The 56,294-nt window shown below is 64.5% G+C and carries 54 protein-coding genes (1 of these 54 running past the window's edge); 29 read left to right on the top strand and 25 right to left on the bottom strand.

Annotation, left to right across the window (positions count from 1 at the left end):
* On the bottom strand, positions 1–48 hold the 5' end (the start) of the coding sequence (locus DKT70_RS17970) for a hypothetical protein (RefSeq protein WP_158529907.1). The gene continues 96 nt to the left of window position 1, outside the view; only the first 48 of its 144 coding nucleotides appear in the window; the start codon lies at positions 46–48; its stop codon lies off the left edge, out of view.
* Between the two features lie 91 nt (positions 49–139).
* Between DKT70_RS17970 and clpS the strand changes: the two genes are divergently transcribed.
* Genes clpS through DKT70_RS00255 form a run of 3 tightly spaced genes read left to right on the top strand, consistent with a single transcriptional unit; the run spans position 140 to position 2,299 of the window.
* Positions 140–469 (top strand): ATP-dependent Clp protease adapter ClpS, encoded by a 330-nt coding sequence (clpS, locus tag DKT70_RS00265; RefSeq protein WP_170310938.1) that lies wholly within the window; start codon positions 140–142, stop codon positions 467–469.
* Between the two features lie 4 nt (positions 470–473).
* Positions 474–1,496, top strand: coding sequence for a class I SAM-dependent methyltransferase (locus tag DKT70_RS00260; protein ID WP_111557296.1), 1,023 nt, complete (start codon positions 474–476; stop codon positions 1,494–1,496).
* Entirely contained in the window at positions 1,493–2,299 is an 807-nt protein-coding gene (locus DKT70_RS00255; RefSeq protein ID WP_072297846.1) for an SDR family NAD(P)-dependent oxidoreductase, read from the top strand. The genes DKT70_RS00260 and DKT70_RS00255 overlap by 4 nt, the downstream gene beginning before the upstream one ends.
* Here DKT70_RS00255 and DKT70_RS00250 read toward each other — a convergent pair.
* Positions 2,296–2,712 carry a hypothetical protein gene (locus DKT70_RS00250; RefSeq protein WP_111557295.1) on the bottom strand — a complete coding sequence of 139 codons (417 nt, stop codon included), beginning with the start codon at positions 2,710–2,712 and terminating at the stop codon, positions 2,296–2,298. The two genes, DKT70_RS00255 and DKT70_RS00250, sit on opposite strands and share 4 nt — an antisense overlap.
* A 64-nt stretch (positions 2,713–2,776) precedes the next feature.
* Between DKT70_RS00250 and hemF the strand changes: the two genes are divergently transcribed.
* The 4 genes from hemF to DKT70_RS18275 all read left to right on the top strand — a co-directional run bounded on the left by hemF (position 2,777) and on the right by DKT70_RS18275 (position 5,500).
* Positions 2,777–3,643 (top strand): oxygen-dependent coproporphyrinogen oxidase, encoded by an 867-nt coding sequence (hemF, locus tag DKT70_RS00245; RefSeq protein WP_111557294.1) that lies wholly within the window; start codon positions 2,777–2,779, stop codon positions 3,641–3,643.
* A 75-nt stretch (positions 3,644–3,718) separates the two neighbouring features.
* The gene (locus DKT70_RS00240) at positions 3,719–4,108 is read left to right on the top strand and encodes an antitoxin Xre-like helix-turn-helix domain-containing protein (RefSeq protein WP_111557293.1); all 390 of its coding nucleotides are present in this window, start codon (positions 3,719–3,721) and stop codon (positions 4,106–4,108) included.
* Positions 4,105–4,806, top strand: coding sequence for an RES family NAD+ phosphorylase (locus DKT70_RS00235; protein ID WP_111557292.1), 702 nt, complete (start codon positions 4,105–4,107; stop codon positions 4,804–4,806). The genes DKT70_RS00240 and DKT70_RS00235 overlap by 4 nt, the downstream gene beginning before the upstream one ends.
* A gap of 97 nt (positions 4,807–4,903) precedes the next feature.
* Entirely contained in the window at positions 4,904–5,500 is a 597-nt protein-coding gene (locus DKT70_RS18275) for a hypothetical protein (protein WP_233490350.1), read from the top strand.
* Between the two features lie 19 nt (positions 5,501–5,519).
* Here DKT70_RS18275 and DKT70_RS18270 read toward each other — a convergent pair whose 3' ends face one another.
* Positions 5,520–5,819 (bottom strand): manganese catalase family protein, encoded by a 300-nt coding sequence (locus tag DKT70_RS18270; protein WP_233490349.1) that lies wholly within the window; start codon positions 5,817–5,819, stop codon positions 5,520–5,522.
* Positions 5,820–6,184: 365 nt separating this feature from the next.
* On the opposite strand from DKT70_RS18270, the gene DKT70_RS00215 reads away from it, so the two are divergent.
* The 5 genes from DKT70_RS00215 (at position 6,185) to DKT70_RS00200 (ending at position 8,641) form a co-directional block, all read left to right on the top strand.
* A complete protein-coding gene (locus DKT70_RS00215) occupies positions 6,185–6,412 on the top strand; it encodes a hypothetical protein (protein WP_111557289.1) in 228 nt (75 codons plus the stop codon).
* Positions 6,413–6,429: 17 nt separating this feature from the next.
* Entirely contained in the window at positions 6,430–6,597 is a 168-nt protein-coding gene (locus DKT70_RS17965) for a hypothetical protein (protein WP_158529905.1), read from the top strand.
* A gap of 172 nt (positions 6,598–6,769) precedes the next feature.
* The gene (locus DKT70_RS00210) at positions 6,770–7,306 is read left to right on the top strand and encodes an MFS transporter (RefSeq protein WP_111557288.1); all 537 of its coding nucleotides are present in this window, start codon (positions 6,770–6,772) and stop codon (positions 7,304–7,306) included.
* Positions 7,307–7,433: 127 nt separating this feature from the next.
* Positions 7,434–8,135 carry a cytochrome c oxidase assembly protein gene (locus DKT70_RS00205; protein WP_111557287.1) on the top strand — a complete coding sequence of 234 codons (702 nt, stop codon included), beginning with the start codon at positions 7,434–7,436 and terminating at the stop codon, positions 8,133–8,135.
* A complete protein-coding gene (locus tag DKT70_RS00200; RefSeq protein WP_111557286.1) occupies positions 8,132–8,641 on the top strand; it encodes a CopD family protein in 510 nt (169 codons plus the stop codon). The genes DKT70_RS00205 and DKT70_RS00200 overlap by 4 nt, the downstream gene beginning before the upstream one ends.
* On the opposite strand, the gene DKT70_RS00195 is transcribed toward DKT70_RS00200, so the two are convergent.
* On the bottom strand, positions 8,611–9,129 hold the full coding sequence (locus DKT70_RS00195; RefSeq protein WP_111557285.1) for a DUF2231 domain-containing protein: 519 nt from the start codon (positions 9,127–9,129) through the stop codon (positions 8,611–8,613). The genes DKT70_RS00200 and DKT70_RS00195 overlap by 31 nt on opposite strands.
* A gap of 45 nt (positions 9,130–9,174) precedes the next feature.
* Between DKT70_RS00195 and DKT70_RS00190 the strand changes: the two genes are divergently transcribed.
* The 4 genes from DKT70_RS00190 (at position 9,175) to DKT70_RS00175 (ending at position 14,045) form a co-directional block, all read left to right on the top strand.
* A complete protein-coding gene (locus DKT70_RS00190; RefSeq protein WP_407672172.1) occupies positions 9,175–9,804 on the top strand; it encodes a cytochrome c oxidase subunit II in 630 nt (209 codons plus the stop codon).
* A complete protein-coding gene (gene ctaD / locus DKT70_RS00185) occupies positions 9,801–12,248 on the top strand; it encodes a cytochrome c oxidase subunit I (protein WP_111557283.1) in 2,448 nt (815 codons plus the stop codon). Before DKT70_RS00190 ends, ctaD begins: the two co-directional genes overlap by 4 nt.
* Positions 12,248–12,553 carry a hypothetical protein gene (locus DKT70_RS00180; protein WP_111557282.1) on the top strand — a complete coding sequence of 102 codons (306 nt, stop codon included), beginning with the start codon at positions 12,248–12,250 and terminating at the stop codon, positions 12,551–12,553. The genes ctaD and DKT70_RS00180 overlap by 1 nt, the downstream gene beginning before the upstream one ends.
* 214 nt (positions 12,554–12,767) lie before the next feature.
* Complete coding sequence (locus DKT70_RS00175) at positions 12,768–14,045, top strand: GAF domain-containing sensor histidine kinase (protein WP_111557281.1); 1,278 nt, start codon at positions 12,768–12,770, stop codon at positions 14,043–14,045.
* 123 nt (positions 14,046–14,168) lie between these two features.
* On the opposite strand, the gene DKT70_RS00170 is transcribed toward DKT70_RS00175, so the two are convergent.
* Positions 14,169–14,885: a response regulator gene (locus tag DKT70_RS00170; RefSeq protein ID WP_158529903.1), complete on the bottom strand. Its 717-nt coding sequence runs from the start codon at positions 14,883–14,885 to the stop codon at positions 14,169–14,171.
* Entirely contained in the window at positions 14,878–16,278 is a 1,401-nt protein-coding gene (locus DKT70_RS00165; protein ID WP_158529901.1) for a sensor histidine kinase, read from the bottom strand. Before DKT70_RS00165 ends, DKT70_RS00170 begins: the two co-directional genes overlap by 8 nt.
* Before the next feature lie 487 nt (positions 16,279–16,765).
* On the opposite strand from DKT70_RS00165, the gene DKT70_RS18600 reads away from it, so the two are divergent.
* Positions 16,766–23,098: a peroxidase family protein gene (locus DKT70_RS18600; protein ID WP_267895635.1), complete on the top strand. Its 6,333-nt coding sequence runs from the start codon at positions 16,766–16,768 to the stop codon at positions 23,096–23,098.
* A 131-nt stretch (positions 23,099–23,229) separates the two neighbouring features.
* On the opposite strand, the gene DKT70_RS00155 is transcribed toward DKT70_RS18600, so the two are convergent.
* Entirely contained in the window at positions 23,230–24,117 is an 888-nt protein-coding gene (locus DKT70_RS00155) for a LysR family transcriptional regulator (RefSeq protein WP_111557277.1), read from the bottom strand.
* A 140-nt stretch (positions 24,118–24,257) separates the two neighbouring features.
* Here DKT70_RS00155 and ampC point away from each other — a divergent pair, with 140 nt between their 5' ends.
* Positions 24,258–25,409: a class C beta-lactamase gene (gene ampC, locus DKT70_RS00150; RefSeq protein WP_111557276.1), complete on the top strand. Its 1,152-nt coding sequence runs from the start codon at positions 24,258–24,260 to the stop codon at positions 25,407–25,409.
* A gap of 61 nt (positions 25,410–25,470) precedes the next feature.
* On the opposite strand, the gene DKT70_RS00145 is transcribed toward ampC, so the two are convergent.
* From DKT70_RS00145 to DKT70_RS00110, 8 genes are all read right to left on the bottom strand, one after another.
* Positions 25,471–28,104, bottom strand: coding sequence for a nitrate reductase (locus DKT70_RS00145; protein ID WP_233490348.1), 2,634 nt, complete (start codon positions 28,102–28,104; stop codon positions 25,471–25,473).
* Positions 28,105–28,113: 9 nt separating this feature from the next.
* Positions 28,114–28,959, bottom strand: coding sequence for a formate/nitrite transporter family protein (locus DKT70_RS00140; RefSeq protein WP_111557275.1), 846 nt, complete (start codon positions 28,957–28,959; stop codon positions 28,114–28,116).
* A gap of 37 nt (positions 28,960–28,996) precedes the next feature.
* Positions 28,997–29,461, bottom strand: a complete 465-nt coding sequence (gene cynS, locus DKT70_RS00135; protein WP_111557274.1) for a cyanase — start codon at positions 29,459–29,461, stop codon at positions 28,997–28,999.
* Between the two features lie 10 nt (positions 29,462–29,471).
* Entirely contained in the window at positions 29,472–29,807 is a 336-nt protein-coding gene (gene nirD, locus DKT70_RS00130) for a nitrite reductase small subunit NirD (protein ID WP_111557273.1), read from the bottom strand.
* Positions 29,804–32,233 (bottom strand): nitrite reductase large subunit NirB, encoded by a 2,430-nt coding sequence (gene nirB / locus DKT70_RS00125; protein ID WP_111557272.1) that lies wholly within the window; start codon positions 32,231–32,233, stop codon positions 29,804–29,806. The genes nirD and nirB overlap by 4 nt, the downstream gene beginning before the upstream one ends.
* A 13-nt stretch (positions 32,234–32,246) precedes the next feature.
* Positions 32,247–33,452: an MFS transporter gene (locus DKT70_RS00120; protein WP_111557271.1), complete on the bottom strand. Its 1,206-nt coding sequence runs from the start codon at positions 33,450–33,452 to the stop codon at positions 32,247–32,249.
* Between the two features lie 288 nt (positions 33,453–33,740).
* On the bottom strand, positions 33,741–34,922 hold the full coding sequence (locus DKT70_RS00115; RefSeq protein ID WP_111557270.1) for an ABC transporter substrate-binding protein: 1,182 nt from the start codon (positions 34,920–34,922) through the stop codon (positions 33,741–33,743).
* Positions 34,919–35,506: an ANTAR domain-containing response regulator gene (locus tag DKT70_RS00110; RefSeq protein ID WP_072297820.1), complete on the bottom strand. Its 588-nt coding sequence runs from the start codon at positions 35,504–35,506 to the stop codon at positions 34,919–34,921. Before DKT70_RS00110 ends, DKT70_RS00115 begins: the two co-directional genes overlap by 4 nt.
* Positions 35,507–35,823: 317 nt before the next feature.
* On the opposite strand from DKT70_RS00110, the gene DKT70_RS17720 reads away from it, so the two are divergent.
* From DKT70_RS17720 to DKT70_RS00090, 4 genes are all read left to right on the top strand, one after another.
* Complete coding sequence (locus DKT70_RS17720; RefSeq protein WP_146612575.1) at positions 35,824–36,072, top strand: hypothetical protein; 249 nt, start codon at positions 35,824–35,826, stop codon at positions 36,070–36,072.
* A gap of 104 nt (positions 36,073–36,176) precedes the next feature.
* A complete protein-coding gene (locus tag DKT70_RS00100; RefSeq protein ID WP_158529899.1) occupies positions 36,177–36,398 on the top strand; it encodes a hypothetical protein in 222 nt (73 codons plus the stop codon).
* Between the two features lie 108 nt (positions 36,399–36,506).
* Positions 36,507–36,893: a hypothetical protein gene (locus DKT70_RS00095; protein ID WP_111557267.1), complete on the top strand. Its 387-nt coding sequence runs from the start codon at positions 36,507–36,509 to the stop codon at positions 36,891–36,893.
* A gap of 376 nt (positions 36,894–37,269) precedes the next feature.
* Complete coding sequence (locus tag DKT70_RS00090; protein ID WP_111557266.1) at positions 37,270–37,773, top strand: hypothetical protein; 504 nt, start codon at positions 37,270–37,272, stop codon at positions 37,771–37,773.
* A gap of 364 nt (positions 37,774–38,137) precedes the next feature.
* On the opposite strand, the gene DKT70_RS17715 is transcribed toward DKT70_RS00090, so the two are convergent.
* Positions 38,138–38,362: a hypothetical protein gene (locus tag DKT70_RS17715; RefSeq protein ID WP_146612573.1), complete on the bottom strand. Its 225-nt coding sequence runs from the start codon at positions 38,360–38,362 to the stop codon at positions 38,138–38,140.
* Positions 38,363–38,451: 89 nt separating this feature from the next.
* Positions 38,452–39,039, bottom strand: a complete 588-nt coding sequence (locus DKT70_RS00085; protein WP_111557265.1) for a type II secretion system protein N — start codon at positions 39,037–39,039, stop codon at positions 38,452–38,454.
* A 712-nt stretch (positions 39,040–39,751) separates the two neighbouring features.
* Here DKT70_RS00085 and DKT70_RS00080 point away from each other — a divergent pair.
* Both DKT70_RS00080 and DKT70_RS00075 read left to right on the top strand, forming a co-directional pair.
* On the top strand, positions 39,752–42,067 hold the full coding sequence (locus DKT70_RS00080; RefSeq protein ID WP_111557264.1) for a multicopper oxidase family protein: 2,316 nt from the start codon (positions 39,752–39,754) through the stop codon (positions 42,065–42,067).
* A 132-nt stretch (positions 42,068–42,199) separates the two neighbouring features.
* Positions 42,200–43,231 carry an SCO family protein gene (locus DKT70_RS00075; protein ID WP_158529897.1) on the top strand — a complete coding sequence of 344 codons (1,032 nt, stop codon included), beginning with the start codon at positions 42,200–42,202 and terminating at the stop codon, positions 43,229–43,231.
* Positions 43,232–43,284: 53 nt separating this feature from the next.
* Here DKT70_RS00075 and DKT70_RS00070 read toward each other — a convergent pair whose 3' ends face one another.
* The 8 genes from DKT70_RS00070 to gspL form a co-directional block, all read right to left on the bottom strand.
* A complete protein-coding gene (locus tag DKT70_RS00070; protein WP_111557262.1) occupies positions 43,285–43,737 on the bottom strand; it encodes a prepilin peptidase in 453 nt (150 codons plus the stop codon).
* 296 nt (positions 43,738–44,033) lie between these two features.
* Complete coding sequence (locus tag DKT70_RS00065) at positions 44,034–44,885, bottom strand: type II secretion system minor pseudopilin (RefSeq protein WP_158529895.1); 852 nt, start codon at positions 44,883–44,885, stop codon at positions 44,034–44,036.
* Positions 44,885–45,460, bottom strand: a complete 576-nt coding sequence (locus tag DKT70_RS00060) for a type II secretion system protein GspJ (RefSeq protein ID WP_111557846.1) — start codon at positions 45,458–45,460, stop codon at positions 44,885–44,887. The genes DKT70_RS00065 and DKT70_RS00060 overlap by 1 nt, the downstream gene beginning before the upstream one ends.
* Complete coding sequence (locus DKT70_RS00055) at positions 45,460–46,530, bottom strand: penicillin-binding protein activator (protein WP_111557260.1); 1,071 nt, start codon at positions 46,528–46,530, stop codon at positions 45,460–45,462. Before DKT70_RS00055 ends, DKT70_RS00060 begins: the two co-directional genes overlap by 1 nt.
* Before the next feature lie 209 nt (positions 46,531–46,739).
* Entirely contained in the window at positions 46,740–47,975 is a 1,236-nt protein-coding gene (locus DKT70_RS00050; protein WP_111557259.1) for a type II secretion system F family protein, read from the bottom strand.
* A 4-nt stretch (positions 47,976–47,979) separates the two neighbouring features.
* A complete protein-coding gene (gspE, locus tag DKT70_RS00045) occupies positions 47,980–49,440 on the bottom strand; it encodes a type II secretion system ATPase GspE (RefSeq protein ID WP_111557258.1) in 1,461 nt (486 codons plus the stop codon).
* Entirely contained in the window at positions 49,437–49,889 is a 453-nt protein-coding gene (gspM, locus tag DKT70_RS00040) for a type II secretion system protein GspM (RefSeq protein ID WP_111557257.1), read from the bottom strand. The genes gspE and gspM overlap by 4 nt, the downstream gene beginning before the upstream one ends.
* Complete coding sequence (gspL, locus tag DKT70_RS00035) at positions 49,886–50,956, bottom strand: type II secretion system protein GspL (protein ID WP_111557256.1); 1,071 nt, start codon at positions 50,954–50,956, stop codon at positions 49,886–49,888. Before gspL ends, gspM begins: the two co-directional genes overlap by 4 nt.
* 122 nt (positions 50,957–51,078) lie before the next feature.
* Here gspL and gspG point away from each other — a divergent pair, with 122 nt between their 5' ends.
* From gspG to gspD, 5 genes are all read left to right on the top strand, one after another.
* Complete coding sequence (gene gspG, locus DKT70_RS00030; RefSeq protein ID WP_111557255.1) at positions 51,079–51,558, top strand: type II secretion system major pseudopilin GspG; 480 nt, start codon at positions 51,079–51,081, stop codon at positions 51,556–51,558.
* Complete coding sequence (locus DKT70_RS00025; protein ID WP_111557254.1) at positions 51,555–52,049, top strand: prepilin-type N-terminal cleavage/methylation domain-containing protein; 495 nt, start codon at positions 51,555–51,557, stop codon at positions 52,047–52,049. The genes gspG and DKT70_RS00025 overlap by 4 nt, the downstream gene beginning before the upstream one ends.
* Complete coding sequence (gene gspI, locus DKT70_RS00020) at positions 52,046–52,408, top strand: type II secretion system minor pseudopilin GspI (RefSeq protein WP_111557253.1); 363 nt, start codon at positions 52,046–52,048, stop codon at positions 52,406–52,408. The genes DKT70_RS00025 and gspI overlap by 4 nt, the downstream gene beginning before the upstream one ends.
* A gap of 170 nt (positions 52,409–52,578) precedes the next feature.
* Positions 52,579–53,226 (top strand): type II secretion system protein N, encoded by a 648-nt coding sequence (locus DKT70_RS00015; RefSeq protein WP_158529893.1) that lies wholly within the window; start codon positions 52,579–52,581, stop codon positions 53,224–53,226.
* A gap of 5 nt (positions 53,227–53,231) precedes the next feature.
* Entirely contained in the window at positions 53,232–55,394 is a 2,163-nt protein-coding gene (gspD, locus tag DKT70_RS00010; protein WP_233490347.1) for a type II secretion system secretin GspD, read from the top strand.
* Positions 55,395–56,294: the final 900 nt, after the last annotated feature.

Here is a 56,294-nt window from a genome sequence, read left to right as displayed (position 1 = left end):
AACGCCATATTCAAGGGCGTCTTCATTGATGCCGGTGGGGGCTTTCATCCTTGGGACTTTGCGCTATATTTTGCGGATGCACCGCCCGGCCCGCCGGGCAACCTTTCGTTGCAGCACCCAAGGGATGACCTGAGCCACGATGACGCATTGGATGACCGATCCCGACAAGCCCGACGATCAGTCCGATCTGGCGGTCAAGCCGCGCACGCGGTCACAGCGTCCGCCGATGTACAAGGTGCTGCTTCTGAACGACGACTTTACACCGATGGAATTCGTGGTCCATGTGCTGGAACGGCTGTTCCACCTGACGCATGCCCAAGCCATCGAGATCATGCTGACCGTGCATCGCAAGGGCGTCGCGGTTGTCGGCGTATTTTCCCACGAGGTGGCCGAAACCAAGGTCGCCCAGGTGATGGAACTGGCGCGCCGCCAGCAGCACCCGCTGCAATGCACCATGGAAAAAGAGTAATCACGTGACCCATTCACGACTGGAACTGGCCTTTCCGGACGGCCCGCCGGAGGGCCGTGTGCTGTTCGTCGGCGCCGCTGCTGCCGATGACCTGGAACCGCTGGACCCCACCCGTCTGCAGATCCTGCAGGGCAATTTCCCCGACCACCAGGGCCTTGTCTCGCGCGGGTATGAGGTGGCGACGGAAACGAAGGACCATTTCGACACGGCCATCGTCCGGCTGCCGCGGGCCAAGGCCGCGTCGCGGGCGCGTATCGCGGATGCCGCCCGCCGGCTGACCCCCGGCGCAGATCTGTGGATCGACGGGCAGAAGACCGACGGGGTCGATTCCCTGCTGCGCGAATTGCGCAAGCTGGCCCCTGTTTCGGATGTGCACAGCAAGGCACATGGCAAGATCTTCCGGCTGACCTTGCCCGAGGCCGGTTGGCTGCCCGAGGATTGGGAAAGCCGCGCGACCGAGGTCGCCCCCGGGTTCACCACGCTGCCCGGCGTCTTTTCCGCGGACGGCATCGATGCCGGATCGAAGATGCTGGCCGATCACCTGCCTGACAAGCTGCCGACCCGCATGGTCGATCTGGGTGCGGGCTGGGGATGGCTGTCGGCGCAGGTCCTGAAGCGCAAGGGCGTCGATGTGCTGCATCTGGTCGAGTCCGATCACGCCGCGCTGGAATCGGCGCGCCGCAATGTCACCGATCCGCGCGCCGTCTTCCATTGGGCCGATGCCCGCGAATTTCGTCTGCCCGACCCGGTCAACGGCATCGTCATGAACCCGCCCTTCCACGAAGGTCGCCAGGCCGACCCCAAGCTGGGCGTAGCCTTCATCGCCTCGGCCGCGCGTCTCTTGACCGGCGCGGGCAAGCTGTGGATAGTCGCGAACCGCCATCTGCCGTATGAATCCGTGCTGGCCCAGTATTTCGGCCAGGTCCATGAGATCGGTGGCGACACCCGTTTCAAGATCATCGAGGCGACCGCCGCCGGCAAGGGCAGCGCCACCAAGGGTGCCGCATCAAAGGGACGTCGCAAATGAGCATGTCCGTCCAAGGCAAGGTCGCCATCGTGACCGGCGCCGCGCGCGGCGTCGGGCTTGCCATCGCGCGCCATCTGGCCGAACGCGGCGCTTCGGTCATGTTCGCCGACAATGACGAAGCGGCGCTGAATTCGGTCATCTCGGATTATGACGGCGAACAGACGCAGGTGCGCCGTTTTGCTGGAAGCATGTCCGAAAAATTGTGCATGGCCAACCTGTTGTCGGCGACACTTGATGCGTTTGATCGGGTCGACATCTTGGTCAACGGGCACCGTTTCGTGCGCGACAGCGATCCCTTGGACACCGACATGGATCAGCTGGAGGAGATGCTGCGCCAGAACATGCTGTCGGGCCTGCGCCTGTCGCAGCTGGTCGCCAAGCGCATGATCAAGCAGGCCGAAGGCGAAGGACCGACGGCGCAGACCGGCGCCATCGTCAATATCTCGACCTTGGCGGCGCGGCGGCCGATTCCGACCATGCTGGGTTATTCCATCGCCTGCGCCGCGCAGGAACAGGCGACCCGCGGGCTGGCGCTGGCGCTGGCACCGCACCGCATCCGCGTGAACGGCGTCAGCTTCAGCAGCGTCATGTCGCATGAGTTGCAATGTGCGCTGAAGGACGATCCCGAAAAGCGTGCCCAGATTATCGCGGGGACGCCGATGGGACGTATCGCCCCCGCCGACGAACTGGCCGAGGCCGTGCATTACCTGGTCAGCGACGGCGCGCGTTTCGTCACCGGTCAGATCCTGACCGTGGACGGGGGCCGCAGCTTGGCCGACCCGGTGACGGCGCAGATCCTCTAGGCTTCGTCGGGATAGGCGGTGCGACAGGCGTCCACCGCCGCCTTGGCGCGGCTGGCCAAGGCCTGCTGGCGTTCGACCAGACCATCGCGCTTGCGCAATTCGGCCGAAGGGTCGATTGGCACGCGATAGCGTTCCTGATCCACGTAATCGCGCCAGCAGGTATAGGTGGTCACATGGTCCTGACCGTTCCGGTCGCGATAGACCCGCTGGCATTGCGTCGGACGGGTGCGGACGACCTGCCGTTCCTGCCAGGCGTAACCGCGCGACAGATTGCCCTCGACCTCGGCCAGCAGGCGGCTGACGACGCGGTATTCGTCCGTATTGCGCGAAATGCAGCGTTCCTGCGGGGTGGCGCAGGCGGACAGTGCCAGGGGCAGGGCGATCATCAGGGCAAGGGTGGTGTTGCGGGGCATCGGCGCTCTCATTACAGCAGGTGGGGCATGCTAGCCGCGCCCCGTACGGCTTGGCAAATCACATATGAGGCCCGACATGGACGAACAGCGCCGCCAAGCCGCAGGCTGGTTCAAGGAACTTCGCGACCGGATCGTCACCGCATTCGAGACGCTGGAAAACGAAGGTCAGGGCCCCACCGCGCCCGGCCGCTTCGAGGTCACGCCCACCACCCGCGACAATGATGGCGGCGGCGGCCTGATGTCGGTCATGCGGGGCGGCCGGGTCTTTGAAAAGGTCGGCGTCAACTGGTCCGAGGTTCACGGCACCCTGGCCCCCCGCGCCCAGGCCGCGATGACCGCGCGCGGCGTGCCGGGCATGGACACGGACCCGCGCTTCTGGGCCAGCGGCATCAGCCTTGTGGCGCATATGCAGAACCCCCATGCGCCCGCCGTCCACATGAACACCCGCATGTTCTGGACCCCCGGCGCGATGTGGTTCGGGGGCGGCGCCGACCTGAACCCCTGCATCGAATATGCCGAAGACACGGGCCATTTCCACGACACCCTGCGCGGTGCCTGCGATGCCCATGGCGCCGATTACTATGACCGCTTCAAGGCCTGGGCGGACGAATATTTCTTCATCCCGCATCGCGGGCGGGCGCGGGGTGTCGGCGGCATCTTCTATGACGATCTCAACACCGGCGATTGGCAGGCCGATTTCGATTTCACCCGCGCCGTGGGCGAGGCGTTCCTGCCCGCCTTCCTGCCGCTGGTCCGGTCGCGCATGGCCACCGATTTCACCGAGGATGACAAGAACACCCAGCTGATCCATCGCGGCCTCTATGCGGAATACAACCTGGTCTATGACCGCGGGACCAAGTTCGGGCTGGAGACCGGGCACAACCCCGATGCCGTGCTGATGAGCCTGCCGCCTTTGGCCAAATGGGTCTGATGCCATGCGATATCTAGCCCATATGACCTTTACTATCGGGTCATATGGACTATATTCAGGCAAGCGGAGGATGTCATGCAGCTTGCCGAACACAGACGCCAGCCAGTCCAGGTCAATGCCGTCGCGCTGAAGGCCTATGCACGCATCGTGGAGGCCTGGGGGTTGGGGCAAAAGGAAGCCGCGCGGCTTGCCGACATGTCCGAAAGCACCTGGAAGCGCGCCCGCAAGCCCGATTTCACTGGAGAGTTGACGCAGGATCAACTGCTGCGCCTCAGTGCGTTGATCGGCATCTACAAATCGCTGGAGCTTTATTTCTCGGAACCGCTGGCGCGCAGTTGGTTCACGCGGACCAATACCGGGCCCTTGTTTGCGGGCAGCCGCCCCATCGATGCCGCAATCGATGGCGGCCTGCCGCAGATCATGGCGATCAGGACCTATCTTGACGCCCTGCGTGGCGGCGCATGAAACAGACCGAGATTTCGGATCGCGGGCTGGTCCGGCTGCTGCCCGCGACCTATCACAAGCCTCCGGCGCTGAGGGGTCTTTACGATACCGAGGAAGAGCTGGAGATCCTGACCCAGATCGAGGCAATGACCAGCGGCCGGTTGCTGGCCGAAAACGGCCGCAACCCGTATCTGGACCCGCGCGAACTGGCGTGGCGGCGGCGTGACCGCGACCTGCGGATCTATGGCGACACCCATGTCAACGCGGCCTTCACCTATACCCGCAAGGGCGGCAACCGCTTCAATTCCGATGAACGCGGGGCGTGGTATTGCGCCTGGAACGTCATGGTCAGCCTGGCCGAAGTGGCATGGCACCGGACCAGAGAGCTGGGCTTTGCCGGCTGTTATCAAGACAATGCCCGCTATGTCGAATTGCTGGCCGATTTCATCGGCGTTTTCGACGACATGACGGATGAACCCGATCATGCCGCCCTGCATCCCGACCCTGCAATGGGATACCCCGAGGGCCAGGGATTGGCCGAAACCCTGCGCCGCGAAGGATCGCGCGGCCTGATCTATCCTTCGGTGCGCGCCTTGGCCAAGGGCGGAAACTGCCTTGTCTGCTTTGAGCCGCGCGCCATTCAGAACGTCAGGCCCGGGGCGTCCTGGGACTTGGTCTGGGACGGATCACCGGATTATTCGGTCGTCGCCGTCGCCTGATCGACAGGGCCATCGGTTCGGTCACACGCGGATCGGCGGCTCTGGCCTGCACAGTTTTTTCCATCCAAGTGCGGTGGCGTTTTTCATCCATCAGCGCATGTTCGAAAAAGTCCCGCAATTTCTGGATCGCATCGTCATGGTTGCGGGCACGGTCATGGGCGGCGACGGTGTCGTCCTCGTTGCTGAGCATCGCTTTCAGGATGGCGGTGTCGCCCATCACATCGGCCAGGGTGATCTTTCCCGTGGTCAGGCATTGCTTCATGTCGCCACCCTCGGGAATATTCGCATTCACGGAGGTGGCGATTTTCTGCAACGTGTTCAGATGCTGAAGGTGATCCTGCAGAAATTACGCGACCCGCGCTGCCAGTTCGGGGTCCGACAGACGTTCGATCATGCTATCACAGGCGGCAATGCCGACCAACTTCCCCTGTTCCTTGCTTTGGGTGCGATAGTAATCGGTATACGCGGGCAGACCCCCTTCGAGCGCCGATTGATCCAGCGTGCCGCCTTTGCCCTCGTGCCGTTTCAAGGCAGCTTCGGTTTCATGTTATGGTGTCGGTGCGTGTTTCTGCTTTTCGATCTGAGTGCCGCTGTTCGGGCGGGCCTTGTCCAGATCGGGTTTCTGGCCCAAAGGCTCGGGACGTTCGCGGACCGAGAATTCCGCCCGTCCGTCCAGCGAGGAACCGAAGCTTGACCGCCCTTCGCAGGTTGGTTCATCCAGCGACGTGTTCAGGACGTAATAGGAATGTTCGGTCGCCTCGTGGTCCATGGGGCGTCGAATTGGGGACCGGCAGGGCCTGTTCCCAACCGCCCAGTTCCTCGATCGCCGTCATTATCAGCATGTCACGGTACTTGGCGTCGCCGCGCCCGCCCATGGCCTGAAAGAAATACTGCATCGCGACGCGGATCTCGCCCTCGACCCCGCCGTTCGCCTGATGAAAGTATTTGGCGAATTGCGGATCCGGACGGTCGACGCGGACTTGGTATTGCAGCTTGCTGGAATGGTGAAACATAGGGTTTCTTGCTTGGGGGCGGAGATGGTCGCCCGTTGCGATCACAGGGAGGAAGCAAGGGCTGCGCCGCCGTCGTTGCCGCGGCAACGATGGATAATCCGGGCTGTTTTCCGCCGATGCCGGGATAGTCCGCCGAACACCGCCAAGTCACGCTCTGGGCGGTCAAGGGCCCGGTTTTACCCTGTTGCAGCGCGTGATGACCGGGGCGGCGATATGGGAAAGATCATGGAACAGGGCGGAAAGGCACGTGTTCGCCTGCATGTGCCCCCCTGAACGCCCCTGTCGGATACGCTGACCATGTCATCCTTCCTGACACTGTCGATCGCTGGTTTCGCGGTGACCGCCATCAGCTTTGGCTCGCCCGGATGGCGTTCGGCCTGTTCCTGTCCCATTTCAGGGACAGCTTTGGTATCGGGACGACCATGGCCGGCCTGATCTTGAGGGCGGGCTTTGCGGGCTTTCTGCTGGGGCTGATCGCGGCCTATGCCGCGACGGCATGGCGCGGCGCGCGGTTGCCGGTGCCGATCGGGCTGTTTCTCGCGACGACCGGCATGGCCATCGTGGCCGTGGCCCCCAATGCGGGAACGCTGTAGGTGGGGTTGTCACGGCCATGAGCAGCGCGGGCTTTACCTGGTCGCCCTTCGACAACGCGGTGCATCAGCAGGTTGAACCCGACATGCGGTCCCGGTCGATGTCGGTGGTCAGCACCGGCACCAGCCTTGGTGCCGCGCTGGCGGGTGCCATCGCGCTGGCGCTGATGCTTGGCGGGGCATCCTGAAGGATCGCATGGGCGGCCTTCGCCGCGGCGGCGCTGGCCGGCCTGATCGGCAATCTGGTGGCGATGCGGGGCGTTGCGGGTCCTCCGGGCGGGGGGCCGGCCGAACTGGTGGGCACTGTGCGTGCTGCCGGCCCTGCCGCTTGATCTGTAGGCGCTGTTCTTCGGGGTCAACATGACCGTCTTCATCTCGTTTGCGACGGACAGGGTCGTGCGGGCGGGCGGGTTGGAGGGGCGGCCCCTGCAGGCATCTCCGGCCGTGATGTTCATCATCTATGGCATCGCCGGACTAGCCACCCTGGGGACGGCGGCGATCAAGGACCGGATCGGCCTGCCACGTCTGGTCCGGGGGCTGCTGGTGGTTTCGGCGCTGTCGCTGATCGCGGTCTTGCCCACCAGCTGGCCCGGCGTGGCGGCCGCAGCGGCCCTGCAGGGCATCTTCGTCATGATGATGTGCGCGGTGCTGGCCTTCTGGTCCGAACGCCTGTTCCCGGAACTGCCCTCGTTCAGCTTCACCGAGACGCTAATGGCGGTGGCCCTGGGCAGCGTGGTCGGGCCGGCGCTGGCGGGGGTCCTGTCGGACGGTCTGTCCCTGGCTGCGATGTTTTTGTCAGCGGCCGCCCTGTCGGGTGCCACGGCCATCGCCATGCGCCGCCGGCTGATCCGCGAAACACCGCTGGATTGCGGCGACCAGCCGGGTCCCGCGCATTGATTTGCTGCGTGCGAACACCATCGGTTGATCCGGGCCGCGGAAGTCTGCATCTTCGGGGAAACCAATCGCAGCCTTTGCGCTTGTATCATCACGACAAATGCCTGCCACGGGCAGAGGATGGAACATCATGCCGATCACGATCCTTCCCGGCAGCTATTGCGGGGCCGCGCCGCTGCCCGGAACCGCGTGGCAATCCTGGAACCTGGACCCCGTTCTGCTGGGCGTCCTGCTGCTGATGTGGCTGGTCGTCAGGCGGCAACCGACGGGAATGCCCGCCATGCTGGTGTTGGCTGTGGCCTTCGTGTCGCCTCTTTGCGCGATTTCGGTTGGGCTCTTCTCGGCGCGGGTGGTGCATCACGTGTTGCTGGTTGCGGTGGCGGCGCCCTTGCTGGCGGCGGCGATGCCGCGCCGGGCAGGGCATGTGGGGGTGTATTTCGCCATCTCGACCAGCGTCCTGTGGCTGTGGCATGTGCCGGCGGCCTATGACTTGGCGCTGGCCGACATGGGCGTCTACTGGATCATGCAGATCAGTCTGCTGGCCTCGGCGGTGCTGTTCTGGAACGCCGTCCTGTCGCAGAAGCCATCGGCCCAATCGGTGCTGTGGTCGCTGGCAGGGCTGATCCAGATGGGGATGCTGGGCGCGATCCTGACCTTCGCGCCCGCGCCCCTGTATGAGGCGCATGCCATCGCGCCGCTGGCCTGGGGCATCAGCCCGCTGTCCGACCAGCAGCTGGGGGGCCTGATCATGTGGGTGCCCGCGATGATCCCCTATGCCGCGATGATCGCGCTGCAGGCGCGTCGCGGCTGGCAGATGGCGGAACGCGCATGAACGGTCTGGAGGCGGTCATCCCGCATCTGAAATCGCTGCATATCGGGATGCTGGTCATCTGGTGCGCGGGGCTGTTCGCGCTGCCGCTGATGCTGGCGCGCCATGATCCGGCCATCGGGCAGGCGGATTATGCCCGCATCCGGCGGGCCACGCATTATGCCTATGCATTTGTCATCACGCCCGCTGCGGTGATCGCCATTGCCTCCGGGACGGGGCTGATCTTTCTGCGCGGGGTCTTTTTCACCTGGCTGTTCGCAAAGCTGGTCTTCGTGGCGGCGATGGTCGGCTTTCATGTCTGGATCGGTTATGTCCTGGTCGAGGTGGCCGAGCGCAAGGGCGTCCACAGGGTCCCCCGCGCGACCATGCCGCTGCTGCTGCTGATGGTGCCCATCACCTGCGTTCTGGTTCTGGTCCTGGCCAAGCCCGACCTGGACCAGATCCCCTTGCCGGACTGGCTTTACCAACCGCTTGGCAATCAGTTGCCCTTCGACGTGCCAAGACGATGATCGAACACGAGTTTTCCCCCATGCCAGCCCGTGACCATGACCACGATGACCGCAAAACCCGACAGCAGGATGCCATAGGGCAGGACCGCCTGTTCGTATCCTTCGTGCAGCCGGTATCCCCAGTTCGCCCCCAGGATCGACAGCAGCATGACCGCGATGACGAAATGCGTCCAGGCGGGCGCACGGATGCGGATGCCCGACACCAGCAGCAATTCGGCCGTGCCGGTGGCCCCGGCCGCCAGCCCGAACAGGAAGGCCGTGCCTGCCGCCCAGATCGAGGCACGCGCCCAGAACAATTCGCCCGACCAGAAATACAGCATGTCGGCACCGAAGGCGCAAAAGGTCAGCGCCACGGGAAAGGCCACCGTCATCGCGTGCAGCGGGTGTCCCCAGATACCAACGATGGTCTCGGTCCGGTTATAGCCGGGATATTCAAGGATCGGGTCGGCCAGACCCCTGGATTTCTTCTGAACCATCTTCGGTCTCATGCGCGCCCCCTGATGCGGTTGTCCCTTGTCCTTGTAACACCAACCGTGCTGGCTGGTTGCGAAGAAAAGCTGTCCACCGTCCATCCGGCAGGTCCCGCAGCCCAAGCCATCGCGGAATTGTGGTGGGTGCTGCTGGCGGGATCGGTCGCGATCGCGGCTCTGGTGGCGGGGCTGGTTTTGTGGGCCTGGCGCCGCCCCGAGGGTGCAGTGTCCGAACGGCGCTTCGTCATCGGGCTGGGGCTTGCCTTTCCCATGACGGTGCTGGCGGCCCTGCTGGCCTATGGGCTGGTCATCGGTGAAAGGCTGTTGCCGCATCAGGGACCGGACGTGGTGTCGGTCACCGCTGAAGGGCGCCAATATGCCTGGCGCTTCGGCTATGCCGACCTGCCGGGGCGCGTGACTGAGGACGTGCTGCACATCCCCGCAGCCCGGCCGGTTGACGTGGCAATCACCTCGCTTGATGTGATCCATGCCTTCTGGGTGCCGCGCCTGGCGGGCAAGCTGGACGCGGTGCCGGGGCATGTGAACACCTTGCGGATCGAAGCAGCGGCCCCCGGCGAATATGCGGGGCTTGGCGCGGAATATAACGGCCCCGGATATCGCGGGCACCGGTTCACCGTCATCGCCCATGACGCGGCCGGATGGCAGGCATTTCTGGAAGGGGACGCACCATGAACGCCTTGCAAAGGCACCGCGCCCTGTCGCGCATCTGGGCATCGGACCCGGGCTGGCGGGGGTGGTTCACCTCGGTCAACCATACCGATCTGGGGCGCATGTTCATGGCGGTCTCGGCCTTCTTCTTCATCGTGGGCGGCATCCTGGCGATGCTGATCCGCGCCCAGCTGGCCAGCCCGCGCTCGGCCTTTCTGGGGCCGGATCATTACAACCAGATCTTCACGATGCACGGGACCATCATGATGTTCCTGTTCGCCATCCCCATGTTCGAGGGGCTGGCCGTCTATCTGCTGCCCAAGATGCTGGGGTCGCGCGATCTGGCCTTTCCGCGCCTGACGGCCTACGGCTTCTGGTGCTATGTCTTCGGCGGGGGGATGATGATCTTTTCGCTGCTGGCGGGGATCGCGCCCGACAGCGGCTGGTTCATGTATCCGCCTTTGTCTTCAACGATCAATTCGCCGGGGATCAATTCTGATTTCTGGCTGATCGGCATCACCTTCGTCGAAATATCCGCCATCGCCGCCGCGGTCGAGATCACCGTCACCATCCTGCGATACCGCGCGCCGGGGATGTCGCTGGCCCGTATGCCGATCTTTGCGTGGTACGCGCTGGTGACGGCGGTCATGATCCTGACGGGCTTTCCGCCGCTGATCCTGGGGTCCATCCTGCTGGAACTGGAACGCGCCTTCGGCCTGCCGTTCTTCCAGGTGGCCGAGGGGGGCGATGCACTGCTGTGGCAGCACCTGTTCTGGCTGTTCGGCCACCCCGAGGTCTATATCATCTTTCTGCCCGCTGCCGGTGCCATTTCTACGATCCTGCCGGTCATGTCGCGCACGCGGCTGCTGGGGCATCAATGGGTGATCGCGGCGGCGATCTCTCTGGCGGTGCTCAGCTTCGGGCTGTGGGTGCATCACATGTTCACCACCGGCATCCCGCATCTGGCGCTGGCCTTCTTTTCGGCCGCATCGACGCTGGTGGCGGTGCCGACGGCGGTACAGATCTTTGCCTGGATCGGCACTATCGCCAAGGGCCGACCCCAGTTGCACCTGCCGATGATGTGGATGCTGTCGTTCTTTGCCACCTTCGTCATCGGCGGCCTGACGGGGGTGATGGTCGCGGTCGTGCCTTTCGACTGGCAGGCGCACGACACCTATTTCATCGTAGCCCACCTGCATTACGTTCTGATCGGCGGCTTCGTCTTTCCGATGTTGGGGGCGCTGTATTATTGGATGCCGCATGTCACCGGTCGCAAGACCTTCTTCAAGCTGGGCACCACGGCCTTCTGGCTGATCGTCGTCGGCTTCCACGGCACCTTCCTGCTGCTGCACTGGGTCGGACTTCTGGGCATGCGCCGCCGAATCGACACCTTCGATCCGGGGCAAGGGTGGGAGGTGATCAACATCATCGCCTCGGTCAGCAGCTTCGTCATGGCGATCGGCTTTGCGCTGGTGGTGATCGACGTGGTGGTCAATGCCGCCGTCGCGATCCGCGGGTCGCGCGACCCTTGGGGTGCCGGCACGCTGGAATGGGCGATGCCGACGCCCGCCGCGCCCTACAACTTTGCCAGCCTGCCGCAGATCACGTCGCGCGAGCCTTTGTGGGACACGCCCGAGTTGCCCGTTCAACTGGCGCGGGGCGAGGGGTATCTGGGTGATCCGTCCCGCAACCGGCGCGAGACCTTGACCGTCGAACCCACCACCGGCACGCCGGAATACATCGTCGTCTTTCCCGGCAACACAGCCCTGCCTGTGCTGATGTCGGCGGTGACGGGGCTGTTCTTCATGGGGATGCTGATCAAGGCCTATTGGCTGGTGCCGATTTCGGGGGTCGGGGTGCTGGGCTGCGCGCTGGTCTGGGCCTGGGGCCTGCGGCGCACGACCCCCGAGGGCCTGCTGCCGGTCGGACGCGGGCTGTCGCTGCCAGTCGCGTCCGAGGTCGCCCATCCCCCCGGCTGGTGGGGGTCGCTGTTTTTGTTGCTGGCGAACGGGACCTTCTTCGGGTCGCTGCTGTTCGGATATGCCTTCCTGTGGACCATCGCGCCGAACTGGCCACCGCAGGCCTGGGCCCAGCCCGGGCTGCTGCCCTTGGCGCTGTTGGCCGGCGGGGCGGGCGTGGCCTTGGTCGCCGCGCGCGTCCGGAAGTTGTGGTGGCTGACCTGCGCGGCCATGCTGGCCATGGCGCTGGCCGCGGTGATGGTGCTGCGCGCGGCTCCCGATCCCACCCAGCACGCCTATGCGGCGACGGTCTGGGTGCTGGCGGGGTATGCCATCCTGCATCAGGGGCTGGCACTGATCATGGCGGCGTTCTTCGGCGCCACCCGGATCGCGGGACATGCCCCCGAAACCACGGTCGGGCTGCAACGGATTGCCCGGCTGTGGTCCGATTACGCCGTGGCTGTGTCGGTCATCGGGATCGGGGCCGCGATCCTGCCGGGGTTGGGCTGATGGGGACCGTCATCCGCATCGCCCTGCCGCTGACGATGTGGCTGGCCGCCTTTAGCGCCGTCTATGGGCTGAACGGCTGGCTGTGCACGACCGCGATATCGGCCGCCACCGGCCGAACCATGGTGGTCGCGGCCGTCCTGCTGACCATCGCGATGCAGGCAGGTCTGATCTGGTGGCTGCGGCGGTCGGACTGGGCTGTTCCCGGACCCGCGCTGCGCCACGTGGCCCTGACACTGGGCGTCGTGGCGCTGATCGGGACGGTCTGGACGCTGGTGCCGGGTCTGATGCTCAGCAGATGCATGTGACACGCCAAGGGTTGGGTCCGGCGTCCTGACGGCTGATAATCGGGGTGGGGGCGCGCACAATAATTGTTGTCTGGACAGCAATTTTCCTTTCAATTTTCTGCAACCTGCTGCCAAAAGGGAAAGAATACGAATTCGGGAATACGACGCGGTTTGGACGGTGGCCGTCCTTGCAACCGGTTGGCGTCTTCCCGATCGACCAGTGACAGGGGGCCGGATGGACCACAGGACAGGGCGGCAGGCGATCATCCAGGACCATGCAGCCTTTCTTGAGGGGACGCATGATTTCCAGGCCGATATCGCCATGCTGGCGGGCAGCAACCTGATCGGTACCATCCTTGAAACCGTGATGCTGGCCACCAACATGCGCTTTGCCGCCGTGGCGCGGGTCACGGCGGATCGATGGGTCGCCTGCCGCACCATCGACGAGGTCAATTTCGGCCTGAACGCCGGCGACGAGATCGAGATCGAGTCGACTTTCTGCCAATCGGTCCACAAGACCTCGAACAAGGTGGTCTTCAACGATGCCGCGACCGACGAGGTCTATGGCGGTCATCCCATCGCAGCCAAGTTCGGCATTGCCAGCTATGCCTCGATCCCGATCCATCGCAGCGACGGGACCTTCTTCGGCACGCTTTGCGCCATCGACAACGAACCGCGCGACGTCAAGCATCCCCGCGCCGTCGGGATGCTGGAGATGTTCGCCGACATCATCGGCCAGAGCCTGGAAACCGAAGAACGGCTGGAGGCGCATGAGCTGATGGTCGCCCATGAACGCGAACTGACCCGCATCCAGGAAGAATTCGTCGCCGTTCTGGGCCATGATCTGCGCAACCCCGTGGCGGCGCTGGATGCGGGCTTTCGCCAACTGGGAAAGGAGCGGATGACCGAGCGGGCGCAGATGATCCTGCCGATGATGCGGTCGTCGCTGCGCCGCATGAACGACCTGATCGAGAATATCATGCTGCATGCCAAGGCCCGCTTGGGCGGCGGCATCCGCATTTCGGCCGAAATGGACGCACCCCTGGCCGGGACCGTGACGCAGGTGGTCGAGGAAATCCGCGCCGCCTCGCCCGATCACCAGATCACGCTGGACATGGCGATCGACCGTCCCGTCAGCTGCGATGCGCCGCGGGTCGCGCAGGCTGTCTCGAACCTCTTGTCGAACGCGGTCCGCCACGGCACGCAGGGCGCACGCGTTCATGTACATGGCGGGCTGGACGACCGCGGTGTCGTGATCAGCGTGACGAACGAAGGTCCCCCGGTTCCCGCCGAATTGCAGACCGAACTGTTTCATCCGTTCCGTCGCGGCACCCATGCCGCGGGCGAGGGGTTGGGGCTGGGGCTTTATATCGCCTCGTCGATCGCGACCGCGCATAACGGTTGCATCGAGGTCACCTGCGAGGGCGGGACGACGACATTTTCCTTCCGGCTGCCGCTGCTGACCTCGGTTGCGCCAGCCAACCGGACACAGGAAATCTGGAAGGCCGGTTGACCTGCGATCGCGACAGAGGGGTTTCAATGCAAGGCGGGGTCCGCACTGACGCGACGCCAGCGTTCCCGCACCAGCGCGGCACCCGATGACGTTCGGACGTCGCGTGATGCATCGCTGCCCAAATCACGACATCCGATAGCCGAAATTGCGTTCCCGGCCGCCATCCTGGTCATGGGCTGCCAGCATCAAGCCGCGTTTCGCCTGGCTGGACATGTTATGGGCATGCATCGCAAGTTCGGTCCGGTTTCGCACATCCAGCTTGCGGAAGATATTGGTCAGGTAATGCTTGACCGTCTTCTCGCTCAGGTTCAGGGACCGGCCGATCTCCTTGTTGCAGCATCCCCTGCGGATCAGGACATAGATCTCGCTTTCGCGCCTGCTGAGGATGGCGGTATCGGCTTCGGTCTCCAGGGTCGGCAGGCTGCCGATAGAGGCCAGGATCCGCGCCCCCAGATGCGGGGTGATATGGGCGACGCCATTGGCCAACCGGTTCAGCACCTGGCACAGCTCGTCTCCGCAGATCCCCTTCAGCACATATCCCGACGCGCCAAAGCGCATCGCGTCCAGCACGTCCTGCGGCTGTTCGGATATGGTCAGGACAAGAATGCGGGTCCGTGGCCGGCTGCGAATGATCTCGCGGATCGCGGCCAGGCCCGTGCCGGGGATGCCCAGATCCAGGATCAGGATATCGGGGGCATCGCGTTGCACCATGTCGATCGCATCGGCGGCCGTATGGCCCGTTCCGGTGACGCGAAACCCGCTGAAGCTGGCGATGACATGCATCAGCCCTTCGCAGACGATGGGGTGGTCATCCACGACAGCCACGGTGATGTCAGCCATGCCGCACCTCCTCCTTGATATGAGGAAAGCTGGCACGGATTTCGATTTGCTGATCGGGCTGGTCCAGGATCTGGAAGGTTCCGCCCAGGCTTTCAATACGGTGGCGCAGGTTGCGCAGGCCCATCGGACGGCGCGCCGCGTCATGGACCGCGTCCCGGCGGTGGCACGCACGATTGCTGACCGTCACCACCATGCGGTCGCCCTCCAGGTGCAGGCGGACCTGCTGATCCCTGCCTCCGGCATGCTTGAAGGCGTTGTGCAGCCCTTCCTGGACCAACCGGCAGATGGCGATCTTGACCGGCAGCTGGGGTTCGGCAAGTCCGCCTTCCATGATGACGGTCACATCCGTCGACGTGCGTCTGCGGTGATCGTCGATGATCGTGGTGACCGCGCGGGCCAGCGGCATTTCGGGCAGCGGCCTTTGGCTGGTGCCGCTGAGCAGGGCCTGGACCTCGCTCATGGCTTCCTCCAGAATCTGGCGGACCGACTGGACGCTGTCTTCCTGCGGCGCACCCGACAGGGGGGCGGGTTTCATCCGCAGCAGGGCAACGGTCAGCAGTTGTCCGATCCCGTCATGGATGTCGGCATTGATCTGGCGCATCTGGGCCTTCTGATCCTCCTGCTGGCGCCGCGCCTCCTGCTGGATGCGCGACTGGGTTTCCATGCTGTGATCCAGCCGCCCCGAAAGCTCGGCCATGCGCGCGCCCAGGTCGCGGTGCTGACGGCTGATCAGCGCGTCGCCATGGTGCAGCACCAGCCCCAGCACCGACAGGAACATCGCGCCGACGATGGCCAGGATGGCCCAGGTCTGCCAACGAGCGCGGCTCAACGCGTCGGTGGCGACGGCGGCATTCTGGTAATATTCGGCCACCGCGACGATGCGGTTCATGGACTGGATGCGGATGGGTACATAGATCTCGAACAGGCGGGGTCCGGTCGCGGCGACCGCCTGGCCGGGGGCCGGGTGGAAGGCATGACCGACGCTGACCGAAATCTCCCCCGCCAAGGCGGTTTCCAGTTCGGGACTGACCGGCAATACCCGGCCGGTCAGACCGGGGCGCGACGCATAGAGGACGGTGCCGTCGGCATTCCAGATCTTCATCTCGACCACGCCAAGCGAGGCGGCGATGTCGTGGTAATAGCTGTCCATCAGCTGCAGCAGCTGGGGGTCCAGCCTGTCGACCGCCAGTTCCTCGGCGTGGCGGTTCAGCATTGATTCCAGAACGGTGGCCGCGCGATGGCCGACCTCGGTCTCGACCATCTGTTGCAGCCGCGAGGCCGTCCAGACGCCCAGGATCACCAGGCCTACCAGAACGATCAGCGCGCAATGCGTCAGGTATTGGCGCAGCGGGGCGTTCTGGTCACGGCTGTGGCGTGCCGACGGCGCATGCATGAGAGTGGTTTGGTCAGACAATCGTGTCAACGCGCCCTCCACTCGTTGCATCATATCGTTCCAGACTGTCTGAAAAGGTAACAAAAGCATGACCAATCACATAGGCGTCATTCGGTCCGAACCGGCCATACTATCCAAAAGGACAGGTATCCCACTGGACTAATCGCCGGTTCGCGGCACCAGGAATTATCCTAGGTTGTGCGGAACGGGCACCGGCGTCGCGGCGCCGGGTCCGGCCCGCCCCCTTGGGCCGGGCGGGATTCGCGGGTCTGACCCGAATGGCGACCAAAGTCCCTAGTCCTGTCGACCTTCCGCCGTATAGCGGACTGTCCCTCAAGGCGTAACCTTGCCTTGTCGTCCGTCTTCCCACAGCGGAGGCGCGACATGTATCTGGTAAATCGGCCCGCGCCGTCGCGCATTTCCATCGGCCCCGTCGCCGGAGGCTGCGCCGCCTTGCGCCCGCCTCTGGTCACGTCAGGAGATGACAATGCCGACGAGTTTTCACGTCAATGCGCACGACCTTCAGTTCATCCTCAAGCAGATCGAGGTTTCGGAGCTTCAGGCCTCGACGCCGGGGATGACGACAGTTCAGGCGATCCAAGCGGTCTATGGTGTCAGTGCGGCCGATGCGGCCCTGATGCCCGTGGGCCTGCGCACCGTTGATGGCAGCGACAACAGCCTGCTGCCCGGCACGGAAAGCAACGGGGCAGGCGACACGCTGTTCCCGCGCCTGCTGGACCCGGTCTATTCGAACGAGCAGGATGAAAATCCCTTCTTCGGCGTCGGCAACACCAATTACGGTAATAACGGCAACGTGGTGGACAGCGATCCGCGCACCATCTCGAACCTGATCGTGGATCAGACCCCGGCGAACGCGGCGGCGGTCTATGCGGCGCTGAAGGTCGCGGGGATCACCGGGGCCGACGCGAATGCCGCCGTCGCCGCCATCACCACCGCCTATCAGGCGACGCTGAACGCCAAGGGGGCGAATGCTGCCGTGCAGGCCGCCACCGAGGTCCAGGCCGAGGAGGCCGCCCAACATGGCACCGCGGCGTCCGTTCTCAGCGCGGCCATGTCGCGCGCCGACGCCCTGACCGCTGCGGGCACATTGGCCCAAATCGCGACCGACGCGGCAGAGGCCGCCGATGGCAAGCTGAACCAACTGCTGACCGACGTGGCAGACGGCGTCAATGCGTCGGCATCATTCGCGGACGCAGATGCGGCCGCTAGGTCGGCCAAGCTGGCGATTGACGCGGTCGTGTTTGCCTTGCGCGACAATCCCGTCGCCTCGGTCCAGGACATGGCCTTGGCGGCGCAGGCGCTGCTGGATGCGCTGGACCTGGCCATGGAAGACTTGGCCGATCAGGCGGCCCTGCAGGCTGCGCAGGCCGCCTATCAGGCAACACTTGGTCCAGACGGGCATGCCGCCGACAGCATCGCCGCGATCGAGGCTGCACGGCTGGAAGCGGTGGCCGATGTCGCGGCCGCCGTGATCGTGCGCGACGCGGCCCTTGCCGAACTGGACGCCGCGCAGACGGCCCTTGATGCCGCCATCGCCGCAGCCGGCACCGCAGGCACCCCCGAGCAGACCGCCGCCGCCCTGGCCAACCTGCTGGAGCAATACCACCTCAGCACCGGCCCCGAGGGTGGCCTGGTTATCGACCACGTCTCTCCGGATGTCGGGCTGACATCGCCCTTCAACAGCTTCATGACCATCTTCGGACAGTTCTTCGACCATGGTCTGGACCTGGTGAACAAGGGTGGCAACGGCACCGTCTTCATCCCGCTGCAGGCCGACGATCCGCTGATTGCGGGCGCCGACAAAGTCTTTGGCACGGATGACGATCTGCCTGCGAACCTGCGTTTCATGGCGCTGACCCGCGCGACGCCCGTCGTGGACGAAAACGGGATCGAGCAGCACACCAATGCCACGACCGCCTTCGTGGACCAGAACCAGACCTATACCTCGCATGCCTCGCACCAGGTCTTCCTGCGCGAGCAGGTCCGCATGGAGGTCGATGGCGTCACCCGCGCCTATTCCACCGGCCATCTGCTGGATGCGCGGACCGAAACCGGTTCGCTGGACGGAGCGGTCGGCAACTGGGCCGACGTCAAGGCGCAGGCGCTGTCAGTGCTGGGCATCCGGTTGCAGGACATGGATGTCCATCGCGTGCCGCTGCTGCTGACGGATGCCTATGGCAACCTGATCACCGGGCCGAACGGCTATGCCCAGATGGTCATGGAGCCTGACGCCGACCATCCCGAACCCTGGTTGCGCGAAGGCACCGCCGAAGGGATCACCACCGCGGGCAGCATGGCGGCCGGGCCGGCCTTCCTGGTCGACATCGCCCATCACGCCGCGCCCAGTGCCGGGATGATCCCGGATGCCGACACCGTGACCGGGGACGAACACAATCCCAACACATATGACGACGAGATGCTGGAGCTGCATATCGTTTCGGGCGACGGGCGCGGAAACGAGAACATCGCGCTGCAATCGCTGCACTCGATCTTCCATTCCGAACACAACCGCATGATCGAGGAGAACAAGCACACCATTCTGGAGACGAACGACCTGTCGTTCATCAACGAATGGCTGCTGGTGCCCCTGGCCGAGGGGACGAACCTGTCGACCATCGATCCCGATGAGCTGGTCTGGAACGGCGACCGGATGTTCCAGGCCGCGCGCTTCAGCACCGAAATGCAGTATCAGCACATGGTGTTCGAGGAATTCGCACGCCGCATCGCGCCGGGCGTCGATCCCTTCGTCTTTACCAACTCGGCCGATATCGACGCCTCGATCGTGGCGGAATTCGCCCATGTGGTCTATCGCTTCGGGCATTCGATGCTGACCGATACCGTGGACCGCCTGGGGGCCGACCTGCTGCCGGTGAACGGCGACGAAGAGCAGATGTCGCTGATCGAGGCCTTCCTGAACCCCGAGGCCTTCACCGGCTCGGGCGCGACTCTGGACGAGGCGCAGGCGGCCCTCATCCGCGGCCTGACCTCGGATGTGGGCAGCGAGATCGACGAATTCGTCGTCCCCGCCCTGCGCAGCAACCTGCTGGGCCTGCCCCTTGACCTGGCGGCACTGAACATCGCCCGGGCGCGGGAAACCGGCGTGCCGTCGCTGAATGAAACACGCGCGCAGCTGTATAATGATTTCGGCCTGCCGGACCTGAAGCCCTATGCCAGCTGGGCCGAATTCACCCAATATCTGAAGAACCCGTTCTCGATCGCGAACTTCATCGCGGCCTATGGCAACCATGAATCGATCGAAACCGCCACGACCCTGGCCGACAAGCGCGCGGCCGCCACCCTGCTGCTGTTCGGTGACGGCACCAACAACGACGGCGTGACCATCCGCGGCGTGACCTATACCAACGAGGATCGGCTGAACTTCCTCAACGGGCGCGGCGGCTATGGCGCAGGCAACGACCGGGGCGGATTGGACAATGTCGACATGTGGATCGGCGGCCTGGCCGAAAAGGTGACGGAATTCGGCGGCATGCTGGGCACCACCTTCGGCTTCATCTTCGAATACCAGATGGAGCAGCTGCAGAACGGCGACCGCTTCTATTACCTGTCGCGGACCCAGGGTCTGAATCTGCTGGACGCGCTGGAGGCGAACACCTTCGCCGATATCGTAATGCGCAATTCGGCCCTGAGCGATGTCTATGCCACGCATATCAACGCCAACCTGTTCCTGACCCCGGACATGATCCTGGAACTGGACCGGGCCATCGCGCAGCGTGACTATAACGGCGACGCTGAGGGTCTTGATCCGGTCTGGGACGATCCGCTGCTGCAGCAGCTTGATCCCAAGGTGATCCGGGTGGATTCCGGCGTCACGGACGGCAATGGCCACCAGGTGGGCGGCGCGCTGCATTTCCGCGGCGGCGAACATGTCGTGCTGGGCGGTACCGAAGGCAATGACACGCTGACCTCGGACCTGGGCGACGACGCGCTCTGGGGAGATGGCGGTGACGACTATCTGAACGGCGGTGCCGGTGCCGACCAGGTCTTTGGCGGCGACGGCAACGACATCATCGAGGACACCTTCGGCGACAACTTCCTGCGCGGAGAGCGTGGCCATGACGTCATCTCGTCGTCCCGAGGCATCAACCTGCTGTTCGGCGGCGAGGGCCAGGACGCGTTGCTGATCGGCCAGGACGCGGGCGAGGGCTTCGGCGGCGAGGGCAACGACTTCATCCTGGGCGGTTCGGGTGGCGACAACCTGCTGGGCAACGAGGGCAACGACTGGATCGAGGGCGGCGAGGGTTTCGACGTCATCTCGGGCGACAACTCCGAGCTGTTCTTCAACTCGACCATCATTGGCCATGACGTGGCCTGGGGGCAGGGCAACGACCAGGATTATGACCTGGAATCGGGCGACGACATCGCCCTTTCGGGTATCGGCGTCCAGCGCTTTGAAGGGATGTTCGGCTTTGACTGGGCCAGCGGCAAATACGACGTGGCGGGGGTGAACTGGGACTTCAATATCCCGATCTTCACCTCGGTCCCTGCCGAGATCCTGCGCGACCGCTTCGACCTGATGGAGGCCATGTCCGGCTGGAAGCATGACGACATCATGCTGGGCGACAACCGTGGGACGACCATCGGCGATCTCGACCCCAATGCCAGCTTCGACGAACATGTCCTTGACGCCGCCGGCATCGACCGGATCGAGGGTCTGCGGGCCTGGTTCGACGGTGCGTTGGAAACCTTGGGCGGACCGGGTGCGACCAGCTTCCGGGACGGCAACATCATCATGGGCGGCGGGGGTTCCGACCGGATGATGGGGCGCGGCGGGTTTGACGTCATCGACGGTGACGCCTGGCTGAACGTGCGCATCCGCATCATGGTTGACGGCGTCGAGTATTCGGCGGAATCGCTGAACAGCTCGCGGGCGGCGGCGGGTCAGTACGCAGGGCGCGTCTATGCCGTGGGTCCCGATGGACAGCCGGACTTCTCGGTCGCGGCCTTCGGGGGACGGTCCCTGACCTCGCTGCTGCTGGACCGGTCGATCAGACCCGACCAGATGTCCATCGTCCGCGAAATCCTCAGCTCGGACCCCGGCAGCGCACGGGACACGGCGGTCTTTGCCGGTAATTTCGCCGAATACGAGATCGAGGGCCGCGGCGTGCAGCTGCCCGGCAGCCTGCTGATCCAGGCGGCTTATGACGTGGATGGCGACGGGTTCATCTCGGTCCGCGACCTGGGCGGTGACGGACGGGTGGCCTTCGACGATATCGACCTGATCCGCAACATCGAGGATCTGGAATTCGCCGACCAGACCGTGTCGATCGACACGCCAATCGGCATCAACGTCAACCTTGCGTTGCAGGTGGATGCGGCGCCTGCCTCGCTGCCCGCGAACGGGTCGACCATCGGCATCGTTACGGCCCAGGGCGTGCCCGGCACCTTTGCACTGGCCGCAGGGAGCAGCGCCTTGTTCAGCCTGGCCGCCGACGGCACGCTGGCCATGGCCGGGACCCTGGGCGCCAACCAGACCCACCAGCTGGACCTGACCTTCACCACCGCCGGCGTCAGCCGGACCGAACGGCTGCAGGTCGTGACCGGCACCAACGCGGCCAATATCATCGCCGGATCGGCGGGTGACGACCTTGTCTATGGCATGGGCGGCATCGATATCCTGGCCGGCAATGACGGCGACGACGTCCTGTTCGGCCAGGCCAGCAATGACCAGCTGAGCGGTGGCAACGGACGCGACATCCTGGTCGGCGGACGCAACAACGACCAGATCCAGGGCGGTGCGGGCGACGACCTGATCCTGTTCGCCTGGGGTGACGGGAACGACGCCGTCGACGGCGGCGACGGCATCGACCGTCTGCGCATCGACGGCACCACCGCGAACCAGACGCTGACCGCGTCCTGGGACGGCACGGCGCTGACGTCGCTGACCGGCTTCACCTCGATCACTTCTGTCGAACAGATCCATGTCGATCTGGCCGGCAGTTCCGACACCCTGGCCTATTCAGTCGGATCGGCGGGCGTGGTGGTCGATCTGGGGGCGGGCACGGCGTCGGGCTTCACTTCGGTCGCCAACATCGCCAACGTGCGGGGCGGCAACGGGGCGGATGTGCTGACCGGCAATGCTTCGGCGAACGTGCTGAATGCGGGCGGCGGGGACGACTTCTTCGTCGCACGGGTCGATGATGCCAGCGACCTCTATACCGGCGGGGCGGGCTTCGACACGCTGGACCTGACGGCCTATGCGTCGGACCTGTCGGTCGACCTGTCCTTCGCGACCTCCACGATCACGGGGACCGGCACGACGGCGGCACTGTCCGACCGGGTTCAGCAGGTCGAGGCGCTGATCATGGGCGCCGGTGACGATCTTGCCTTCGGCAACAACTCGGGGAACCGGTTGCAGGGCGGTTCGGGCAACGACACGATGGCCGGGGTGAACGGCAACGACACGCTGGAGGGCGGCAACGGCAACGACATGCTGATCGGCGGCGCCGGGCTGGATATTTTGACCGGGGGCCTGGGCGACGACACCTTCGTCTTTGCCACCACGTCCCACAGCTCGCTTGCGGCGTCCGATGTCATCACCGATTTCGGCCAGGCGGGCGCGCCGGGCGGCGATATCATCGATATCGGCGACATGGCCGGGCTGACCTTCCTGTTCCTGGGATCGCAGGCCTTTGCATCCGGGGGAACGAACCAGGTGCGGGTCTTCAACGACGGGGTCGATACCTTCGTGCAGATTGATACCGACAACGACACGGCCGCCGAGGCTCAGATCCGCATCCTGGGTCTGCATGATCTGGGGGCATCCGACTTCGTCTTCTGATCGCTGATCCGCAAGGCGGACAGGATGCTCCGCCGCTGACAAGTCCCAAGCCGGTTTCCCAAAACGGAGACCGGCTTGTGGCATTTTCGGAGGCCTGTCCTTAAAGAACCCGCGACCCCGTCAGCGATGCGTCAAGGTTCTTCCGCACGGGATGCGGCCACCGTTTCGGTCAGCCAGGTGCGGAAACAGCGCATGCCTTGGGTTTCGGTCCGGGTCTGCGGCCAGGTCAGCCAATAGCTGCCCATGTCGACCGCATGGTCGAAGGGACGCGCCAAGCGCCCGCCATCCATCCAGTGCCGGAAAAGACTGTGCGGCAAAAGGGCGACGCCATGGCCCTGGGCGGCCATCTCGGCAAGTGCCAGCGAACTGTCAAGCGTCGGGCCGCGCAGTTTCGGATAGCTGAGGCCGACCCCCTCGAACCAACGCTCCCATTCAAGGCCGCGATAGGATCGCAGCAGACAGGTCGCGGCCAGATCCTCCGGCTTGGTCAGCCTTGCGGCAAGGTCGGGCGCGCAGATCGGTGTCAGCGGGGCCGGCATGATCAGGCAGGAGGCCGTTCCATGCCACGAGCCGTCCCCGAAGCGGATCGCAAGATCAAGCCCTTCGCCCATCAGCGTCACGCGGTTGTTGTTGGTGAAGATCCGCAGATCGACACCGGGATGGGCCGCCTCGAAAGCCGCAAGGCGCGGGATCAACCAGCCCGTCGCGAAGGTGCCAACGACACCGACATTCAGCGATTCATGGTATCGCCCGTCGGAAAACCGGTCCAGCGTATCCCCGATGCTGTCCAGCGCCCGGGTCAGGACGGGCGCAAGGGCCATCCCTTCGTCGGTCAGCACCAGCCCGCGCGGCACCCTGCGGAACAGGGCGACGCCCAGCCGGTCCTCCAGGTTGCGGATCTGGTGACTGAGGGCGGCCTGGGTCACGCAAAGTTCGACGGCGGCATGGGTCAGCGTCAGATGCCGTGCCGCAGCCTCGAAGGCGCGCAGGGCATTCAGTGGGATGTTCGGACGGTCCATGCAGATCCATCACATTTTCTCAACGCAGGGACAAGAAATGATCTTTTGCAGGGGGAAATGCCGCTCGCTAAGCCTGGGCCAGCAAATGTAACTCAACACGGGCGCGCGGCGGGCGCGTTTCGTCACAGGCGGGACATCCCATGAAAACCATCATTCACTGCTGTGTCGCGGCCTTGTTCTGTGGGGCGCCGGCGCTGGCTGCTCCGTTGTCGGGCCAAGCGTTCCAGCGTCTTGCCGAAACGGTCTTCGACCCCGTCACCGCAGCCCATGACATTCCGGGCATCGCCGTCGGGGTGACCTATCGCGGCAAGACATATGTCCATACCGATGGTCTTGCGGTGCGCGATCCGGCGCAGCCGGTCACGGTCGAGACGCTGTTCGAGCTGGGTTCCGTCAGCAAGCTTTTCACCGCTGCCTTGGCAGGGTTGGCGCAGGAAAGAGGCCTTCTTTCGCTGGACGGCCCCGTGTCGACGGCCATGCCTGCGCTTGGGGGCAGCGCGTTTGACACAATCACCCTTTATGACCTTGCCGCCCATGCGACCGGCGGGCTGCCGCTGCAGGTGCCGGACCAGATCACGAATGATGCCACGCTGACCAAGTGGCTTGCGGCCTGGCGTCCGGATGTCGATCCCGCCGGCGTCCGGTCATATTCCAACCTCGGCATCGGGCTGCTGGGGCGGATCACCGCGCAAGCCTACGGCAGCGATTTTGAAACCGCTCTGACCACCCGCCTGCTGCCGCCGCTTGGCCTGAAGGACACCCATGTCACGGTGCCGCAAGACGCCATGTCGCGCTATGCCTTCGGCTATGACCGTTCGGATGACCGCCCGATCCGGGTGAATCCCGGCATGCTGGACGCCGAGGCCTATGGGGTGAAATCTTCCGTTTCGGACATGATCCTGTTCCTGGAAGCCCAGCTGGGCGCCACCCACGCCACGCCCGAGGTGACCGCCGCCTTGGCGCAGACCCGCGACGCGCGCTATGACACGGCCCATTTCGCGCAGGCGATGATCTGGGAGGAATATCCCTGGCCCGTCACCGCCGAACAACTGGCCGCAGGCAACAGCAGTGCGATGGCGCTTGATCCGCAACCGCTTGAGCGGCGCATTACACCGTTGGACGGCGCGGTCTTTCTCAACAAGACCGGGTCCACGAACGGCTTTGGCGCCTATGTGGCCATGGTTCCGTCCGAAAGGATCGGGGTGGTGGTGCTGGCCAATCGCAACTATCCCAACGCCGTGCGGGCCGAAGCAGCGCTGGACCTGATCACCGGCATCCTGGATCATGACTGAACCCGGTCGGGATGGCGCGGAACCGGCACTGCCATGTCGGGTCCCGTTTCAGGGGGCATGGCTATCCGGGAACCGGCGTCAATGCCGGCTTGGTCCCGGCCTGAACGATCAGCGCCTTGATCTCTGGTCGGCATGAGCCGCAATTCGCACCGGCGCCCAAGGCCTTGCCGACGTCATCGACAGAAAGCAGGTTCTGCGTCGTGATCGCCGTGATCAGGCGGTTGATCCCGATGCCGGTACAGGCGCAGATGGTCGCGCCCTCGTCCTGCCGGCCCATGGCCGGGCGGCCCGCCAACAGCGATGCATCGACATCCTGCCCCAGGCATTGCGCCAGATGGCTGCGCGACACTGCGACGGGGTCTTCGGAGACGAACAGCACGGCCATCAGGCGATCATCCGCGACAAAGCCAAGCCTGACGATCCCCCGCCGGTCGTCGCGGACGATCATCGGCGTGGTCGCGATCCCGAACAGGCGCTGTCCTGCCGCGACCCAATCGTCGGGCAGGGTCAATCCGGCCAGCTCGGCCTGATGACCGCCGGTCAGCGTGGCGGTGGCCCAATATTCGGATGTGGGTCTGATCGGTTGGCGCGAAACCGCAAAGCCGTACCATCTGGCGGCGAAGGGCGCGATCGAGACAGTCGTGAATTTCAGCGCAGGCTGACCCGACAGCGTATCCACGATGGCTTCGGTCAGGCCATTGACGCGGCCGGAGGCGGCGTTCTGATCGCTCCAATGAATCGGCGCGAAGGGATGGCCCGGCGCGGCGCGGTCGGTGACCAGGACACGCAGGACAACCTCGCCGCGCGGCGTGGTCACGCGGGCAAAGCTGGCGGGGGCAAGGCCCAGGCATTCCGCATCGCCGGGGTGAATTTCCAGATAGGGTTCGGCCATGTGGCGCGACAGCCGCGGTGCGGTGCCGGTGCGCGTCATGCTGTGCCATTGATCGCGCACCCGCCCGGTGTTCAGCCGAAAGGGAAGGGCGGGCGTCACCGGATGTGGCAAGCGTGGGGCGACGGCCACCATGCGGCCCCGCCCCGTCGGCGTGTGATAGGTGCCGTCCCCGAAGAAACGCTGATCTTGCCGTGGGCCGGCGCTTGGCCAGACGAATGGGGTCATCGCGTCGTAATCGGGGCGGCTGATCGCCGCGCGGTCGGAAATGTCGAAATCGCTGCCCAAACGACCGGCCAGGCCCGAAAGCGCCGCATATTCCGCGAAGATCTGGGAGGGGTGCGACCAGCCGAAGGCGTCTTGCCATCCCATCCGCCGCGCCACATCCGCAAGGATGCGCCAGTCGTCGCGGGCCTGGCCTGCCGGGGCCAGGGTCGGGCGCTGGCGGCTGATCCGCCGTTCGGAATTCGTGACCGTGCCGTCCTTTTCCCCCCATCCCGTCGCGGGCAGCAGGACATCCGCCAGGCGCGTCGTATCGGTCTGCGACACGATGTCCGACACGACGATGAAATCGCAGCCAGCTATGGCGCGGGCGACGCGGTCGGCATCCGGCATGGACATGGCGGGATTGGTGCCGATGATCCACAACGCCTTGATGCGGCCATCCTCGATGGCGCGGAACATGTCGACGGCCTTCAGACCCGGCGCCTTTGGCATCATGGGGGCGTTCCAGAAGCCCTGTACCGCCCGCCGGTGATCGTGATTTTCGATCTCCAGATGGCAGGCCAGCATGTTGGCCATGCCGCCGACCTCTCGGCCACCCATGGCATTGGGTTGCCCGGTGACCGAAAACGGTCCCATCCCGGGCCGTCCGATGCGGCCCGTCGCCATGTGGCAGTTCAGGATGGCGTTGACCTTGTCCGTACCGCTGTCGGATTGGTTGATGCCTTGGGAATAGACGGTTACGACCTTGTCGCTGTCGCACCACAGGTCGAAAAATCGGCGCAGGTCATCGGCGGACAGCCCCGTCATCGCCGCGTCGGTCGCGCGGGCCGATGCCAGCGCGTCGTCCAGCCCGTCCACGCACCCGCTGTCGGTCAAACCCCGACGCGCCGCCTCGGCCAGCAGCAGGTTGAAGAGGACGGCGTCCGATCCGGGCCGCACGCGCAGGTGCAGATCGGCGATCTGGCAGGTGGCGGTGCGTCGCGGGTCGATGACGATGACCCTGGTGCCCCGCGCCTCGCGGGCGGCGGCAAGACGCTGGAACAGGACGGGATGGCACCATGCCAAGTTCGAACCGACAAGGACGACGCAATCCGCCTGCTCCAGATCCTCGTAGAGGCCCGGCACCGTGTCGCTGCCGAAGGCGCGCCGGTGGCCTGCCACCGATGACGCCATGCACAGCCTGGAATTCGTGTCGATATTGGCGCTGCCGATGAACCCCTTCATCAGCTTGTTGGCGACGTAGTAGTCTTCGGTCAGCAACTGGCCCGAAACGTAGAAGGCGACCGCATCGGGGCCGTGGCTTTCGATGGTCGCGCTGAACCGCTGCGCGACCAGGTCCAGCGCCTCGTCCCATTCCGCGCGGCGTCCCCCGATCTGGGGTGTCATCAGGCGACCGGCGGGGCCGACAGTCTCTCCAAGCGCCATGCCCTTGACGCAAAGGCGCCCGAAATTGGCCGGATGGTCCGGATCGCCCTGGATCGCCAGGCCGCCGTCAGGCTGGGGCGTGGCCAGCACACCGCAGCCAACGCCGCAATAGGGACAGGTCGTCCGGACAGGGCGGGCGGCAGCGTGCATGTTCATGGCCGTTCCTTATTCTGCCGGGACTGCGACGGGGCGGTCGTCGGTCATGCGCTCAAGCTCGGGCGAGGTGCGGTGGTGGGTGGCATAGATCATCGCGCCCACGAAGGTCAGCCCGCCCACCAGGTTGCCGATGACGGTCGGGATCTCGTTCCAGATCAGATAGTCCATGATGGTGAAGTTGCCGCCCAGCAGCAGGCCCGCCGGGAACAGGAACATGTTCACGATTGAATGTTCGAAGCCCATGTAGAAGAACACTAGGATCGGCATCCACATGGCCATGATCTTGCCCGACACGCTGGTCGACATCATCGCGGCGACGACGCCGGTGGACACCATCCAGTTGCACATGACGGCGCGCACGAACAGCGTCAGCATGCCCGCCGCCCCATGTGCCGCATAGCCGATGGTGCGGCCTTCGCCGATATGGCCGATCTTCTCGCCGACCGCATTCGGGGCCTCGGACCAGCCGAATGTGACGATGATCGCCATGAAGACCGCGACGGTGAAGGCGCCCGCGAAATTGCCGCAGAAGACAAGGCCCCAGTTGCGCAGCATTCCCTTGACCGTGACGCCGCGCCGCTTGTCGATCAAGGCCAGGGGCACCAGCGTGAAGACCCCGGTCAGCAGGTCGAAGCCCAGCAGATAGAGCATGCAGAAGCCCACGGGGAACAGCAGCGCCCCGATCAGGGGATTGCCGGTGTTCACCGTGACGGTGACGGCGAATGCCGCCGCCAGGGCCAGGATCGCGCCGGCCATATAGGCGCGGATCAGCGTGTCCTTGGTCGACATGAAGACCTTGGCCTCGCCGGCGTCGATCATCTTTTTCGCGAAATCCGATGGGGTGACGTATGACATTGGGATCGTCCTTGCTGAGAGGGGGCCGGGGCGGCCGTTACCAGTTGGCGTAAGGCAGGTACTTGCCCGACATGGTCAGGCGGACGCGGTCGCCCTTGGGATGGGGTTCACGTTCGAGATGCATCGAGAAGTCGATGGCCGACATGATGCCGTTGCCGAATTCCTCGTTGATCAGCGCCTTGACGGTCGGGCCGTAGACGCCGACGATCTCGTACAGGCGATAGATGCAGGGATCGGTGGGAACGGCCTGGTCCCAGACCTTCAGCGGGCTGTCGGTCAGCGGTTCGATCACGCTGTCGGGCAGACCCAGCAGCGCGGCCAGAGCCCGCGCCTTCTCCTCGGGAAAGCCGTTCATGCCGGTGGCGGCGGAATGCAGCCATACGGGCGACATGCCGATCGCGTCGGCCAGCTGCTGCCAGCTTTGGCCGGCGCGCTTCTTGGCGCGCAGGATCATCGCGGTGGCATCGTCGCGGGTGGTTTCGTCGATGGTGATCTTGTTCATGGTGGTCCTTTCAGGCGGCTTGATGGCGGGAGAGAAGATCGGCCGAGATCAGCACCCGGCCATTGCTGACCGTGACCGGCCAGGTGCGGACGGCACCTTCGTCGGTGCCTTGCGCGGTGCCGGTGTTCAGATCGAAGACCCAGTTGTGCAGCGGGCAGGTCACCTGGTGGCCATGCACGATACCTTCCGACAGGGGGCCGCCCTTGTGCGGACAGCGGTCGTCCAGCGCGAAGACGCTGTCATCTGCGGTGCGGAACACGGCGACGCATCCCGCGGCGGTGCGGATCAGGCGTGCGCCTTGCCGGGGAATGTCCTCCAGCGATGCGAGATCAATGAAACGGGTCATTCGGCGGCCTCCAGGGTCAGGTCGGCAAGGGGCCCCCATTTGGGCGTCTCGGCTGGGGTGGACAGGTCGGCCCAGGGGTCGCGGCGATAGACGGACTGGCTGATCTCGAACCGCTCGACCAGGCGTCGGCGATTGGGCAGGTCGTCGACGACGCGGGCCGTCACCCAGTCCAGGCCCACCTTGGCGACCCATTTCCACGCGCGATCAAGATATTTGGCCTCTTCGCGGTAAAGCTGCACGAAGGCGGTGATGATCTCGACCGCTTCGTCCTCGGAAGGCGTCGAGGCAAGATGTTCGGTCTCTTTCACCTCCATCCCCGCCGCGCCGGCGACACTGATGTTGAAGCCGCTGTCGACGCAGACGATGCCGACATCCTTGCAGGTCGCCTCGGCGCAGTTGCGCGGGCAGCCGGACACGCCCAGCTTGACCTTGTGCGGTGTCCATGACCCCCACAGCAGCTTTTCCAGCCTGATGCCCAACCCGGTCGAATCCTGCGTGCCAAAGCGGCAGAATTCGCTGCCGACGCAGGTCTTCACGGTGCGCAGGCCCTTGGAATAGGCGTGGCCGGATACCAGCCCGGCGGCGTTCAGATCGGCCCACATATGGGGCAGATCCTCCTTGCGGACGCCCAGAAGGTCGATGCGCTGGCCACCAGTCACCTTGACCATCGGCACGTCATACTTGTCGGCCGCATCGGCGATGGCGCGCAGTTCGGCAGGCGTGGTGACGCCGCCCCACATGCGCGGGACGACCGAATAGGTGCCGTCCTTCTGGATGTTGGCATGGTTGCGTTCGTTGACGAAGCGCGACTGTCGGTCGTCCTGGTATTCCAGCGGCCATTCGGCCAGCAGGTAGAAGTTCAGGGCCGGGCGGCAGGAATGGCAGCCGCCGACGGTTTTCCACCCAAGATCCTGCATGACGGCGGGAATGGACCTGAGGCCCATCGACTTGATCAGTCGGCGCACGTCCTCGTGGCTGTGATCGGTGCATTTGCACATGCCGGCGGGGGCGTTGACGACGGTGTTGCCAAGGGTCAGCGCCATGACCTGTTCCACCAGCCCGGTGCAGGTGCCGCAGGATGCGCTGGCCTTGGTGCATCCGCGCACCGCATCCAGCGTGGTCGCGCCGTTCCGGACAGCCTCGGCGATGGTTCCCTTGCAGACGCCGTTGCAGCCGCAGATCTCCGCCTCAGGCGGCAAGGCTGCAACGGCCGCCATAGGGTCCGGTGCGGCACCCCCCTGAAAGGCCGGGCCGAAGATCAGGGTGTCGCGCATGTCGGCGATATTGGTGCCGTCCTTCATCAGGCCATAGAACCAGTTGCCGTCGGCGGTGTCGCCATACATGACCACGCCGATGATCCGGTCGTCCTGCAGGACCAGCCGCTTGTAGATGCCGCGTCCGGGATCGCGGAAGACGATGTCCTCGCGCCCCTCGCCTTCGGCGAAATCGCCCGCGCTGAACAGGTCGCAGCCGGTGACCTTCAGCTTGGTCGCGGTCTGGACGGGGCGGAATTCGGCGGGTTGATCGCCAAGGGTCTTGGCCAGGACCTTGGCTTGGTCGTAAAGCGGCGCGACCAGGCCGAACAGCTGTCCGCGATGCTCCACGCATTCGCCAAGTGCGAAGATATGCGGATCGCTGGTGCGCAGCGCGTCGTCGACGACGATGCCGCGCTCGACCTCAAGATGCGCATCGACGGCGACGCGGGTTTCCGGGCGGATGCCCACGGCCATGCAGACCAGATCGGCGGGATGGACAGTGCCGTCTTCCAGCAGCACGGCCTCGGCCCGGTCCTTGCCCAGGATCGCCTTGGTGGCGCCCTTGCAATGGACGGTGATGCCGCGACGCTCGAGGTCCTTTTGCAGCAAGTATCCCGCCGCAGGGTCCAGCTGACGTTCCATCAGGTGATCCATCAGGTGGATCACGGTGACGCGGGCGCCCTGTGCGGCCATGCCCGCTGCAGCCTCCAATCCCAGAAGGCCGCCGCCGATCACGACGGCATCCTTGCCGGCGGTCGCCATCATCGCCTGCGTGTCTTCCAGATCGCGATAGGCGACGACGCCGGGCAGATCCTTGCCGGGGACGGGGATGATGAAGGGCGCGGACCCCGTGGCAATCACCAGCGCGTCATATTCCGCGCTGCTTTGGTTGGAATGAACGACGCGCGCGTCGCGGTCGATGCGGATGACAGGCTGGCCAAAGCGGCAATCGACGCCGTGGGCCGCGTACCAGTCGGCATCATGCGTGACGATCTGGTCATAGGTCTTTTCCCCCGACAGGACCGGCGACAGCATCAGCCGGTTGTAGTTGCCGCGCGGTTCCGCGTTGAAAAGGGTGACTTCCCACGCGTCGGGCACGGTTTCGAACAGGTGTTCCAGCAGGCGGCCAGAGGCCATGCCGGCGCCGATGACGACAAGTTTCTTTTTCATGGGCTGTTCCTTCTCAGGCGGCTTGCAGCGTGGCGGGGCGGGTCTTCCGGCGGATCGAGGCATGCATCCAGACGGCGCATGCGGCGACCAGGACAAAGAGGACCATGAAGCAGCTGGTCCATTGTCCGGTGGCGTCTTTCAGCGCACCGAAGACAAGCGGCAGGACAAAGCCGCCCAAGCCGCCGATCATGCCGACCAACCCGCCGACCGCACCGACGTTTTGCGGGTAATAGGTGGGGATGTGCTTGTAGACGGCGGCCTTCCCCAAGCTCATCACGAAGCCAAGGACGAAGATCACCACCAGAAAGACGGGCAAGGGGACGCTGGCCGACAGCATGGCGGTCGCGGCCAGCGACACGGCGAAGGTCGCATAAAGCACCTTGCGCGCGCCGATCCGGTCCGACAGCACGCCACCATAGGCCCGGAACACCGAAGCGGGGATCGAATAGGCCGCGCCGACCATGCCGGCGGTCTTCACGTCCAGGCCATAGACGCCGATCAGATAGTGGGGCAGCCACAGGGCCAGGGCGACGAAGGCGCCGAAGCTGAAGAAGTAATAGGCCGAAAAGCGCCAGACCTGGCGATTTCTCAGCGGCGCGAACTCGGCCCGCAGGCTGCGCTGCGGCGCGGCGCCGCTGCGACGGGCGACGGTGACCGGATCATCCTGGCTGAAGACCCAGAAAAGGATCGCCGTGATGGCCAGTGCCAGCGCCCAGATTTGCGCCGTCGTCTGCCAGCCCAACGCGACCATGACGAAGGGCGCCGTGAATTTGGTGACGGCGGCCCCGACATTGCCGACCCCGAAGATGCCAAGCGCCGTTCCCTGCCGCGCATCCGCGTAAAAGCGCGACACATAGGCGACGCCGACCGCGAAAGACCCGCCCGCGACACCGACGCCAAGCGCCGCGACCAGCATCTGCGGATAGGTTGTGGCCCAGCTGAGTGCGAGGGTGGCCAAAGCGGCGGTCAGCATCGTCAGCGTATAGACCAAGCGACCACCCAAGCGGTCGGTGGCGATGCCCAGGGCGATCCGCGTCAGCGATCCCGACAGGATCGGCAGGCCGACCAGGAACCCGAACTGCGTGTCGGTCAGGTTCAACTGCTGGGCGATCTGGATGCCGATGATGGAAAAGATCGTCCATACGGCGAAACAGACGGTGAAGGCGAAGGTGGAGAGGCCAAGCGCGCGGCCCGAGGCCTGCTGCGGGATGGGGGACATGGGATACTCCGATGACTGGCGTTGATCGGACGGCACGGAGGGGGCACCCGCGAGTGCGGGCGGCTGTCCATGCAGTCAAGCTGTCTGAGGTCCGCGTCCTCGCGGAAATCGTGCCGCATCGTTGCGAGCAGGCATCTGGCGCGCCATTGCGCCCGGCCCATGTCATGACGATCGCCAGTCAGGGCGCTGCGCGCAAGCGTCGTGCAGGGACAACAGGCGACAGAGTCCGGAAAACCGGGCCTGCGCCCGTCAAATCAGCGAATGGTGTCGCGACTGCCCGATTGGCGATCAGTTTGTCGACGGATCGGGGGCGGACGGGTCGAAGACGAAGCCGTCGAAGAAGCCGTCGGCGCGCAGAATCATCTGGCCCCGCTCGGCGGGAACGATGCGGTCGCGCGTGATGCCCCCCTCGACCCGCAGCGAGGCGCCGGGCAGGGCCGCACCGGCAGGGCGCAGGTGCTGACGGTACAGATCGGTCCGGAACCGTGCCATGGCGGCCTGCTTCGCCGGACCGGGATCAAGCCCGTGCCGGCGCGCGATGCCGTCGGCAAAAAGGGCGGCCAGGCTTTTCCACGGAAAACTGGCAGCCCCGGCGTTGAAGGCCAGAAACTCCGGAACGTCGCGCGTCTGCCCGCCCGGAGAAATCAGCAGCCGTCCCGTCAAACCCCGTTCGGCCAGTTCCGAAGGCAGGTCCAGATAACAGGGCCTGGAGATGATTTCGGCCGCCGTGCCGCGATGGTCGGGGTCGTCCAGCCACCGCCCGGCACGCCACAGGGCCCGCATCAGCGCGCCGGTCTGTTCGGGGCGGCTTTCGGCGTCGTCATGGCGCAGGACCAGTCCCTTTTCGGGCGGCGCCGCCCAGATTGCCGTGCCGGGCAGCAGCAGGGCCGCGATGCCGCGTTCCACCGCGAACGAGGCCCAAGGCTCGCCCACGCAGAAGGCGTCGATGTCGTTTGCGGCCAAGGCATCGGCCATCATCGGCGGCGGGACGGTCTTGATCTGCAGATCCGTCGGGGTGAACCCGCAGGCGGACAGCCAGCGGTGGATCAGCTCCACTTGGGTCGAGAACATGAAGGGCACGCCGACCCGCAATGGCCCCCGGACCGCGCGGCGCAATGCCAGCCCGGCCCGGCGGGCATCGGCAAAGTCGAAACCATGCCCATCGGCGCGCATCCGACGCTCCAGCTCTCGGCTGACGGCGACGGCCTGGCCGCCATGGGACAGGAACATCACCAGGTCCAGTGCCAGCAGGTCGGGACCCAGGCCCAAGGCCTGACCGACGGGCATCGGCACCAGCATATGCGCGGCGTCGATCAGCCCGGCACCCAGCATATCGCGGCTTTGCGCCCAGGCACCCAGGCGGATCAGGTGCAGTTGCAACCCTTCCTCGGCGGCAAAGCCCAACTCGTGCGCGACGATCAACGGCGCCGCATCGATCAGCGGGATGTATCCAAGGCGCAGCGCGATCATCGTCCCAGCAATCCTGCCGCGGTGATGAGATGCTGCGCGATCTCGCCGATGCGCTTGCCCTGGTCCATCGCGGTCTTTCGCAGAAGGGCATAGGCTTCGTCTTCGCCGATACCGCGTGCTTTCATCAGCACCGCCTTGGCCTGATCGACGATCTTGCGTTCTTCCAAGGCCGCCCGTGTCGCCGCCAGTTCGGCCCGCAGCTGCTGCAGCATGTGAAACCGGACGATGGCGGCGTCGATGACCGGTTTCAGGCGGTCGGCGCGCAACCCGTCCACGACATAGGCCGAAATTCCCGCCTCGATCGCCAGCCGGGTCAGCCCCTCGTCCGAGCGGTCGACAAACATGGCGACAGGGCGTTCCGCCGGTCCCGACGCCAGCGCAAGCTCCTCTAGGATGTCGCGGGAGGGATTGGCGATGTCGATCAGGACGACATCGGGCCTGATCTCCGCCACCCGCCGCGCAAGCGCGGTCTGTTCGGCGATGATGCGGATATCGTGATCGCCAGCCTCTCTCAGCCCGTCCGCGATGGACTGCGCCCGGACATGGTCCTGTTCGACAACAAGGATCAGAAGCTTTTTCGACATGGGTCCCCCACGGGACCGTTCCCATGGGCCAGCGGTTCCGGCAAGGCAAAACCATGCGGCAAGGGAACCCTGTCACCGATCTGCCGGATTTATCGGCACAAGCGTCGTCAATTCGGGGCGGGGCGGCAGGGTCTGCCACCTTGTAATCTGGCTAGCCGTGTCGATGAGCGCCGCTGACGATGACCCGGCAGGATGGCGGGGGCCACCGCCGGATGATCATGCGGATCAGCGCGATTCCGGATGCCCCGGCCGCAGAGAGGGTTTGCAAGCCCGTCGCATTCGCGGGATCGGCAGGGGCAGGGCATCATGGGCCCGTCATGCCGATCAGCCGCAAATTTACCACCTGCGCCACCCGGATATTGCCGCTGCCGGGCATCCTGCTTCTGGGCGGCTGCGCGGGGCGACAATCGGCGCTGGCACCCGGAGGCAAGGATCCAGCGCAGGTTTACCTGCACTTTCTGGTGATGCTGGGGGACGCTGTGGCCCTGTGGCTGGGCCTGAACGGGCTGTTCCTGTATTTTACCCAAGTTGATCGCGGGCATTTCGCCCGGCGTCATGCCAATTGAATCATCATCGGCGCGGGGGTGCATTTGCCGATCGTGGTGGTGGGGCCTTGCTGGCCTGGGGGCTGACCCAGGCTGCGTGCAGCCTGAACCAAAGCGCCAGGAACTTGGCCACCCGCGCGGCGCTGACCGCCGCCCCCGTGGCGGCCTTAGACGGAGGCGGGCTGATCGCTCTCTCGGTGCTGGATCTGTCGCCGTCCAGCCGTGTCTATCCCGCGATCATCTGCGCGCTGGTAATCTGGACGGCGGCGCATGTGCTGGTCGGCGTGCTGATGCAGTCATATTGCCTATCCGGCACGATCTTTTGGCAAGATCGACCGCGATCATGATGCCGATCTGTGGAACGTCTCTCTCTATTGGCACTTTCATGTCCTGACGGTGCTGGTCACGGCCACCGTCATCGGTCTTGCGCCGAGGCTGCTATGAAAGAGGATCGGATGACTGGCATCAGCCCGTGGCAGGACCAAGATGGATTCCGCAGCGCCACGGGCAGCCTGTTCCGCATCGCGCTGGCCCCCACGGTCTGGGCCTTCCATTTCCTGTTCTGCTATTCGGGCGCGGCTGTCTGGTGTGCTAAGGTCGGTACGCAGGACGGCGTCACCTTTCTGCGGCTGTCGATCCTGGGGCTGACGCTGTTGGCGCTGCTGGTGATCGGCTGGCAGGGCTGGCATTCCTATTGCCAATGCGCGCCGCATGACCACGACGACCATGTCGAAAGGCCTGCCCGCCTCCTGGGCCACGCGGCCTTCCTTTTGTCGATCATCTCGTTCGTGGGCGTCGTCTATGTCGCGGTGCCGGCCCTGTTCATCGAGAGCTGCCGATGATGGTCCGGTCCCTTTGCGCATATGGCGGGGTCCTGTTGCTTGCGGCGATCTGGTTGCTGCCGCTGAAGGATGTGGCACCGCGTTTTCCGCTGCACATGGTGCTGGTCGCGTTGGCGGCGCCGCTGTCAGTCATGGGCTTTTCCGCGCTTGGCCGGTGGTTTGCCATCTCGCCGCTGATTGCGGCAGCGCTGGAATTCCTTCTGGTCTGGGCCTGGCATCTGCCTGCGGCGCAGGGGCTTGCCTATCGGCTGCCGATGGGTTTCGCGCTGAAGCAAGCCAGCTTTCTTCCGGCGGGGATATTTTCGTTTGGGCAGGATGCCTTCGCGGCGCGGCGACGGGGGATGCCGGGCAGGCGCTGGCCGGGGCAGCCGTTGTGTTGCTGGGTCTCTGCAACACCTCGGCACAGAACGGACATTGGGCGATCACGAACTGGGTTCTGCACACCACCTTTGAAAACGCGGTCGAACTGCGCGCCCCTTCGGCGACCGCCGTGCCGCAGGATCTGGACGACCCTGCGCTGATCGAACTGGGCGCCCGCCAATATGACAGCGCCTTCCGCATGTGCCATGCCCGCCCCGCGGCAGAGGCCGATGCGACCATCGCGTCGATAGTTCCCCGGTCGCCCCATATCGCAGAGGCCGAGGCCGACTGGCGATCCGGGCAGATGAACTGGATCGTCCAAGAAGGCGGCAAGATGTCCGGGATCCCCGCATGGCCGGCACCCTCTCGCCCCGACGTGGCCTGGGTGGTGGTCGCCTTCCCCACCGCCATCGACCGCGGCATGACCGCACCCGATTATCTGGCGATGACCGACCCGGCCCCCGAAGGTGCTTGCGCGAGGTGCCACGGTGCCCAAGGCACAAGCCGTGCCCCCGGCTAGACATTCTTGAGCCCGATTACATCCAGATGAACCTAGACGCCTATCGGTCCGGGCAGCGGGCAGCGGGTCAGTGGTATCATGGCCCATGCCATCGCCCAGATCGAACCGTCCCAGGATGAATGGCTGGCGGCGATCGCGAAGCGGCCGGCATGCTGGCGCAGAACGGAACGCAGGATGTACCCGCCTGCCTGTCCTGCCGCGGCGCCGACAAATTTTACGAAACCCGCTGATTCCCAGTCTTGACGGGCAGGGCAGGGAGTATCTAAGGCAACATCTGGTCCTTTGGCGGGCGGGAAAACGCGGAAGCGGAGAGCGTGCCGCGCTGATGCATTTGGCGATCGAATGGCATCACCCAGATCGCAACCTATTTTGCAGAAAGATCGCCCAAGTCGCGCCAAGGCTCCGGCCCCACCAATTTTGCGACATTCGCCGGGTCTCGGTGGAGCGTGAGCTGCGTCGGGGTTTGAAAATCGACCTGCTTGCCTGAAAATACCGGGCTTGTCTTCCTTTGTCCGTTCAGGACATTCGCAAGGGAGAGGGGTGTGTAACGATGATGGTTGTCGAAATCAGCCCTGCGTTCCGCGATCATCATCCGTGCAGGGACCCGATTTTGAAACGCGGCCTGGGTCAGTCATTCAGCATGCTGCGGGCCATGCGCTTGATCAGGCTGAAGCCAGCTCACCGATCGGAGGATGATGCGCCCGAGGTGGCATCAACTTGCGTGTTCGCTTGATCGAAAATCAGATTGCGCAGGGCATCCAGATCGCCATTTGCACCGACAGCTTGCGATGCGCCGTCAGAGCGCGGCAAGACCAGAGGGTCGTCTTCGGTCAGCGACAGGATCTCGGTTTCGCCGTCCGAGCGTAGCATGATGTGGTCATCAAAAATCTCGACCAGCCGTCGATCCTCTGCAATTTCATCGCCGACAAAGAACCTGCGCGGTGGCTGCGTTCCGACGGCAATGAAGGCACTGGATCGCGATGGTGAACGGGTCAATACGATGCCAAGCAGCTTCAGGCGAATATCCGCGGGCGTCGCGGCAACCGTCGGAAGGGCTTCATCGGCCTGTCCGAACGGCATCCAGCCGACAAGACTGTCGATGGCAATTCGCGGGTCTGCCGTCGCATCGTCTGTCTGAACGGCGCGCGGCTCTTGGTTCATGTCGGACAAGGAACCAGCCACGGTGTTGGCATGCATGCCAAGCGACAGAACGACCCCGGCAGCCGCCGCCCAGACGATCCAATCAAACTGACCCTTCAGTTCCATGTCGCGTCATCCCTGCAAGATACGGGTCGTGTCACATCCTGCGCCGTTGTCAGGCTGTCTGGGAAAAATAACCGGCTTTTCCTTGGTCCTGATCCTCACAGCTGTGAAAGCCATCACCGATCCGACCATTGATACGCCTGACCATGGCGGCGGGCTACAACTGAATTGGCGGACCTTTGGGGATGAGGGACGACCAATCGATGGGCCTGAGGCCAGCGGAACACGCAAATTCGACCCGCCATCCTGGGTCGACCGATTCGCAAAAAGATGCGCAGTGGGCGTTCGACGAGCGGCTCGCACCCTGTTTCCGCGAACCTGCCGCGGCCGTTGTCTGTCCCTGACGCAATTTTTCTGGCATTGGCTGGGGCAGGTCGTAAATTTTAACAAGGTTACCCTGAAATCACGCCTCAAAAGCAGGCTGGTTTGTCCGGATTATTGAACATTAAAACAACTCAAAGATGTATTCGACTTCGAAGATTGGTGCCGAGAAAATCGGCAATTTACATTATTATCAAATCTATACGAAGACTTACGGCTATTTTACATTATTGGATACAGCCTCTGCGCCAGTTAACCAGAAATTTTCAGATTGACCGATGTTGTTAAACCGGGAAATTTCTGGCGCCATAACTAATAAAATGTTAATATTCTATGAGTTAGCGGATGCTGCGCAAGTGGCTCTGCATGGCACGTCAGTATGTCAGGGGTGATTATGTTTTTTCTGCCCAAAGGTGTATCCCGCGCTAGAATCCGCGAAGCTGAAGCCGCTCGGCGGAACAGGTTGGAGATCGTCCAAGCCCTTTCGACTGGCCAAGTGACCCGAAGAGAGCTGGTCAAATGGGGTATATTCACCACCGGGGGTGCCTTGGCTTGCATCAACGGTCTAAGTCCCTATGCCCCCAGTGCGTATGCTGCAACCTTGCCCACGGGAATTCCCAGAAGTCCTCTTTTCGGGGCCAAGCCCTTTACTCAACCGTTGCGGCGTCTTAATCTTCAGACGCCTCTGCCCCTGACGCCGCGGCTTGAAAACCGGGAAACCGTTCTGGATTTCCCGTCGGGCGGTGAGTTGCCGGCCCGTCGACTGTCCTATCATACGGAGTTCACCGAAAGCCGAGGCCAATTGTTCACCAATCCGTGGAACGATCACGGGCCTCAGGATGGACGTCCACCCGGTGAATATTTCGCGCATCAGCGGTGGAATGAATTCCTTCCCAAAATCGCCTATATAATGTCTTTGGCACCCATCGAGAGCAATATCTCGTTCCATGACAATTTCCCCGAACAGGAAGATAACAAGATTTGGTCATTCGGAGAAGGGCGGACGGGGAAATCCACAATGCCACCGCCGTTGATTAAGATGCGCTATGGCGAACCCGCTATCATGAGAAACTATAATATGCTTCCGGAAAACCCGTATGAAAACGGCGGATTTGGATCGAACAGTCAGGCGACCCACAATCACAATGGGCATAATGCCTCGGGAAGTGACGGGGCGTCGAATGCGCATCATTATCCCGGACAGTTCTACGATTATCATTGGACCACCTGTCTGGCCCGGGCGGACATGATCAACACCTCGGCGGCGCATAACAGCGCGTCAGGTCCTGACGGCAATGGTGGGCTTGTGAATGTGGCCGGCGATTACCGGGAACTGCAGGGATCGATGTGGTTTCATGACCACCGCTTCTTCTATACCGCCGAAAACGTGTACAAGGGTCACATCGGCGCCCTGAACTACTATAGCGGGCCGGATCGCGGCAACGAAACCATCCAGGACGGTGTCAACCTGAGACTGCCAAGCGGTTCGGAGCTGGATTGGGGCAATATCGATTTCGACGTCAACCTGATCGTATCAGATGCCGCGCTGGATCAGGATGGTCAGTACCAGTTCGATATTTTCAATACGACCGGTTTCATCGCCGATCAGGTTCTGGTCAATTTCACCTACAAGCCGTTCTTCGAAGTTCTGCCCCGCAAGTACCGCTTCAGGATTCTGGCCGGCAGCATGTCTCGGTTCTGGAAGTTCGCCTTGGTCAACGGCGCGGGAAGTCTGGTCCCGATGACCGTGATTGCAACGGATGGAAACTTCTTTCCCGAACCGGTCACCGTCACGTCGCTTGACTGGCAGAGCGTCGGAGAGCGGTTCGACGTGATCGTCGATTTCTCGATGTTCCCGATCACCAGCAGGTTGCGTCTGATCAACATGCTGGAGCATGAAGACGGCAACCGCGCCAAGGGACAGGTCAGTCTTCGTGATACGCTTCGTGGGAATTCGAGCGACCCGGCTGTCGGCGACGTCATGCAGTTCCGCGTCGTGGGCGAGGTGGAAAGCGTGGACGCACCCGGCAAGGTACACAGGGCATCCGACATCGACCGCAGCGTCGTTCCCGGGAAACTGACGGATGTCATTCCGATCGAACAGCCGGTGCGCGAGCGGGTCATAGAATTCAAGGGCGCCGATGGCCTGGCCGATGAACTGACCGGCGAATGTTTCCCCGATTGCGGCGAGAAGGAAAGCTTCGGCTATACCCTGAAGATCAACGGTGAATCGAACCATTTCCTGAATGCCAACCGGATTTCCATGCTGATCCCACGCCCAGGAGAGGTCGAGCATTGGACCATCATCAATGGCGGCGGCGGGTGGGACCATCCGATGCATCTTCACTTCGAAGAAGGTCGAACCATCAGCCGGGGCAGTAGAGCGCTGACAGCCCTGGAACGGAATTCGCGCAAGGATGTCTGGCGGCTTGGCGTGAACGGCAAGCTGAAGATACAGGTGAGGTTCGGAGAGTTCGGCGGGGCCTATGTCACGCATTGCCACAATACCGTCCATGAGGATTGGGCCATGCTGATGCGCTATGACATCCTGACGGATCAAAAGAACGACAAGGTTTCCGAGACCCATCGGTCGGTTATCCCGACACCCAGCCCGTCGCCCAACGGGGTCACCTATGTCACGCCGGAAATCCTGCCCGAGGGCAACCCGTTCGCCAGATCGTTCAGGCCATTCCCCAAAGGCCGGATCTAGTTCCGGCATCGCACTTCCGGACTGGCCGGCGCGGCGGGGTCCCTGTCGCGCGCAAGCGGTCGAACGGGTATCCGGCGCTGAAAACCACCATGAATGATCCCTCTGCCACCCGCAGTCTGGAAGGAGCAAGTCATGCCCGATGCACGTCGTTCCTGGTGGGACCAAGGAAAGCGGATTCGTTCCTGTCTTCTGGGGCTGGTTGCCGCTTCGGCATTGTCCGTCGTGACGACCGGGGCCGCGAATGCGCAGTGGGACGGGTCCTATTTTCCGAATGTCGAACTGGTGAACCAGGATGGCAAGTCGGTTCGCTTCTGGGACGATTTGCTGCGCGACAAGATCGTGGTGGTGAACTTCGTCTATATCGATTGTCCGGATATCTGCGGGCTGGCGACGGCGCGGATGGCCCAGGTGGTTGATTGGCTGAGCGAGAGGATCGGCAAGGACATCTTCTTCTATTCGATCTCGCTTGACCCCGAAACGGACACGCCGCCACGGCTGAAGGAGTTTGCCGATGCCTTTGAGGCTCCGGAAGGTTGGATGTTCCTGACGGGCAGCAGGGACAATGTGGACGTCGTTCGCTTCAAGATGGGAGAGCGCAGCGAAAGCCTGGCGCAGCATCGCACCGACATGGTCATCGGCAATGCCGCGACCGGTGAATGGCGCCGGGCGTCCCTGATGGGCAGCCTTGTCGTCCTGACCGAAGAGATCCTGTCCCTGGATCCGGAATGGTCGCGTCCACGCGCGGAATTCGCCACCACGCAGGAAGCGCTGATCATCGACAACACCCGCGGAGAGGGCCTGTTCTTCAGCGGCTGCGCGGCATGTCACACCATTGGCGAAGGCATCCGTGTCGGGCCGGATCTCTCGGGGGTGACATTGCGCAGGGATCCGGCATGGCTGAAGGAATACCTGATGGCCCCGGACCGGATGCTTGCCCGCAATGACGAGGTGGCGGTCGCGCTCGACACGGCCTTTCCGGTTGTCCGCATGCCGAACCTTCAGCTGAATGACACGGATGTGGACGACCTGATCCATTATCTTTCGGCCCAGACGGACCTGCTGGGTCAGCCACAAGAGGTGTCGGGCGACGATCACGCAGGCCCTTCGCATCACGACCATGACGGACATGCGGATGGCCATGGGCACGCCACGCATTCTCACTGATGATCTTGTCGCAACTGGCGGCCCTTGGGCGTCAGGTAACCCGTCTCAGACCGTCACCCGCCAATGACCCACAAAAGGAAAAAGCTGGCGACCAGCCATGGGCCAAAGGCCAGCGTCCCATCGGTCTTTCGCGACAGAAGGGTCTGAACCGCCACCTGCGTCAGGCCGCCAAGCGCCGCAATCAGCACCAGCACGGGCAGCATTTGCCATCCCAGCCATGCGCCCGCCGCCGCAAGCAGCTTTGCATCCCCCAGGCCCAATCCCTCTTGGCCTCGCAGCCTGAAAAAGACACCGCCGATTGTTGCGAAAATCAGATAGCCCGATGCAGCCCCGATGGCCCGGTTCCCCAGCACCTGGAGCGGCGCGCCCGAATGAACGTCCCATGCCGCCAGCGCCAGCCCCCCCATGATCAGCGGCAGGCTCAGGATATCGGGGATGCGCCTGACGCGGATATCGGTGACGGCGATGGCAAGCAGCGTCGCCGCGAGGCAAAACGAGATGAGCATAAGCGACGCTATCCCGGCCCGTGAATTGGCAAAAGCCTTGGGTAACACGCGCTGGTTATTTTTGCTGTCTCAGTCAAAGCGTGGCAGCGCCTTTCCGGTGGCGTCCAAGCGCGTCTTGGCTGCAAAAGCGGCCATGGCCCAGGTTTCTTTGACGGCGCCGTGCCGGGCAGCCGTGGGGGACGCCTGTCTTCAGATGGCAAGGGATGCCGGACATGGGTATTGTCACGCCACGTCCGGTCCATGATCGCGACGATGCACCGCGCTTGGTTCGCAGCCATATGTGACCCGTGGCCAGTTCAAAAGCCCCCCCTGAACGGTGTCTCGCGGGCGACTACGGCGACGCCGGGTCGTTCACCGGGTTCCGCCGTGCGCTGGATCAGCGCGATCGATTGCTGAACGGTTCGGCCCACCTGCACGGTCACCGTCACCCGGAACCATGACGAGGTAAAGCCCGTCCCCGGCAGCAGGACCTGCTGTGCATCCGTCACATCCTCGGCCGTCAGCAATCCGTTGCGGTCGCGTATCGCGACAAGCGATGCGGCCTGGTCCGGGTCTTCAGCCAGCGCGCCGATGACCCCCGGCGATGCGGTATTGAGGTTTACGTCGGTCGAACGGGGCAGGACGGTCAGAAACTCCGACAGCTGGTCCACTTCCTGCGCGGTAAGCCCGACCTGAAAGATCAGGTCCTCAAGCCGGTCCAGGGGCTGCTGTTGTGCCAGCCGGGCGATGATCCGTGCCGCCACGTCGGGCGGCAGGGTCAGCGCCTGGCCCACCCGGTCCAGCACCTGCGCCCCAAACGCGCCGCGTATCGCGTTGCTGTTCAGGTTGATGCGCGATTGTGCATCCTGAATGGTCAACGCAAAGTTGCCCTGTGCAATGGCGATGGGTTCCTGGGCGATCTGCGCCCAGGGTTCGGACAAGTTGTCGGTCTGTGGGTCCTGGGCCATGTCGCGGGTCAGGGCCGCGATCAGGCTGGCCTCGCCCGCCGCGATCAGGGCCTGTGCCTGTCCTGCCTCGCTGAACCGCTGGCTGCGGGCGATCGACAGGTCCGACAGGCTGATCATCGCATAGAGCACCGACGATGCCAGGGCCAGCATGACCAGCACGTTGATCAGCACCACGCCATCCTGCGGGCCGCGGGCCGCCATCAGCGCGGCTCGGAGGGCAATGTGGCGACGCGGCGCAATTGCCGGTCTTCGGTCAGGGTGATCATGGCTGCCACCGCCACCGGATTGAGCGGGCGCTGCGACGGATCCCGGGCCGCGTCCGCAGGGGGCCATTCTTCGATCCAGCCCACGCCCGGATCATAGAATTGCCACGCGATCGCCGCGACATCGTCGAACAAAGGCTGGCGCGCCACCGGATCGCCGCTGGCCGAGGCGACATCGCGCCACACCATGCCGTCCTGCAGTTGATAGGTCAGCGTGATCCAGCCCGCGTCGGTTTCGGGGGCGCTGCGTGTCACGGACAGAAATACCCCTTCCTCGCCCGTCCCCCAGGACAGGGTGCCGGACCGCGCCTGCCCGAAATCGGTGGACAACAGGTACATGCCGCGTTGGATCTGGCCCAGACGGTCCAGCCGTCCCTCGGTCCGGGTCTGGGTGCGCAGGATCTGATCCAGGATGCCGAATCCCGCCCCGCTGATCAGCGCGAACAGCACCAGCGCCACCAGCACTTCGACCAGCGTGACCCCCGCCGTGGAAGATCGCTGGACAGGGGGCATCAGGTGCCGGTCACCTCGCCTAGGGCCTCGATGCCGCCTTGGGCTATGCCCAGCACGGTCAGATCGCGCTGGCAGCGACCATCTTCGGCAAAGCGGAAGTTGCCGAGGACTCCGGTGAATCCCGCCCGACGCAGCAGGCCCTTGCGGTTCAATTCGCCCGCATTGCCCATGCCCACGGAGATCAGGGCCGCATCATAGCCCAAGGCCGCGATGACGCCCGGCGCCTCGCCAAAGGCCGCCTGGAACTGGTCCGCGAAGGGCTGGAACAGGTTAGGCGGCGCTGCGGCAAACCAGGCCCCTACAAGGTTCGGGTCAGTCGCTGAATCGGACACGCCCCATTGAACCGAACCCAGCACCTGCATGCCGCTGCCATGCAGTTGTCGACCGAATGCCGTCAGGGTCGCGCCGCCATCGGGCAGGAACACCGCCTGCGGCAGGACGCCGCCGCTGGCGCCTTGGATCGCCGCGACAAGTCCGGGCTGTTCGGGGTCGCGCAGCAGCGTCGCCGTCAACGTAATGCCGCCGCCCCGCGCTATGCCCATCGCGGATGCGGCAGAAGCCACGCCAAGAGGCGTATCGCGCGCGACCAGTGCAATTCGTGTGATCCCCTGCGCGCGGGCATAGCTGAACATCGTCGAAACCGACTGTGCGGGTGTGATGCCCATGACGAATGCGCCTTGCTCGCTGAGCCTATCGTCGTTGGAAAACGTCACAACCGGCACATTGCCCGCGACCGCCAGGACGGCAGGCGTCTGATCGCCCCGCAGCGGTCCCATCAGCATCCGCGCGCCCCCGGCCAGCGCCCTGCGCGCGGCCTCGGCGGCGCCAACGGGCGTATCGGCCGTGTCAAAGACCGCGGGTGCGCCCGAGGGATCCAGTCCCTGTGTCACCAGCGACGCGGCCCGACCCATATTCTGGCCGACGGCGGACAGCGATCCCGACAGGGGCAGCAGCAGCGCCGCATCCCGCCCCCCCACGCCGGGTCCGATGGATGTCATCGCCCCGCCGCCGCAGGCCGCCAGCGGCATGGCCAGCGGAAGCGCCCAGGATGCCAGAAGCGATCGACACATGGACCTGCGGGAAATCGCGGCTGGGGACGGTTGCTCTGTCGTCATCGGTGTTTCTCCTTGGAATCATCGCGCTGCACGTCGGTCCTGTCTGATCCATGAAAGCGCGGCTGACCTACCATCCGTCAACCCTGCCTTTCGGCAGGATGGGGGTATCAGGACGGGTGATCCGGGGGTGGCCGATCTGCTGCAGGGCATGCGGCAGCTGGGCGTCAGACGCCGGCAAGGCTGTTCATCGACACGATTGGCAGCAGGATCGCCAGCACCATGATCATCACGAAGCCGCCCATGACCAGCAGTATCGCCGGTTCGACCAGCGCCACCAGCGCCCGTATCCAGGCATCCAGATCGCGCTGCTGATCGGTCGCGGCCCGTTCCAGGGCGTCGCCTAGGTGACCGCCCGCCTCGCCGCTGGTGACCATCGCGATCAGCATGGGGGGAAAGATGCCGGCCTCCGCCATGGCACGTTTCAGGCTGGTGCCCTGCCGAACCTTTTCGGTGGCTTCCTCGACCCGGCTGCGCACGAAGCGGTTGGGCGTGACGTCAGAGGCGGCGGCCAATGCCTCGATCAGCGGCACGCGGCTTTGAACCAGCGTGGCCAGCGTGCCGGCGAACTGCGATGCGTTCATCCGCTGCACGACGCGGGCGGTGGGGCGGTGGGTGGCCAGAACCCGGTGCCAGCGCAGGCGGTTCCGCCCCATCGCCAGCCAGCGTCGGAACCCGAAGGCCGCCGCCCCCGTCACCCCCGCCGCAATCAGCCCATAGGCGCGCACCCAGTCCGACACCGCGATCAGCGCCCGCGTCAGAAAGGGCAGGTCCGCCCCCCGCGCGCTGAAGACGCGCATGATGTCGGGGACCACAAAGGCCATCAGCAGCGTGATGATGGCCAGACTGACAAGGGCCAGCAGGGCAGGATACAAAAGCGCCAGTTGAACCGTCTGGCGGTTGCGGGCGTGGTTTTCGACGAAATTCGCCAGATGGGCCATGACCTGATCCAGCCGACCCGACTGTTCACCGGCTCCGACCGAGGCGCGGTAGAAGTCCGAAAAGACCTGCGGATAGCCCGCCAACGCCTCTCCGAATGACTGCCCCTCCAGGACCGCGCCGCGCACCGTCAGCAGGACGCCCGCGACCTTGGGCGGTTGGCCCGCAGCAATGGCCGACAGCGCATCCTCGACCCGAAGGCCCGCGCCCAGCAGGGTGGACATTTGCCGGGTAATCAGTGTCAGCGCCGACAGGGGGATGCGTGTGCCCCGGTTGCGTCGGTGTGCGAAGCTGCGTCCGCCCCGGTCCGATCCGGCTTTGACGGGCACCACCCCCTCGACCTCCAGCGGCAGCAGGCCCAACCTGCGCAGCCCCTGACGCGCCGCGGCTGCGGTCGTGGCCTCGAACATGCCGGTTTGCGGTCTGCCTGCGGTGTCGATGGCCTTGTATCGGAACGCGGCCATGGCCTCAGACCTTCTGCACGACGCGGGCGACATCCTCGACAGTGGTGATCCCGGCGCGGATCTGACGCAACCCGTCGGCCACCAAGGCAGGTCCGTCGCGGCGCGCGGCCTCGGTCAGGTCGGATTCGGACGCACCTTGATGGATCAGCGCTTCCAGATCCTGGTTGATCGCGATCACCTCATAAATGCCGGCCCGCCCGCGATAGCCCAGATCATGGCAGGCGGCACAGCCTGCCGCGCGGAACACCGTCTCGCCCGGGATCAGCCCGTCGACCAGCGCGGCATCGTCATGGGTTGCGGGCCCGGGGCGGCGGCATTCGGGGCACAGGCGCCGGACCAGCCTTTGGGCCACGACGCCGATCAGGATCGGCGCCAGCAGGAAGCGTTCGACGCCCATGTCGATCAGCCGCGACACGGCGCCGATTGCGGTGTTGGTATGCAGGGTCGACAGGACCAGATGTCCGGTCATGGCGGATTCGACCGCGATCTGGGCGGTTTCGCGGTCGCGGATCTCGCCCACCATGATCACGTCGGGGTCCTGGCGCAGGATGGCCCGCAGCCCGCGGGCGAATGTCAGGCTGGTGCGGTCGCTGACCTGCATCTGGCCGATCCCATCCACGGAATATTCGATCGGGTCCTCGACCGTCATGATGTTTCGGGTGCGGTCGTTCAGGTGATCCAGCGCCGCGTAGAGCGAGGTGGTCTTGCCCGACCCGGTCGGTCCCGTGACCAGCAACATGCCGTCGGGACGCGCCAGAAGGCGGGCAAAGATGGCCGCGTCGCGCGGGCTCATGCCTAACCGATCCAGCCCCAGGCGGGTCTGGTCGCGATCCAAGAGGCGCATTACCACCCGTTCGCCATATTGCGACGGAATGGTCGAGACGCGGACATCGACCTCGTGGCCGCCCACGCGCAGCGAGACGCGCCCATCCTGCGGCAGGCGTTTTTCGGCGATGTCCAGCCGGGCCATCACCTTGATGCGGCTGACCAGCAGGGGTGCCAGCGCGCGTTTGGGTTCGACCATGTGGCGCAGGATGCCGTCGATGCGGAACCGCACGACAAGGCGTTTCTCCTGCTTTTCGATGTGAATGTCGGATGCGTTTTCGCGGATTGCCTCCAGCAGAAGGGCATTGATCAGGCGCACGACGGGTGCGTCGCCAGATTGGTCCAGCAGGTCGTCCACGACCGCCGCCGTATCGGCCAGCGACGCCAGATCGTCGTCGTCGCCCGCCGCATCCGATGCGTCCGACGCGTTGTCGCGATAGGCCTGCGCCAGCCGTGCATCGAAATCAGCCTGCGTGACGGGGGCAAGACGAAGGGCGGGGCCGGACAGACGACGCACCTCGGCCACGGCGGTAAGGGGGGCTGCGGGGCGGATGACGCAGACCGGGCCATCGGCGCCCTGTTCCAGCAGAACCCCGTGCTGGCGGGCAAAAGCATAGGGCAGGCGCATGTCCACCGTCATTGTTCCAGCACCATGATCGCATTGACGGTGCCTGGGGCGGGGCGGCGGGACAGGTCCAGTTCGGTGGCGCGCAGGCCGCTGTCGCGGTCCATCGCCTCCAGCCACAGGACCAGCGTCTGGAAGGCCGCGTCGTCCAGTGTGACGCGGATGCGTTCGCCCGCGGGCTCCAGACGGCGGATCGTCAGGTCGAAACTCGCTGCGGCCTCGGTCACGATGGCGTTAAGCGCGCGGGCATCCACCGGCGCTGCAGGCGCGTCGCTCGATTGCAACGCAGCCAGCGCGCGGTCGTAAAACGCGATCTGCTGACGGGCATCCTGACGGCGCGACTGGACCGGCTGCCAGATCAGCGTGATGGCGACCCAGACCAGGACCATCGCCGCGCCCATGCCCAGCAACCAGCGTTCGCGCGGCGTCCGTTCCATCAGCCAGTCAGCGATCGACCCGGTCATGGCGCACCCCGCGAAACTGTCATCTGAACCTCGGCCGCGCCCTCGCGGGTGGTGGCTGCCCCCGCCTGGACGGACAGGCCCGCAGTCTGCAGGTCGACCTCGATCTGTTGCAGGGTGGCAAGGTCAGGGGCCTCCAGCGTCATCGTGATGGTGTCCTGCGCGTAGCTCAGATCGGACAATGTGACCTGTCCCGCATGATCGGCCATCGCGGCAAAGACCTCGGGTGCCAGATCCAGAAACCCCGTCTTTGGTGCGGCCCCCAAGGCGCTCAGGGCCTGCGACAGGCTGGCCGCCAGATCTGCGCCTACCGGCTGCCCCGCGGCGGTCAGAGCGGCACGCAGATCATCCTCGCGCGCGCTTTGGATGCGGGTCAGGGCGAGCACGTCCGCGGCGGCGATCAGCAGATGGCCCAGCAGAAATACGGCAAGGACGCCGAGGGCCAGACGCAGCCTGCGCGGAACATGGACGCCCCCCGCCTGCCCGGTCGCGGTCATCAGGTCAAACCGCGCCAGGTCGGGATCGAGGGCGTCGGGCAGGGGCATCGTTTCGGCGATCGCCATTCCGTCGGGCAACGCACCGCCAAAGGAACGCAATGGCGGCGACCCCGAATTCGCCCATAACATGGCCGCGTTGGCCGGATCGGTCGCAAGGCCTGTCCCGTCGGCAAGACGCACCAGCACGCGCCCGTTCTGGCTTTGGACCGCCCAGCCGGTATCGGGGATGGGCAGGCGCACGACATCGGGCAGCAGCCTGTGTCCTTGCGGCACGGTCGCTTGGGTCAGCACCTGGCGGGCGACCACCGCGACCAGCCAACGTCCGTTGGCCATCTGCGGGCCCAGGACGACATGAACCTGATCCAAGGGTTGGGCCAGATCATCCTCGACCGCAAAACCGATCGCCGTCCGGCGCTGCGCGGCGGACATGGCGGGCAGGGCAACCGACAGCAGAAGCACGTCTTCGGAGGGCAGAAACGTCACGCCGTTTGGCGCGGCACCGGGCCGGGTGGCGATCAGGGGGCTGGCCACGTCATGGTCGGGCAGGGCTGCTGCAGAGAACGTCGCATTCATCTGTTGCCAGTTCGCTTGCTATGATGCGCGATTGCCTTATGCTTGATGATAAGATGCCAAACGACGCACGGTTTCAAGGGATATGAGGCCGCGCCCACCAGATCCGCATAGCAGGCCGAACCATGCCTCTGACGCCTTGGTGCTCCCGCAAGATCCGCCTCGCCGACAGCGGCGTGACTTTGATCGAGATGATGGTCGTGCTGGTCATCATCAGCGTCGTGGCCGCCTTGGTCGTGCCCCAGGTCATCGGTCGTCCGGACGAAGCGCGGGTCACCGTGGCCGGAGCTGACATGCGGACCATTTCCTCCAGCCTCGAGATGTACCGATTGGACAACCGGAGCTATCCCACCACGGCACAGGGGCTGTCGGCACTGGCGTCGCCACCCGTTCAGGCACCGTCGCCGGCGAACTGGGCCACGGGCGGTTACCTGCCTGTCGTTCCCGTCGATCCGTGGGGCAACCCCTATGAATATCGATCACCCGCGGAAACGGGCCCTTACGAGATCCTGTCCCTGGGGGCCGACGGCGTGCCAGGGGGCGAGGGCGTGGATGCCGATATCCGTCACGGTCCGGGCGTCGCAACCGCGGGTGCGGGCCAATGACGACAGCCCACCATCCCGGCAGGCCCCTGCGTGATCGTCAGGCGGGCGTGACCCTGATCGAGGTGATGGTGGTGCTGGTCGTGGTGGGCATTGCCGCCGGTGCCACGGTCATGGGTCTGAACGGTGCCGACCGCACCGCCCGTGCGCAGTCCGAGGCGGTACGCCTGTCGCGTCAGCTGTCGCTGGCCGTGGACGAGGCGCTGGTTTCGGGACTGGCCCTGCGGATGGTCTGGGACGCGGGCGGATATTCCTTTCAGCAATGGCAGGCGACCGGTGACGAATGGGGACCGCCCCCGGTTCCGGCATTGGCCGCCCGCCACGACATCCGCCCGCCGTTGCGGATGGGCCTTGCCGATGGTGACGCTGCGGTCCTGATCACCGCAAGCGGAAGCGGCCCGTTCCGGCAGATCCTGCTCGCCGGAACGGGCGTGCCCTGGGCCGTGGGCTTTGACGGGTTCACGGCGCTGGCCACAGCAGGGGCGCCATCATGACGCGCGCGCCCGATGCCGGTTTCACCCTGATCGAGACGCTTGTCGCGCTGGCGATCCTGGCGATGTCCGCCATGGCCCTGCTGAGCGCCACCGATGCGCATATCCGCACCATCGCGGCGCTGGAGACGCGCGCCGCCGCACAATGGGTGGCCGAAAATCATCTGGCCGAACTGTTGGTGGGGGCGAAGCCCGATGCCGACGCCGCGCCGATGCTGGGCATTGCGCTGTCCGTCACGGACACACGCAGCCCGACCAGCGACCCCGGTCTTGAACAGGTCGATCTGGTGACATCCGATCGGGCAGACGGAATCGTTTACGCCAGATTGACCGGCTTTGTGGTGCGGAGGCCGGAACCATGACGGGCAAGACCCGCATCGATGGTGACATGCCCGCCTGGGCGACAAGGGCAGGGGTCTGGATGCTGGCGGCGGCAACGGCGATCAGCCTTGGCGGTTCCGCGACCTTGGCCGTCGGTCGCCTGAGCGGCCAGAATGGCCAACCGATATCAGCCGTGCCCGAGGCAGACACTGTGCCGCGCGCCGATCTGGCGCCCCTGATCGGCTTTGCGCCCTTCGGCGGCGACATCCTGACAGTCCCGGCTCCGACATCCAGCAACGAAGCCAGCCTGGGCCTGACGCTGCTGGGTGTCGTCATCGGCACATTGGCATCGGCATCGCGGGCGATCATCGCGGGCGGGGATGGTTCGGTGGCCAGCTATCCGATTGGTGCGCAGATGCGGGGCAATATCGACGCGGTTGAAATCAATCCCGATCGCATCGTGCTGCGCGTCGACGGAGGGCCGCAGACCTTGTTGTTTCCCGTCAGAGCGACCGCCCCGGCAACCGCCAACCCCGCGTTCGAGGACGTGACGGAGGCTGCGCCGACCGATCCATCCAATGCGGCCAGAGAGGTGATCGGGTCTTACCTGTCCACGATGCAGGCCAATGCGACCGGCGTTCGGGATGACCGGAAAGCCGCGCCGCCATCCGATGTCGTTCCCATGATCTTGCAGGCTGGCATGCATCTGCATGACATGATCAAATCGACGAAGGGCAGTCAGGTGGGGGCCATGAAAGCTGACCGGCAATTTCACGATCAGCTTGCTGCATCGGGCCGTGTTGATGTCGATATGCGGTGCGGCGGACGGGTGATCGTCCGCGCGCTCTCTCTCGGATGACGGGGGTGACGGGTCGATTTGCCCTTGGGGTTCTGTGGTTGGGGCTGGGCCTTGCGGGCCAGGCTGTTGCCCAGGTGGCGGACACGCCCGCCCCGGCTGCAGGCGAACCGGCAATCATCGAAGAAACGGTCCTGCCTCCGCCAGAGGTGCCTGCTGCCCCCGGTCCATCGGACGCGACGCCGGTCGAAAGCCTGTCACCCCAGGCATACGTCCCCCTTCCTGCAATCGGGTCGGACGATCAGGTCCTGCCCGATACCGGCCCGACCTTTGTCATCAACCTTCGCGACGCCGACATCCGGTCATTGTCCGAACAGGTGTCTGAAATTACCAGCCGCACCCTGGTGCTGGACCCCAATGTCACCGGGGTGGTGACAGTGATCTCGACCACTCCGCTGACGGCGGCGGGGGTGTGGGACCTGTTTCAGTCGGTTTTGTCCGTGCAGGGATTCGCGGCGCTGCCTGCGGGGGATCTGTGGCGCATCGTTCCGCAGGCCGCCATCCGCGAGGGCGGGACGACACCGCAGGAAACGCCCAATCCGGGGCGGCTGGACGTGATCACCGAACTGGTGCCGCTGCGCAACTTCCCGGCCGCGACCGCCGTTGCGGCACTGCGCCCGCTTGTCGCCAGCTTCGGCTATATCGAGGCGATCGTGGATACCAACACGCTGGTCGTCACCGACACCGCCGAAAATGTCCGCCGGATTGAGAATATCGTCCGTGCGCTGGATGTCGATGACGGGCAGGAGGTCTATTCGATCCGCATCCGCAACGCCGACGCACAGGAGGTCGGCGCCGCATTGCAGGGCGCATTGGGATCGGCCGTCGAGGGGGCGGCGGGTAATGCCCTGATACCGCGTGTGACCGTCGATGCGCGGTCGAACACGATCCTTCTGAACACCGATTCCAGGACGATCGAGGTCGCCCGCGACATCGTGGCCGACCTGGACGTGCCTGGTCCGTCCGTCCCTTCGGTCCTGCCCGTCACGCGGGTCTACAGCCTGCGCTTTGCCGACGCGGAATCCATGGCCGAGGTGTTGCAAGGGTTGGTCGGTTCCGGGGGGATCGCGACCAATCCCATCGCGGAGGCGCTGCCAGATCCCGATTTCTTCTCGGGTGAGGTCGTCGATGCCACATTGGGGCAACTGGCCACGGCGCCGCCGGTGGCGTTCCTCCAAGCCGAGGATATTTCGATCCAGGCGGTGGTGGATTCCAACGCCATTGTCGTGCGCGCCCGTGCCGAGGTACAGGCCGATCTGGCTGCCCTGATCGGACAGTTGGACCAGCGTCGGCCCCAGGTCCTGATCGAGGCCGCCATCGTCGAAGTGTCGGGCGATATCGCCGAGGCCTTGGGTGTGCAGTTGGGGTTCGGCGCCGCCGCGCCGCCCGCCGGGTTCGCGGCGACATCCTTTTCGCCGGGCGGGCCGACCTTGCGCAATATCCTGACATTGCTGGGCACGCGCGTCGCAGGAAGCGTTTCGCCTCAGGGCCTCTCCATCGGTCCGTCGAACGAGGATGAGTTCGGCATCCTTCTGCAGGCGCTTGGATCGTCAACCAAGGCCAATCTTCTCTCGAACCCGTCGATCACCACGCTGGACAACCAACCCGCCGAGATCGTCGTAGGGCAAAACGTACCGTTCCGCACCGGGTCCTTCACCAGCGAAGGATCGACACAGAACACGATCGAACGCCGGGACGTGGGCATCACCATGCGGGTCATTCCGCGCGTCAATCAAGGCGATGTGGTGCAGCTGGACATCGAACAGGAGGCATCGTCGCTTGCGCAGTCGACCGTGCAGGGCGCCGCCGATCTGATCACCAACACCCGCAGTATCAAGACCACCGTGCTGGCCGACAATGGCGGCACCATCGTGCTGGGCGGCTTGATCTCGGACGACCGGCAGTCGACCCAGACCGATGTGCCGGGCCTCAGCCGCATTCCCGTGGTGGGCGGACTGTTCCGGTCGCGCCAGGAGTCCGCGCGCCGCCAGACGCTGTTCGTTTTCCTGCGCCCGACCATCTTGCGGACAAGGGGTGACGCCCAGACCATCGCCGGCAGCCGGTTTCAGCGCCTGCGCGCAATCGAGGCAGTCCCCCCGCATCAAGGAAGCCTGCTGCTGGCGCCGAAACCCGTCCAGCGTCTTCCGGTCGAGATCGACGGGCTGTATTGACGGCAATCACGGTCTGGTTCGATCCGGAAAAGACTGTGGTTCAGGCTCAGGGAGCTGTCAACGCAGGCCAAACAGCGATGCGCAGGCGCCGGCTCCTCACCTCACGTGCTCCTTGTGTTGCGGCAATGGGCGCGTAGCACGGATTAACCGACTTCGAGCTTTTGCCGAGAGCCTTTTTTGCGAGCAAACGGGGTCAACGCATCTTGCGGCAACTGTTTTCATGGAGGGATTTGGGTCTCGGTGTCTGCATGCGGGCCTCCAGACTGCGGAGCAACCATCGGCGTTCGCAGCGGGCTCGCCTTCACGCAGACATATCATGGCCGTCCACAGTTCGGACGGCGACGGGACTACGTGGAGTATGGCGCGTCACCGCGTCCATGTTCGAACAAGCACCGTAAGTGGTCATTTCGCGCGACGATCCGGATGACAACTGTCGGTCAGTTGCTATCCGAGCCACGGAGATCAACAGCATGACTAAGAGGCTTCGTCCGCACATGAGCCGCGCTGAGGCTTGCCAGAATTTGGTTCTAGGTCGTATGCACCCTTTCCCTCCAACTGTGCGACAAGATCGAAGCCGAAGCTTGTGTTATGTCCATTGGCACTTTGTACGTCACCAATAGAGCGGAGTTTTGATCCATCGTCGTCATGGCCAGTGCTGACGAGGTAATGCCGCGATCCGTGCAGATCAAGAATGTCAGGCACAACACCGATTTGGAGGAGATCCACGAAATTAAAAAGCAGGTGCTGTGCTCGAACTGCAATAGGGTGATGCGCCCTTCTTCCGGAAACTGGTGTCATCCCGTAAGCAGAGTTTGCCGACGGCTTCCTCAAACCTGACCTGCCCCCCGATCGTCCCTCGTTCATAACGAGAGTCTGCCGTTTTGAGATTGGTAGTCGGGG

This window comes from Paracoccus sediminilitoris, from assembly GCF_003259195.1.
GTDB lineage: Bacteria > Pseudomonadota > Alphaproteobacteria > Rhodobacterales > Rhodobacteraceae > Paracoccus > Paracoccus sediminilitoris.
Note: the sequence above shows the minus strand (reverse complement) of the source record. Positions and strands in the feature narration are given on the sequence as shown.

Excerpts from the sequence above, each read along its gene's own strand:
- DKT70_RS00060 (WP_111557846.1), bottom strand. The coding sequence starts at position 45,460 with ATGCCCCCTGTCCAGCGATCTTCCACGGCGGGGGTCACGCTGGTCGAA.
- DKT70_RS00155 (WP_111557277.1), bottom strand. The coding sequence starts at position 24,117 with ATGGACCGTCCGAACATCCCACTGAATGCCCTGCGCGCCTTCGAGGCT.
- DKT70_RS00085 (WP_111557265.1), bottom strand. The coding sequence starts at position 39,039 with ATGGAACTGAAGGGTCAGTTTGATTGGATCGTCTGGGCGGCGGCTGCC.
- DKT70_RS00120 (WP_111557271.1), bottom strand. The coding sequence starts at position 33,452 with ATGTCCCCCATCCCGCAGCAGGCCTCGGGCCGCGCGCTTGGCCTCTCC.
- DKT70_RS00165 (WP_158529901.1), bottom strand. The coding sequence starts at position 16,278 with ATGCATGCGCCGTCGGCACGCCACAGCCGTGACCAGAACGCCCCGCTG.
- hemF (WP_111557294.1), top strand. The coding sequence starts at position 2,777 with ATGAGGCCCGACATGGACGAACAGCGCCGCCAAGCCGCAGGCTGGTTC.
- nirD (WP_111557273.1), bottom strand. The coding sequence starts at position 29,807 with ATGACCCGTTTCATTGATCTCGCATCGCTGGAGGACATTCCCCGGCAA.
- gspM (WP_111557257.1), bottom strand. The coding sequence starts at position 49,889 with ATGACCGGGTCGATCGCTGACTGGCTGATGGAACGGACGCCGCGCGAA.
- DKT70_RS00195 (WP_111557285.1), bottom strand. The coding sequence starts at position 9,129 with ATGAGACCGAAGATGGTTCAGAAGAAATCCAGGGGTCTGGCCGACCCG.
- DKT70_RS00065 (WP_158529895.1), bottom strand. The coding sequence starts at position 44,885 with ATGGCGGCCCGCGGCCCGCAGGATGGCGTGGTGCTGATCAACGTGCTG.
- ampC (WP_111557276.1), top strand. The coding sequence starts at position 24,258 with ATGAAAACCATCATTCACTGCTGTGTCGCGGCCTTGTTCTGTGGGGCG.
- DKT70_RS00170 (WP_158529903.1), bottom strand. The coding sequence starts at position 14,885 with ATGGCTGACATCACCGTGGCTGTCGTGGATGACCACCCCATCGTCTGC.
- clpS (WP_170310938.1), top strand. The coding sequence starts at position 140 with ATGACGCATTGGATGACCGATCCCGACAAGCCCGACGATCAGTCCGAT.
- ctaD (WP_111557283.1), top strand. The coding sequence starts at position 9,801 with ATGAACGCCTTGCAAAGGCACCGCGCCCTGTCGCGCATCTGGGCATCG.
- DKT70_RS00025 (WP_111557254.1), top strand. The coding sequence starts at position 51,555 with ATGACGACAGCCCACCATCCCGGCAGGCCCCTGCGTGATCGTCAGGCG.
- DKT70_RS00235 (WP_111557292.1), top strand. The coding sequence starts at position 4,105 with ATGAAACAGACCGAGATTTCGGATCGCGGGCTGGTCCGGCTGCTGCCC.
- DKT70_RS00205 (WP_111557287.1), top strand. The coding sequence starts at position 7,434 with ATGCCGATCACGATCCTTCCCGGCAGCTATTGCGGGGCCGCGCCGCTG.
- nirB (WP_111557272.1), bottom strand. The coding sequence starts at position 32,233 with ATGAAAAAGAAACTTGTCGTCATCGGCGCCGGCATGGCCTCTGGCCGC.
- gspE (WP_111557258.1), bottom strand. The coding sequence starts at position 49,440 with ATGACGGTGGACATGCGCCTGCCCTATGCTTTTGCCCGCCAGCACGGG.
- DKT70_RS18270 (WP_233490349.1), bottom strand. The coding sequence starts at position 5,819 with ATGTTTCACCATTCCAGCAAGCTGCAATACCAAGTCCGCGTCGACCGT.
- DKT70_RS00250 (WP_111557295.1), bottom strand. The coding sequence starts at position 2,712 with ATGCCCCGCAACACCACCCTTGCCCTGATGATCGCCCTGCCCCTGGCA.
- DKT70_RS00210 (WP_111557288.1), top strand. The coding sequence starts at position 6,770 with ATGACCGTCTTCATCTCGTTTGCGACGGACAGGGTCGTGCGGGCGGGC.
- DKT70_RS00050 (WP_111557259.1), bottom strand. The coding sequence starts at position 47,975 with ATGGCCGCGTTCCGATACAAGGCCATCGACACCGCAGGCAGACCGCAA.
- DKT70_RS17965 (WP_158529905.1), top strand. The coding sequence starts at position 6,430 with ATGAGCAGCGCGGGCTTTACCTGGTCGCCCTTCGACAACGCGGTGCAT.
- DKT70_RS00075 (WP_158529897.1), top strand. The coding sequence starts at position 42,200 with ATGCCCGATGCACGTCGTTCCTGGTGGGACCAAGGAAAGCGGATTCGT.
- cynS (WP_111557274.1), bottom strand. The coding sequence starts at position 29,461 with ATGAACAAGATCACCATCGACGAAACCACCCGCGACGATGCCACCGCG.
- gspL (WP_111557256.1), bottom strand. The coding sequence starts at position 50,956 with ATGAATGCGACGTTCTCTGCAGCAGCCCTGCCCGACCATGACGTGGCC.
- DKT70_RS00140 (WP_111557275.1), bottom strand. The coding sequence starts at position 28,959 with ATGTCATACGTCACCCCATCGGATTTCGCGAAAAAGATGATCGACGCC.
- DKT70_RS18600 (WP_267895635.1), top strand. The coding sequence starts at position 16,766 with ATGCCGACGAGTTTTCACGTCAATGCGCACGACCTTCAGTTCATCCTC.
- DKT70_RS00180 (WP_111557282.1), top strand. The coding sequence starts at position 12,248 with ATGGGGACCGTCATCCGCATCGCCCTGCCGCTGACGATGTGGCTGGCC.
- DKT70_RS00200 (WP_111557286.1), top strand. The coding sequence starts at position 8,132 with ATGAACGGTCTGGAGGCGGTCATCCCGCATCTGAAATCGCTGCATATC.
- DKT70_RS00055 (WP_111557260.1), bottom strand. The coding sequence starts at position 46,530 with ATGTGTCGATCGCTTCTGGCATCCTGGGCGCTTCCGCTGGCCATGCCG.
- DKT70_RS00115 (WP_111557270.1), bottom strand. The coding sequence starts at position 34,922 with ATGATCGCGCTGCGCCTTGGATACATCCCGCTGATCGATGCGGCGCCG.
- gspI (WP_111557253.1), top strand. The coding sequence starts at position 52,046 with ATGACGCGCGCGCCCGATGCCGGTTTCACCCTGATCGAGACGCTTGTC.
- DKT70_RS00145 (WP_233490348.1), bottom strand. The coding sequence starts at position 28,104 with ATGAACATGCACGCTGCCGCCCGCCCTGTCCGGACGACCTGTCCCTAT.
- DKT70_RS17720 (WP_146612575.1), top strand. The coding sequence starts at position 35,824 with ATGCCGATCAGCCGCAAATTTACCACCTGCGCCACCCGGATATTGCCG.
- DKT70_RS00070 (WP_111557262.1), bottom strand. The coding sequence starts at position 43,737 with ATGCTCATCTCGTTTTGCCTCGCGGCGACGCTGCTTGCCATCGCCGTC.
- DKT70_RS00255 (WP_072297846.1), top strand. The coding sequence starts at position 1,493 with ATGAGCATGTCCGTCCAAGGCAAGGTCGCCATCGTGACCGGCGCCGCG.
- DKT70_RS00215 (WP_111557289.1), top strand. The coding sequence starts at position 6,185 with ATGGCGTTCGGCCTGTTCCTGTCCCATTTCAGGGACAGCTTTGGTATC.
- DKT70_RS00095 (WP_111557267.1), top strand. The coding sequence starts at position 36,507 with ATGACTGGCATCAGCCCGTGGCAGGACCAAGATGGATTCCGCAGCGCC.
- DKT70_RS00110 (WP_072297820.1), bottom strand. The coding sequence starts at position 35,506 with ATGTCGAAAAAGCTTCTGATCCTTGTTGTCGAACAGGACCATGTCCGG.
- DKT70_RS00240 (WP_111557293.1), top strand. The coding sequence starts at position 3,719 with ATGCAGCTTGCCGAACACAGACGCCAGCCAGTCCAGGTCAATGCCGTC.
- DKT70_RS17715 (WP_146612573.1), bottom strand. The coding sequence starts at position 38,362 with ATGATCGCGGAACGCAGGGCTGATTTCGACAACCATCATCGTTACACA.
- DKT70_RS00175 (WP_111557281.1), top strand. The coding sequence starts at position 12,768 with ATGGACCACAGGACAGGGCGGCAGGCGATCATCCAGGACCATGCAGCC.
- DKT70_RS00080 (WP_111557264.1), top strand. The coding sequence starts at position 39,752 with ATGTTTTTTCTGCCCAAAGGTGTATCCCGCGCTAGAATCCGCGAAGCT.
- gspG (WP_111557255.1), top strand. The coding sequence starts at position 51,079 with ATGCCTCTGACGCCTTGGTGCTCCCGCAAGATCCGCCTCGCCGACAGC.
- DKT70_RS18275 (WP_233490350.1), top strand. The coding sequence starts at position 4,904 with ATGTTCGAAAAAGTCCCGCAATTTCTGGATCGCATCGTCATGGTTGCG.